54 protein-coding genes, 3 tRNA genes, 1 other RNA gene and 1 pseudogene (1 of these 59 cut by a window edge) are annotated in these 56,956 nt (G+C 55.7%); 26 read left to right on the top strand and 33 right to left on the bottom strand.

What is annotated here, in order from left to right; all coding sequences use genetic code 11:
* The 13 genes from VEI50_03765 to ndhC form a co-directional block, all read right to left on the bottom strand.
* Window positions 1–1,465 carry the 5' portion of an ATP-binding protein gene (locus VEI50_03765; protein ID HXX74219.1) on the bottom strand. It extends 26 nt beyond the left edge of the window, so only the first 1,465 of its 1,491 coding nucleotides appear in the window; it begins with the start codon at window positions 1,463–1,465; its stop codon lies beyond the left edge, outside the window.
* Window positions 1,466–1,595: 130 nt separating this feature from the next.
* Complete coding sequence (locus VEI50_03760) at window positions 1,596–3,071, bottom strand: NADH-quinone oxidoreductase subunit N (GenBank protein HXX74218.1); 1,476 nt, start codon at window positions 3,069–3,071, stop codon at window positions 1,596–1,598.
* A gap of 14 nt (window positions 3,072–3,085) precedes the next feature.
* The gene (locus VEI50_03755) at window positions 3,086–4,795 is read right to left on the bottom strand and encodes an NADH-quinone oxidoreductase subunit M (GenBank protein ID HXX74217.1); all 1,710 of its coding nucleotides are present in this window, start codon (window positions 4,793–4,795) and stop codon (window positions 3,086–3,088) included.
* 5 nt (window positions 4,796–4,800) lie between these two features.
* Complete coding sequence (locus VEI50_03750) at window positions 4,801–6,360, bottom strand: NADH-quinone oxidoreductase subunit M (protein ID HXX74216.1); 1,560 nt, start codon at window positions 6,358–6,360, stop codon at window positions 4,801–4,803.
* A 10-nt stretch (window positions 6,361–6,370) separates the two neighbouring features.
* Complete coding sequence (nuoL, locus tag VEI50_03745) at window positions 6,371–8,341, bottom strand: NADH-quinone oxidoreductase subunit L (protein ID HXX74215.1); 1,971 nt, start codon at window positions 8,339–8,341, stop codon at window positions 6,371–6,373.
* Window positions 8,342–8,345: 4 nt separating this feature from the next.
* Window positions 8,346–8,648 carry an NADH-quinone oxidoreductase subunit NuoK gene (gene nuoK, locus VEI50_03740; GenBank protein HXX74214.1) on the bottom strand — a complete coding sequence of 101 codons (303 nt, stop codon included), beginning with the start codon at window positions 8,646–8,648 and terminating at the stop codon, window positions 8,346–8,348.
* Between the two features lie 87 nt (window positions 8,649–8,735).
* Window positions 8,736–9,260, bottom strand: a complete 525-nt coding sequence (locus VEI50_03735; GenBank protein HXX74213.1) for an NADH-quinone oxidoreductase subunit J — start codon at window positions 9,258–9,260, stop codon at window positions 8,736–8,738.
* A gap of 7 nt (window positions 9,261–9,267) precedes the next feature.
* Window positions 9,268–9,855: an NADH-quinone oxidoreductase subunit NuoI gene (nuoI, locus tag VEI50_03730; protein ID HXX74212.1), complete on the bottom strand. Its 588-nt coding sequence runs from the start codon at window positions 9,853–9,855 to the stop codon at window positions 9,268–9,270.
* Between the two features lie 16 nt (window positions 9,856–9,871).
* Window positions 9,872–12,571 (bottom strand): molybdopterin-dependent oxidoreductase, encoded by a 2,700-nt coding sequence (locus tag VEI50_03725; protein ID HXX74211.1) that lies wholly within the window; start codon window positions 12,569–12,571, stop codon window positions 9,872–9,874.
* A gap of 95 nt (window positions 12,572–12,666) precedes the next feature.
* A complete protein-coding gene (gene nuoD / locus VEI50_03720) occupies window positions 12,667–13,911 on the bottom strand; it encodes an NADH dehydrogenase (quinone) subunit D (GenBank protein HXX74210.1) in 1,245 nt (414 codons plus the stop codon).
* 16 nt (window positions 13,912–13,927) lie between these two features.
* Complete coding sequence (locus VEI50_03715; protein ID HXX74209.1) at window positions 13,928–14,431, bottom strand: NADH-quinone oxidoreductase subunit C; 504 nt, start codon at window positions 14,429–14,431, stop codon at window positions 13,928–13,930.
* 10 nt (window positions 14,432–14,441) lie between these two features.
* Window positions 14,442–14,969: an NADH-quinone oxidoreductase subunit B family protein gene (locus tag VEI50_03710; GenBank protein HXX74208.1), complete on the bottom strand. Its 528-nt coding sequence runs from the start codon at window positions 14,967–14,969 to the stop codon at window positions 14,442–14,444.
* Complete coding sequence (ndhC, locus tag VEI50_03705) at window positions 14,960–15,343, bottom strand: NADH-quinone oxidoreductase subunit A (GenBank protein ID HXX74207.1); 384 nt, start codon at window positions 15,341–15,343, stop codon at window positions 14,960–14,962. Before ndhC ends, VEI50_03710 begins: the two co-directional genes overlap by 10 nt.
* 601 nt (window positions 15,344–15,944) lie before the next feature.
* On the opposite strand from ndhC, the gene VEI50_03700 reads away from it, so the two are divergent.
* Entirely contained in the window at window positions 15,945–17,489 is a 1,545-nt protein-coding gene (locus VEI50_03700) for an OmpA family protein (GenBank protein ID HXX74206.1), read from the top strand.
* Window positions 17,490–17,615: 126 nt separating this feature from the next.
* The gene (priA, locus tag VEI50_03695; protein HXX74205.1) at window positions 17,616–19,736 is read left to right on the top strand and encodes a primosomal protein N'; all 2,121 of its coding nucleotides are present in this window, start codon (window positions 17,616–17,618) and stop codon (window positions 19,734–19,736) included.
* Window positions 19,737–19,739: 3 nt separating this feature from the next.
* Here priA and VEI50_03690 read toward each other — a convergent pair whose 3' ends face one another.
* The 3 genes from VEI50_03690 to VEI50_03680 form a co-directional block, all read right to left on the bottom strand.
* Complete coding sequence (locus VEI50_03690; protein ID HXX74204.1) at window positions 19,740–20,198, bottom strand: hypothetical protein; 459 nt, start codon at window positions 20,196–20,198, stop codon at window positions 19,740–19,742.
* Window positions 20,199–20,285: 87 nt separating this feature from the next.
* Window positions 20,286–20,657 carry a response regulator gene (locus tag VEI50_03685; GenBank protein ID HXX74203.1) on the bottom strand — a complete coding sequence of 124 codons (372 nt, stop codon included), beginning with the start codon at window positions 20,655–20,657 and terminating at the stop codon, window positions 20,286–20,288.
* A gap of 249 nt (window positions 20,658–20,906) precedes the next feature.
* A tRNA-Leu gene (locus VEI50_03680) sits at window positions 20,907–20,990 on the bottom strand.
* Window positions 20,991–20,999: 9 nt separating this feature from the next.
* On the opposite strand from VEI50_03680, the gene VEI50_03675 reads away from it, so the two are divergent.
* The 7 genes from VEI50_03675 to VEI50_03645 all read left to right on the top strand — a co-directional run bounded on the left by VEI50_03675 (window position 21,000) and on the right by VEI50_03645 (window position 26,960).
* Window positions 21,000–21,953, top strand: coding sequence for an HAD-IB family hydrolase (locus tag VEI50_03675; protein ID HXX74202.1), 954 nt, complete (start codon window positions 21,000–21,002; stop codon window positions 21,951–21,953).
* Between the two features lie 207 nt (window positions 21,954–22,160).
* Complete coding sequence (queE, locus tag VEI50_03670) at window positions 22,161–22,796, top strand: 7-carboxy-7-deazaguanine synthase QueE (protein HXX74201.1); 636 nt, start codon at window positions 22,161–22,163, stop codon at window positions 22,794–22,796.
* 75 nt (window positions 22,797–22,871) lie between these two features.
* Complete coding sequence (locus tag VEI50_03665; protein HXX74200.1) at window positions 22,872–24,383, top strand: leucyl aminopeptidase; 1,512 nt, start codon at window positions 22,872–22,874, stop codon at window positions 24,381–24,383.
* A gap of 1 nt (window position 24,384) precedes the next feature.
* A complete protein-coding gene (gene nagZ / locus VEI50_03660) occupies window positions 24,385–25,506 on the top strand; it encodes a beta-N-acetylhexosaminidase (GenBank protein HXX74199.1) in 1,122 nt (373 codons plus the stop codon).
* Between the two features lie 32 nt (window positions 25,507–25,538).
* The gene (locus VEI50_03655) at window positions 25,539–25,925 is read left to right on the top strand and encodes a hypothetical protein (GenBank protein HXX74198.1); all 387 of its coding nucleotides are present in this window, start codon (window positions 25,539–25,541) and stop codon (window positions 25,923–25,925) included.
* 21 nt (window positions 25,926–25,946) lie between these two features.
* Window positions 25,947–26,423, top strand: coding sequence for a phosphate-starvation-inducible PsiE family protein (locus VEI50_03650; GenBank protein HXX74197.1), 477 nt, complete (start codon window positions 25,947–25,949; stop codon window positions 26,421–26,423).
* 150 nt (window positions 26,424–26,573) lie between these two features.
* Window positions 26,574–26,960, top strand: coding sequence for a hypothetical protein (locus VEI50_03645; protein ID HXX74196.1), 387 nt, complete (start codon window positions 26,574–26,576; stop codon window positions 26,958–26,960).
* 18 nt (window positions 26,961–26,978) lie between these two features.
* Here VEI50_03645 and VEI50_03640 read toward each other — a convergent pair whose 3' ends face one another.
* From VEI50_03640 to VEI50_03625, 4 genes are all read right to left on the bottom strand, one after another.
* Entirely contained in the window at window positions 26,979–28,484 is a 1,506-nt protein-coding gene (locus tag VEI50_03640) for an amino acid permease (GenBank protein ID HXX74195.1), read from the bottom strand.
* Window positions 28,485–28,551: 67 nt separating this feature from the next.
* Window positions 28,552–29,292, bottom strand: coding sequence for a gamma-glutamyl-gamma-aminobutyrate hydrolase family protein (locus VEI50_03635; GenBank protein ID HXX74194.1), 741 nt, complete (start codon window positions 29,290–29,292; stop codon window positions 28,552–28,554).
* 2 nt (window positions 29,293–29,294) lie between these two features.
* Entirely contained in the window at window positions 29,295–29,756 is a 462-nt protein-coding gene (locus VEI50_03630) for a hypothetical protein (GenBank protein ID HXX74193.1), read from the bottom strand.
* Between the two features lie 141 nt (window positions 29,757–29,897).
* Window positions 29,898–30,368 (bottom strand): hypothetical protein, encoded by a 471-nt coding sequence (locus tag VEI50_03625; protein HXX74192.1) that lies wholly within the window; start codon window positions 30,366–30,368, stop codon window positions 29,898–29,900.
* An 80-nt stretch (window positions 30,369–30,448) separates the two neighbouring features.
* Here VEI50_03625 and VEI50_03620 point away from each other — a divergent pair, with 80 nt between their 5' ends.
* The 3 genes and pseudogenes from VEI50_03620 to VEI50_03610 all read left to right on the top strand — a co-directional run bounded on the left by VEI50_03620 (window position 30,449) and on the right by VEI50_03610 (window position 33,371).
* Window positions 30,449–31,648 (top strand): M24 family metallopeptidase, encoded by a 1,200-nt coding sequence (locus VEI50_03620; GenBank protein HXX74191.1) that lies wholly within the window; start codon window positions 30,449–30,451, stop codon window positions 31,646–31,648.
* Window positions 31,649–31,761: 113 nt separating this feature from the next.
* Window positions 31,762–31,887 (top strand): annotated as a pseudogene (locus VEI50_03615) (twin-arginine translocase TatA/TatE family subunit).
* Window positions 31,888–32,666: 779 nt separating this feature from the next.
* Window positions 32,667–33,371 (top strand): HEAT repeat domain-containing protein, encoded by a 705-nt coding sequence (locus VEI50_03610; GenBank protein HXX74190.1) that lies wholly within the window; start codon window positions 32,667–32,669, stop codon window positions 33,369–33,371.
* Here VEI50_03610 and VEI50_03605 read toward each other — a convergent pair.
* The 6 genes from VEI50_03605 to VEI50_03580 all read right to left on the bottom strand — a co-directional run bounded on the left by VEI50_03605 (window position 33,337) and on the right by VEI50_03580 (window position 38,047).
* Window positions 33,337–33,903, bottom strand: coding sequence for a PilZ domain-containing protein (locus VEI50_03605; protein ID HXX74189.1), 567 nt, complete (start codon window positions 33,901–33,903; stop codon window positions 33,337–33,339). The two genes, VEI50_03610 and VEI50_03605, sit on opposite strands and share 35 nt — an antisense overlap.
* A 10-nt stretch (window positions 33,904–33,913) precedes the next feature.
* On the bottom strand, window positions 33,914–34,432 hold the full coding sequence (locus VEI50_03600; GenBank protein HXX74188.1) for a PilZ domain-containing protein: 519 nt from the start codon (window positions 34,430–34,432) through the stop codon (window positions 33,914–33,916).
* A gap of 210 nt (window positions 34,433–34,642) precedes the next feature.
* The gene (clpX, locus tag VEI50_03595; GenBank protein ID HXX74187.1) at window positions 34,643–35,899 is read right to left on the bottom strand and encodes an ATP-dependent Clp protease ATP-binding subunit ClpX; all 1,257 of its coding nucleotides are present in this window, start codon (window positions 35,897–35,899) and stop codon (window positions 34,643–34,645) included.
* A 13-nt stretch (window positions 35,900–35,912) separates the two neighbouring features.
* The gene (gene clpP, locus VEI50_03590; GenBank protein ID HXX74186.1) at window positions 35,913–36,551 is read right to left on the bottom strand and encodes an ATP-dependent Clp endopeptidase proteolytic subunit ClpP; all 639 of its coding nucleotides are present in this window, start codon (window positions 36,549–36,551) and stop codon (window positions 35,913–35,915) included.
* A 40-nt stretch (window positions 36,552–36,591) separates the two neighbouring features.
* Window positions 36,592–37,902 (bottom strand): trigger factor, encoded by a 1,311-nt coding sequence (tig, locus tag VEI50_03585; protein ID HXX74185.1) that lies wholly within the window; start codon window positions 37,900–37,902, stop codon window positions 36,592–36,594.
* Between the two features lie 62 nt (window positions 37,903–37,964).
* Window positions 37,965–38,047, bottom strand: a tRNA-Leu gene (locus VEI50_03580).
* A 432-nt stretch (window positions 38,048–38,479) separates the two neighbouring features.
* Between VEI50_03580 and VEI50_03575 the strand changes: the two genes are divergently transcribed.
* The 3 genes from VEI50_03575 (at window position 38,480) to VEI50_03565 (ending at window position 41,008) form a co-directional block, all read left to right on the top strand.
* Window positions 38,480–39,553 carry a HEAT repeat domain-containing protein gene (locus VEI50_03575; protein HXX74184.1) on the top strand — a complete coding sequence of 358 codons (1,074 nt, stop codon included), beginning with the start codon at window positions 38,480–38,482 and terminating at the stop codon, window positions 39,551–39,553.
* Between the two features lie 209 nt (window positions 39,554–39,762).
* A complete protein-coding gene (locus VEI50_03570; GenBank protein HXX74183.1) occupies window positions 39,763–40,827 on the top strand; it encodes an ABC transporter substrate-binding protein in 1,065 nt (354 codons plus the stop codon).
* Window positions 40,784–41,008, top strand: a complete 225-nt coding sequence (locus VEI50_03565) for a hypothetical protein (protein HXX74182.1) — start codon at window positions 40,784–40,786, stop codon at window positions 41,006–41,008. The genes VEI50_03570 and VEI50_03565 overlap by 44 nt, the downstream gene beginning before the upstream one ends.
* A 141-nt stretch (window positions 41,009–41,149) precedes the next feature.
* Here the strand turns inward: VEI50_03565 and VEI50_03560 are convergent, their stop codons facing one another.
* The 5 genes from VEI50_03560 to VEI50_03540 all read right to left on the bottom strand — a co-directional run bounded on the left by VEI50_03560 (window position 41,150) and on the right by VEI50_03540 (window position 46,632).
* Entirely contained in the window at window positions 41,150–41,875 is a 726-nt protein-coding gene (locus VEI50_03560; GenBank protein ID HXX74181.1) for an OmpA family protein, read from the bottom strand.
* A gap of 130 nt (window positions 41,876–42,005) precedes the next feature.
* Window positions 42,006–43,037, bottom strand: coding sequence for an OmpA family protein (locus VEI50_03555; protein HXX74180.1), 1,032 nt, complete (start codon window positions 43,035–43,037; stop codon window positions 42,006–42,008).
* Between the two features lie 56 nt (window positions 43,038–43,093).
* Window positions 43,094–43,522, bottom strand: a complete 429-nt coding sequence (gene mscL, locus VEI50_03550; protein ID HXX74179.1) for a large conductance mechanosensitive channel protein MscL — start codon at window positions 43,520–43,522, stop codon at window positions 43,094–43,096.
* 659 nt (window positions 43,523–44,181) lie between these two features.
* Window positions 44,182–44,970 (bottom strand): mechanosensitive ion channel domain-containing protein, encoded by a 789-nt coding sequence (locus tag VEI50_03545; protein HXX74178.1) that lies wholly within the window; start codon window positions 44,968–44,970, stop codon window positions 44,182–44,184.
* A 12-nt stretch (window positions 44,971–44,982) separates the two neighbouring features.
* Entirely contained in the window at window positions 44,983–46,632 is a 1,650-nt protein-coding gene (locus tag VEI50_03540; protein ID HXX74177.1) for an AsmA family protein, read from the bottom strand.
* Window positions 46,633–46,787: 155 nt separating this feature from the next.
* On the opposite strand from VEI50_03540, the gene VEI50_03535 reads away from it, so the two are divergent.
* From VEI50_03535 to VEI50_03510, 6 genes are all read left to right on the top strand, one after another.
* Window positions 46,788–46,877 (top strand) — tRNA-Ser (locus VEI50_03535).
* Window positions 46,878–46,981: 104 nt separating this feature from the next.
* Window positions 46,982–47,081: signal recognition particle sRNA small type (gene ffs / locus VEI50_03530), an RNA gene on the top strand.
* Window positions 47,082–47,232: 151 nt separating this feature from the next.
* Window positions 47,233–49,041 carry a DNA polymerase III subunit gamma/tau gene (gene dnaX / locus VEI50_03525; GenBank protein HXX74176.1) on the top strand — a complete coding sequence of 603 codons (1,809 nt, stop codon included), beginning with the start codon at window positions 47,233–47,235 and terminating at the stop codon, window positions 49,039–49,041.
* Window positions 49,038–49,361, top strand: a complete 324-nt coding sequence (locus VEI50_03520) for a YbaB/EbfC family nucleoid-associated protein (protein ID HXX74175.1) — start codon at window positions 49,038–49,040, stop codon at window positions 49,359–49,361. Before dnaX ends, VEI50_03520 begins: the two co-directional genes overlap by 4 nt.
* A 13-nt stretch (window positions 49,362–49,374) precedes the next feature.
* Window positions 49,375–49,977 carry a recombination mediator RecR gene (recR, locus tag VEI50_03515; GenBank protein ID HXX74174.1) on the top strand — a complete coding sequence of 201 codons (603 nt, stop codon included), beginning with the start codon at window positions 49,375–49,377 and terminating at the stop codon, window positions 49,975–49,977.
* A gap of 106 nt (window positions 49,978–50,083) precedes the next feature.
* The gene (locus VEI50_03510) at window positions 50,084–50,527 is read left to right on the top strand and encodes a TraR/DksA C4-type zinc finger protein (protein HXX74173.1); all 444 of its coding nucleotides are present in this window, start codon (window positions 50,084–50,086) and stop codon (window positions 50,525–50,527) included.
* Between the two features lie 87 nt (window positions 50,528–50,614).
* On the opposite strand, the gene VEI50_03505 is transcribed toward VEI50_03510, so the two are convergent.
* Both VEI50_03505 and VEI50_03500 read right to left on the bottom strand, forming a co-directional pair.
* On the bottom strand, window positions 50,615–51,640 hold the full coding sequence (locus tag VEI50_03505) for a tetratricopeptide repeat protein (GenBank protein HXX74172.1): 1,026 nt from the start codon (window positions 51,638–51,640) through the stop codon (window positions 50,615–50,617).
* Between the two features lie 261 nt (window positions 51,641–51,901).
* On the bottom strand, window positions 51,902–52,246 hold the full coding sequence (locus VEI50_03500; GenBank protein HXX74171.1) for a hypothetical protein: 345 nt from the start codon (window positions 52,244–52,246) through the stop codon (window positions 51,902–51,904).
* 656 nt (window positions 52,247–52,902) lie between these two features.
* On the opposite strand from VEI50_03500, the gene VEI50_03495 reads away from it, so the two are divergent.
* The 5 genes from VEI50_03495 (at window position 52,903) to VEI50_03475 (ending at window position 56,610) form a co-directional block, all read left to right on the top strand.
* Window positions 52,903–53,436: a mechanosensitive ion channel family protein gene (locus VEI50_03495; protein ID HXX74170.1), complete on the top strand. Its 534-nt coding sequence runs from the start codon at window positions 52,903–52,905 to the stop codon at window positions 53,434–53,436.
* 70 nt (window positions 53,437–53,506) lie between these two features.
* On the top strand, window positions 53,507–53,974 hold the full coding sequence (locus tag VEI50_03490) for a DUF2844 domain-containing protein (GenBank protein ID HXX74169.1): 468 nt from the start codon (window positions 53,507–53,509) through the stop codon (window positions 53,972–53,974).
* Window positions 53,971–55,161: a DUF3443 family protein gene (locus tag VEI50_03485; protein ID HXX74168.1), complete on the top strand. Its 1,191-nt coding sequence runs from the start codon at window positions 53,971–53,973 to the stop codon at window positions 55,159–55,161. The genes VEI50_03490 and VEI50_03485 overlap by 4 nt, the downstream gene beginning before the upstream one ends.
* Before the next feature lie 403 nt (window positions 55,162–55,564).
* Entirely contained in the window at window positions 55,565–55,975 is a 411-nt protein-coding gene (locus VEI50_03480) for a hypothetical protein (protein ID HXX74167.1), read from the top strand.
* 86 nt (window positions 55,976–56,061) lie between these two features.
* Complete coding sequence (locus tag VEI50_03475) at window positions 56,062–56,610, top strand: hypothetical protein (GenBank protein HXX74166.1); 549 nt, start codon at window positions 56,062–56,064, stop codon at window positions 56,608–56,610.
* Window positions 56,611–56,956: the final 346 nt, after the last annotated feature.

Here is a 56,956-nt window from a genome sequence, read left to right as displayed (position 1 = left end):
TAAAGAAAAATGTCGCTCCCCGGTCGACCGCTCCTTCGGCCCGGGTCTGGCCACCATGACGATGAATGATTCGTCGAACATTCGCAAGCCCGATACCAGTTCCTTCGAACTCGTCATTGCGGTGGAGGCGTTGGAACACCCCAAACAATTTATTCGCGTATTGCATGTCAAACCCTGCTCCATTGTCCCGGACGAAGATCTCGGTCTCTCCCGCGGTCCGCCGAGTGGCGCCGATCTCAATCTTTGCTTCGGCGCGATGTTTGGTGAACTTGATAGCGTTCGCGAGCAAATTCATAAACACCTGACGCAACATCGCTGGATCGCCAGAGACTTCAGGTAACGGCCCAATTGTCCAGGAGATTGTCCGTCCTTGCAAGTCAAGCCGCAAATCGTGAATGACGGTCTTGACCAGTTGATCCAAACTTACGGTCGTGCGCAACATCTCTTGCCGGCCCATGCGGGAAAACACCAGCAGGTCGTCGATGAGTTGACCCATTTGTTTGGCGGAGTCGGAGATCGTTTGGAGATACCGTCTGGATTTGTCATTGAGCGACTCCCCCGCCGTCTTGGACAGCAAGGAGGCATACCCGTCGATATGGCGGAGAGGCGCGCGAAGATCGTGAGAGACGGAATAGCTGAAGGCCTCGAGTTCTTTGTTGGCGGCTTGGAGTAGCTCTCCGCGTCGCCGAAGTTCTGCCGCGACGCGACGTCGCTCCGTGATATCGTGACGGATCAAGTAATATACGGAGGCAAGCAAAACGAGTTGGAGGAGCGCCCCAAGAACTAAGAGCACGATGGTGTTTCTCGTGCTGCCTGTCGATTGAACGACACGGCCCCGAAGTGCCTTCTGCTCAGCCGCGTCCAGTTCGACGATCAAGCGATGGATTGCGTCAAGCTCTTGTTTCGCCGCGCCCGAAAGTGCGATACGGCGGACCCCCTCGTAACCGTTTGTCTCTCGCGCTGAAATAGCGGCGGCTTCGGCGTCGAGCTGTTGGCGAATTAATCGTTCAAGGCTTGCCACCCGTTCCTGTTGGTCGGGGGCTCCTTCTGTCAAGCTTCGAAGATACTGAGAGAAGACGGGCATCTGCTCCAGGACGGTTTTGTGTCCTTTGAGGTAGGCCTCGTCACCCGTCACGAGATAGCGGCGATGCCCGCGCTCCGCATCATCCAATGCTTCCCCTATCGAACCGAGCAGCTGCACGAGTTCGTGGCTTCTCGTATCGAGGCGGCTATTCTTGATCAGCACCGACGTGTTTCGGTAGGACGCGATACTGATCACGACAATTCCCGCAAACACGAGCCCGAATCCAGCGAGCACACGCTGCTCAATGGACCAGCCGGCAAACCATCGCAAAGTTCCGCTTACGCGCGAGGGAGACAGGGATTTCTTCTCAGCGTCCGACGTCGAATGTACGGATGCTGCGGCGGCTGGAACGGTGGGACGATCTTGGGTGACGGATGCCATGATAGACGCAGAACCCACACTGCGGCGTTAGGGAAAACCCCCGTGCCAGAACTCTACTCTGCCCCACTAGACCCTGCAAGAAATATTTTACCAGAAGGCTCGCTGGGCGCGGCGTCACGACGAAGAGCGATTACCCACTGAACGGCAAAGATGGCGGAATGAACGCAGCTGGACCTGTAAGGTTGGAGAACATCAGCGTTGCAGCCACCACCCAGTCGATCGCCGGCTGCGGATAGATGCCGATCGCGAGCGTCCCAGCGAGTCCGGCGTACACCACGGCCTTCATGGGGCCCGAGATCGATACCGGCGATGGGTCGTGGGGCTCGACGATGTACATCTTTTTCACGACGATCAAGTAGTAGTACAAAGAGATCACGATGTTGATCAGTCCGACCGTGATGAGGGTATAGAGTCCCTCCTTGATTGCCGCAACAAAAATATAGACCTTGCCGATGAATCCCGCGAGAGGAGGCACGCCGGCCAGGGACAACAGAAAAATCAGCATGGCGAAGGCAAGGAACGGCGAACGGCGGCCCAGGCCGCTATAATCTTCAATTTCATCGCTGCCGATTGCCTGGCTGACCGCAATGACGATGGCGAAGGCTCCTAAGTTCGCGAACAGATAGGTCAACAGGTAAAACAAAATTGCATCACTTCCCATCTTCGTCCCGGCAGCGAGGCCGATGAGCACATTGCCGATCTGGGCAATGCCGGAATAGGCCAGTAGTCGTTTGATGTTTTTCTGCGCGATCGCCACGATGTTGCCGTAAGTCATCGACAGAATCGAGGCCGCCACCAGCATGAGCACCCAGGTGGGTTTGAAACCGGCGAGCGCGACATAGAACATCCGAAGGAGAATGGCAAACGCTGCCCCTTTCGGTGCGATCGACAGGAATGCGGTCACCGGCGTCGGTGATCCGTGATACGTGTCGGGAATCCAGGAGTGGAACGGCACAGCTCCGATTTTGAAACCCAGCGCCGCGAAGATGAGCAAATAACCGATGATCAATCCTGGCGTGGCCTGTGCAGACGCCATATCCGAGAAGACGAGCTTCCCTGTCTCGCCGTATACCAAGCTGATCCCGTAGGCAAGAAGACCAGCCGCAAAGACACCCAGGATGAAGAATTTGAGTCCTGCCTCGTTCGATGCGGCGTCTTCCCGCAGGTAGGCGACCAGGACATAGAAGCCGAAGGTCGAGAACTCAAGCGTCACAAAAACGGACAGGAGATCGTTCGCCGAGGCCATGAACATCATACCCAGCGCCGACATCGCAACCAGAAAATAATATTCCCCGCGAAAGAACGTGAAGCGATGAACGAATTGGATGGAGGCGATGATGACTAATATTGTGGCCACCACGATCAGCATCTTGAAGAACAAGGCCATCCGATCGACTACGAACATGTTGGCAAAGAGTGCCCCGGTGATGCCGGTCACATCAAACCATATGAGACACCCCAATGTGATCGTGAGCCCTCCTACGCTGAGATAGGCCAGCTGTTCCTTCGGCAATCGTGGAAAGGCAAAATCGAGGACCAGGATCAGACAGATCCAGAACGTGAGGAGCATCTCCGGCAAGAGCAATAATAAGTCGGAGGGAGACATGGTCAGAGAGAATGTCATTGTCTACCTGTATAGCCCTCAGCGTTCAGCTGGCTAGCCGTCAGCTCACGTGTAGAACTCTTCGGGTCCGCAAGCTGATGGCTGCCGGCTGAACGCTGAGGGCTGTATTCGTCGGCCGCAGCGGCAATCGGCACCACGTGAGTGATCCTGGCGACGAGTGGGTCGACGCCGGATCGAACCACATTATAGAGGTGCATGGGGAATAACCCGAATCCGATACTGACGGCAATCATCACCAGCAACGGCAGGCGATCGGCGACCGCCACGGCATCATGCGAATGGCTATACTTCTGATCCATCGTCCCGTAGAAAACCCCGCGCATCATCCGGAACAAGTATGCCAGGGTGATCACAATGCCGATCACAGCGACAATCACCTGCAAGGGATACTTCTGCCAACTCCCAACGATGATCATGATTTCGGCGATAAAATTGATGGTCCCCGGCATCCCGATCGATGCCATGCAAGCCACCACGAAGCAACCAGCGATGAAGGGCATGCGGTTTGACAATCCCCCCAACGACGGGATATCGCGCGTGTGCGTCTGGTCATACACCCATCCGGCCATGGCGAAGAGCATGCCGGTTGCCATCGCGTGGGCGAACATATAAATCACCGCGCCGCTCAAACCGATATAGTTCAATGCGGCCATGCCCAGGAACACGTAGCCCATGTGGCTGGAACTCGAGTAGCCGATGACATATTTCGTATCCTTCGCATAAAAGGCGACAAATCCCCCGTAGAGGATGCTGAACATGCAGAGCACCGCGGCGATCGGCATGAGCTCTCTGGTCGTTTCGGGAAGAATTTCAAACGCCACACGGATGATCGAAAAGTGCCCCAGCTTCATCAACACGCCCGCGTGCAACATGCTGGTCGCAGCCGGAGCCGCTGCGTGACCAACGGGTGACCAGGAATGCAGAGGCCAGAGCGGTGCAATAGAAGCGAATCCGAAAAAGATGAGCACCCAGATGATCTTGTCGAGCGTGGTGCCGAGCACGGGGATATTCATGAGCTTCGCCTGCTCGCGCAGGACCAGAATATCGAACGTATTCAGGCCGGAGTATTTATAGATGAGCAGAATGCCCATCAGCGCGACCACCGCCCAGGCTGACAGGAAGAGGACGAGTTTCATCGCGGCGTATTCTTTGCTGTTCGAGGCAAAGTTCAAGATGAACCCGACGGAATCCCGCTGCTTGAGACCTTCTGGGTCTGTCATCTCGTTGTACTTTTTTGTGTGGCTTCCCCACATACCCAGGAGTAGATACATCGGGATGACGGACATTTCGTAGAAGAAGTATAGGAAGAATAAATCCAGCGACATGAACACGCCGATCGTCGCAGCAGCGAGGATCAGTAGCCAAATGTAGAATTCTTTGGTGCGATCCTTGATGTGCCAGGACACGAAGATGCCGGCGAACAACAGGATCGACGAAGCCAAGACCAGCGGCGTTCCAATGCCGTCGACGCCGAGGTAAAGGGAGATGCCAAGCTGCTTCGACCATTCGTATTTCTGCAGGAACTGGAACCCACCCTTGGCGGTGTCGTAGGCAAAAAATAGGTAAAGCGACGCGAGTAGGCAGATGCCGGCGGATGTTGCCGCAACTCCGCGGACGAGCATCAATTGCCGATTCGAAATGAAGATGAGCGCGGTCACACCCACGAACGGTGCGAACAAAATATACAGAAGAACGTATTCGCTCATACGATTCAGTCCGCCCTGACGGCGGGCACGTTGTCCACGGAGGCGACCGCCCCGCGGTCCAATCGATCGACCAACGCCTGCACCGACCCATTCATCATCTTCAAGAACGGAGCGGGATAGAGGCCGATCCACAAAATCATCACGGACAGCGACGATGCAATCACGACTTCCCGAAAATGGAGATCGCCGATCGACTCTCTGACGGTTTTACTCAACGGGCCAAGCATCGCCCGCTCGTAGTACCACAGGAAATATGCTGCTCCGAAGATGACTCCCAGCACCGCAACCGACCCGTAGAGCCAATGGGCTTTAAAGATTCCCAGGAGGATCAAAAATTCCCCCACGAATCCGTTGGTACCTGGGAGTCCGATCGATGCGAGGCCGATGAGCAAGAAAAACGTCGCCAGCAACGGCACCTGCTTGGCCATACCACCGAATGAGGCAAGCTGGGTTGTCTGCTGTCTTGAGTAGAGAAACCCGGCGATAAAGAACAATCCGGCTGTGCTGAACCCCAGGTTGACCATTGTGAGCAGGCTACCTTGAAGACCCTGGTAGTTGAGTGCGAAGAGACCAACTACGACAAACCCAAGATGGCTGATGCTGCTATAGGCCAACAGCCGGCGAAAATCTGGTTGAATCAGTGCCATGATCGCGCCGTACAGAATGGCGGCTAGACCAAGCGCCATCACGATCGACACGACCGTCTGGCTCTTCGACGCTTCTGGGAGGAGGGGGATGCTGAACCGGATGAATCCGAACGTACCCAATTTCAACCCGGCCAGGACCACGGCCATACCGATCGGACCTTCGAGCAAGGCATCCGGCAACCAGGTATGGAACGGGAACACAGGAGCCTTAAACGCGAAGCCCAAAAACATCAACCAGAAGATCAGAACTTGCTGATGGAGGGGAATCGGTACGGTTAGGAGCTCAAGCAGATCGAACGAGTAGGATGGCTCCATGTGATGCAACGTCGCCCATTGGTGGTAGTTGAGGTCTAGGAGGGCAATGCCCACCAACATGAAGACGCTGCCAAGCAAGGTATAGAGCACGTATTTCAGCGCCGCATAGTGTCGCTCCGCCCCGCCACCCCAGAGCTTGATGAGGAAGTAGCTCGGGATGAGCATCAACTCCCAAAACACGAAAAAGAGGATGAGATCGAGAGAGACGAAGACACCCATCGTCGTGGTTTCAAGCGCGAGCAGCGCCATCATGTAAAGTTTGACCTGATGGCGGATGGTATCCCACGAATAGATGACGATGAGAACCGTGAGGAAAGCTGTCAGCCCGACGAATAGGACACTGATGCCATCGACTGCCAGGTGGTAGCTGATCCCGAGGGCGGGAATCCATCGTACATGCTCGGCAAACTGCATCGCGGCCGAGTCGGGAACAAATCGGAGGAGGACGAACAGTGACAGGGCTAGTTCAACCAGCGCAATTGTCAGCGCTGAGGTACGGATCATATCTTCGTCGTCGAAGAGCCACAGAACGGCGGCTCCTGCGACCGGCAAAAAGAGAATGCACGACAGAATTGGGAAGGCCGAGGCCAGTTCTTCCAACATCGTTGTGACTCTAAAGTTGCAGCACCAGTTGGATTACCAGAGCGAGCAAAAACAACCCCGCCACAATCATTGCCGCGTAGTGCTGGACCATTCCGCTTTGCAGATGTCGCCATTGTCTGGCGGCGAGATGATTGCCATAACCGATGATGTTGATCCCGCCGTATATCACGTGTTTCTCGAACCACGTCGAACCGGCCGCTCCCGCTTCTGCGACCTGACCGACGGCCCGGACGATTCCATCGACCACAACTCGATCAAACCAATCGAAGAGCCAGCCGAGCTTCTTTGTCGGTTCGACAAAGAGCAGGTCATACAATTCATCGACGTAATATTTATTTAGAAGGGTCGTATAGGCGGTCGAGAATTTCGTCGCCCACCGCTCCGGTGTCGAAGGACTTACACTATAAAAGTAGTGAGCAAAGCCCCACCCAAGGAGCGCGATCCCTGTGGCGATGCCCATGAGCATCAGAACAAGACTGACCGCCGGTTCATGATCGCCTCCCGAGATTGCGACTGGGGCGAGGAACCGCTGGAACCATCCGTGCTCTGGCGGAACTCCTAAGAAACCGCCGATCAGAGACAGGCCTCCTAAAATCGCCAATGGCCCGATCATGATCATCGGCGACTCATGCACATGTTCCTCCACATGATGGTCCATCCGTGACGGGCCGTAGAAGGTCAGATAGGTCAATCTGAACATATAGAAGGCTGTCAAGAATGCGCCGGTCGCAGCCATCCCATACAGCAGGTACTGATGGTGGGTGAAGGCGTGGGCCATGATCTCGTCTTTGCTCCAGAAACCCGCAAGCGGCGGGATGCCGGCGATAGCGACGCTGCCAATGAAAAAGAGCCAGTGAGTCCAGGGAATCTTGTGTTTCAGCCCGCCCATTTTACGAATGTCTTGCTCGCCCGAGAGTGCGTGAATCACGGACCCGGCGGACAGAAACAGCAGTGCCTTGAAGAAGGCATGTGTCATGAGATGGAAGATTGCTGCGGTGTAGGCGCCGATTCCGCAGCCGAGAAACATGTACCCGAGTTGGCTGACGGTCGAGTAAGCCAGGACACGCTTGATATCAGTCTGGACCAAACCAATGGTTGCAGCGAAGAGAGCTGTCGATCCACCGACGATGGCGACCACGGTCATGGAGGTTGGCGAGACATCGTAAATCGCATGGTTTCTGACGATCATATAGACGCCGGCTGTCACCATGGTGGCGGCATGAATCAAGGCACTTACCGGAGTTGGACCCTCCATGGCATCCGGCAGCCAGGTATAGAGGGGGAGCTGCGCGGATTTTCCGATGGCCCCCACAAGCAAGCACAACGCGATCGCCGTGGCCATCTCCGGCGACAACTGGCTGACTTGGGCGAACACCTTCGTGTAATCGAGGGTCTTGAAGTTGATGAAAACCAGGAAGATCGCCAACAGGAATCCAGCATCGCCGATACGATTCACGACGAAAGCTTTCGTGGCCGCTTTGGCTGCCGAGACTTTATCGTAGTAGTAGCCGATTAAGAGATACGAGCAGAGCCCGACACCTTCCCACCCAATAAACAGGACGGCGTAATTGTTCCCCATCACAAGGAGCAACATTGAGACCATGAAGAGATTCATATAGGTGAAGAACCGCGTAAATCCGGTTTCACCGTGCATATAGCCGACTGAATAGACGTGAATGAGGAAGCCGACGCCGGTCACGACCAACAGCATGATGCAGGTGAGGGAATCAACAAGGTATGCGAGATTGATCGTGAGGTCGCCACCGAAGATCCACTGGTAGGCGATGACTTCGTGAGGCGTGCCGGTTCTGAGGATGTTGGTGAAGACTCCGATGGTCGAGAGGAAGGAGGCACCGACCGATCCGCACGCCAGCCAATAGGCCCAGTCATGGGAATACCGGCTCCCCAACAAGCCGTTGATGACCACCGCTATTAGCGGGAAGACCGGAATCATCAGGATGAGCCAATCAGTCAAAGGCACGTCGTTACCATTTCAACAGATTCATTTCGTCCACGTTCGTCGAGATCTTTCCCCGGAAGACGACGATAATAATGGCGAGCCCGACCGCTGCTTCTCCAGCGGCAATCGCAATGATAAACAGCGCCACGAGCTGTCCTGCCATCGACTCCATGTAATGCGAAAAAGCGACGAGATTGATATTGGCCGCATTCAACATGATCTCGACGGCCATCAATACAATGATGAAATTGCGCCTGATCAAGACGCCCAATAGACCCGTGAGAAACAGCACGGCACTCACGGCGACATAGGCACTTAACGGGACCATCGAATCACCCGAAGTGTTGGAGCGATCAGCATTCAGTTATCAGCCTCCGATGGAATGCTTCACGCTGATAGCTGATGGCTGACTGCTTCATCGCTCCCGTTCCACATCCAGCGGCTTTGGTGTCTTCGCGAGCACGATCGCGCCGATGATGGCACCCAACAGGAAAACGCCCACAATTTCGAACTGCAAAAGGTAATCGCTGAACATCTTGATCCCGACCGCATGGGTGTCCCCGTCCTGCAAGATCGCCGCGGCGGGCGCGTCTCCCTTCGCGCCCCCGAATGGAGACCGAAACAAGAGCGCAAGCACATAGAGTGATCCAACCACTGCGGGAGCCAAAAAATACATAAAGGTCGAATGGAAGTACCGTTCTTCGGTCTTGAGGTTCAACAGCATCAAGACGAAGAGGTACAGCACAAGGATGGCTCCGGCATAGACGACGACCTGCACCGCCCAGAGAAATTCAGCGTTCAGGAGGACGAAGAGCCCGGAAACGTGCAGCAGAAGGGCCAACAAGGCCATGCCGCAATGTACCGGGTTGCGCAGCGCCACTGTGAGGACCCCCGCGGCGATACTCACGAGCGCAAAATAGGCGAAAAAGACAAGGGTCATCGAGGGCTCAGCTCAAGTGTTTGGGGGACGATTGAGTTGCCTTGAGGACGGATTGCGGAAAGTAGTACCGATACTCACGGCTCTCTTCAACGTTCTTTTCCTGATTGTGTGCGTAGAGGTATTTTTTGGCATCCTCGAGATGGCGTTCGCCGATGTCGTACAGCCTTGCTTTATCGAACAACAGAGTCCGCTTGTCGTGAGTGGAATACTCGTACATCTTTGTCATGGCAAGGGCATTCACGGGGCAGGCTTCGACGCAGTAGCCACAAAAGACACACTTGGTAATGTCGATGTAAAACTCACTGGCGTATCGTTGCAACGGCCGGGCGCTGTCCTCTGCACTGATGACCTTAATGCACCTCGATGGGCAGGCGGCTTCACAGAGATCGCAACCGACACAACGCTCACGGCCGTCGTCGTAGCGCAAGAGGCCGAGCGCGCCACGGTGCGCGTCGGGAATCGTCCGCTGTTCACGCGGATACTGGAATGTGATCGGCTTGTGGAACATGTGCTTGAATGTCACCTTCATTGCATCCCAGATTTCATAGAACAACGCGGCCTGGAGAACTTTTTTGGTGATACTGATGACACTCATCGGCCTCTCCGTGCCTCTAGGCCTTCTCGATCGTGACGCGTGCGAGTTTGAACGACGGAACGCTGGTCACGGGATCAAGCTGGATCGACATGAGATCCTTCACCGGCGGTTCATTGAAGTGCTCTGGGAAAAAGCACGTGTGAGGCGCTACTGACTGATCGGGCTGGATGCCCAGTTGAAGCGAGCCGCGCTCAGAAGTAACACGAACCTTGGCCCCATCGACCAGACCGAGCCGTTCCATGTCTTGCGGGTTCATCCGAAGGCGCCCCGTGTTCGGAGCGATCTTTATGAGCCCCAGTGCCTCGGTCGACATCTTGCCCGAGTGATACAACACTTGTCCCATCAGCAATGCAAACGGCCGCTGGTCCGCACCACCTGGTCGAGCAGTGCTAGTGCGATAACGGTTTGCCACCGCGGCGGTGTAGCCGTTGGCAAGGTAGTGATCCGCGTTAGGTGTGACCTTCCGGGGCTGACCAAGGTTGTAGTAGCCGGGCAGCAATTTCATAATCTCCACCTGAATGTCGTTTGTCGATTCGTACTCCCACTGGCACCCGAGGCCATTCGCGAGTGCTGTCATAATATGCCAATCCGGGAGACTCTCCCCAAGGGGATCCATCGCTTGGCGGACGCGCAGGACACGGCCTTCCAGGTTGGTGAAGGTACCGTCTTTCTCAACATAGGTGCAGGCCGGGAGAACGACGTGCGCGAGCCGGGCAGTTTCCGTGAGGAAGGGATCCTGAACGACTAAGAGCTCCAGTCGATCCAGCGCCGCCCGGACTTCCATCGAGGCGGGGAGCGTCGCAAGCGGATTTTCTCCGACCACATAGAGGGCTCGAATCTGTCCGCTTCTGCAGCGATTGAGAATGTCCACGAGATGGGCCCCACCTCCCGCAGCCGGAAGTGTGACGTCCCATGCTTTGGCAAATCGATCCCGGGCGGCTTGGTCCTCGAATCGGGCCTGCCCCGGAAGAAACTCCGCCGCCACGCCCATGTCGACGGCACCTTGTTCGTTGGGCTCTTCGGTCAATGTGTTGACGCCGCAGCCGGGACGCCCCAGCTTTCCCGAGATCCAGGCGAGGTCGATTAATTTGAGAACGTTCTGATGACCGTCGGCTCGACGGACAATACCTTCCGCACAGAGGATAATGGACCGGGGGGCTTCGGCGAACACGGCAACCGCTTCTTTGAAGCCCTGGACCGACATACCGGTTTGCGCGGCGATCTGGTCCAGAGATACATGTGCCAGAGCGGCTTTTAATGCAGCAAAAGCCTGCGGATGTTTTTTAATGATTTCTTCGTCCACCAGATCCAGTTCGATGGCGGCCTTGACGAGTCCGTCGATGGCCAGCCCTTCGGTTCCCGCCTTGATCACGAACGGATGTGAGGCGAGCTTGCCCATGTTCGTGATCGCGGAATCGATCGTGACAACCTGAGCCTTGTAGACGCGAATGGCTTCCTTAATCCGCACGGACGTGAGCGGATTGGTCTCCGTGATGTTCGATCCGATCAACAGGACAGCCTTCGCCTTGGTTAAATCTTCCCAGTCGTTTGGTGAGCGTCCGATTCCCAGCGCTTGACGGGAGGCATGGACGAAATTTAAGTGGCCATAACGTGCACTGCTGTCAAGGTTGTTTGTGCGGAACCCGGCCCGCATGAGCTTCTGAAAGAGATAGAGCTCTTCGTTCGTGCAGCGGGCCGTAATGAGGCCGGCGATCGCTTCAGCCCCGTGGCGCTTGCGGATCTCAGAAAATCGCTCGACGACGTGATGCATCGTCTCAAGCCATGGAGTTTCAACGAGCTGATTCCCCTTACGCACCAGCGGTTGTTTCAAACGTGAGGCGCTGTCGAGATACTCAAATCCGAATCGCCCCCGCACGCAGAGTCCGCCATGGCCTTTCGTCGTGTCGGCGCGGTCGCCCCATTTATTTTTCCACGACAACGGCGACGTGATACGGATGACCTCGGTATCTTTCGTTTCGACGTACAGCTGGCAACCGTCCCCGCAATAGTTGCAGGTGGTCGTCGTTTTCTTCATCTGCCAGGGCTTGTAAAGGTACTTTGAAAACTTGTTCGTAATCGCGCCCACCGGGCAGACCGCGAGACAATCTCCGCAGAATTCGCAAGACAACGGCAGGTCGCCCTTCGCCACGACTTGGTTGAATCCGCCCTTCTTCATGAATTGCAAGGCGTCGATCATCAAGACGTCCTTACAGACGTTGATGCACTCAGCGCACGCAATGCAGCGATTCATGTTGAAGTCGAGGACAAGACTCCGTGTATCTTCGGGAATGAATTTCTGCTTCGCGTTGGCGAGGCTCGTCACGCCATGCTGGAACGCCATGTCTTGGAGCTCGCAGTGGCCGTCGGCGTCACAAACTGGACAGTCCAGCGGATGGACAGAGAGGTGTTTCTCGACGGCTTTTTTCCTGGCCTGGAAAAGGTCGTCACCTTCCGTGCGAATAATCATTCCGGCAGTCGCCTTGGCCGTGCAGGAGCGGACCGGCGCCTTTTTCCCCTCCTGCATCACCAGGCACATCCCGCACGAACCAAAGGGATCAAAGGTATAGTGGTAGCACATGGCGGGAATGATCTTTCCCGTGCTGGAAATGACATCGTAGAGAGAGACGCCGTCTTTTGCCGTGACGGTTTTCCCGTCAATCGACAGTTCGATTGTGGCTGCTTCAACTTCGGGATTGGTAGCTGGTTTCAGTCCCATGTCAGACCCCAGTTCTGAGTTCTGAGCGCTGAGTGGCGAGTTAAGCGTTCTGACCCTTCAGAACTGAGTACTCAGCACCCAGCACTCGGCACTTCTTATCGGTCACACTCCCCCATCACGATGTCGTACGTGCCGAAAATCGTGACCGCATCGGCGATCATGTAGCCCCTCGACATATGATCAAACGCGCCCATATGAATGAACGACGGGGCTCGGATCTTCAAGCGGTAGGGTTTCCCTCCACCTGCGCTCACGATGTAGAAGCCCAGTTCGCCCTTGTGAGCTTCAGTCCCGCAGTAAATTTCTCCCGGAGGAGCGTTAAAACCCTGCGAGAAGAGCTTGAATTGCTGGATCATGGACTCCAGATTCGTAAAGACCCGCTCTTTGGGCGGCAATGTGACGCTCGGAACATCGGCCATGATCGGGCCGTCCCGCATCTGCTCCAGACATTGCCGGATAATCTTCACGCTTTCATAGAGCTCCATGACGCGGATCCAGTACCGATCATACGTGTCGCCGTTTTTTCCGACAGGGACACTGAACTCGCACTTGGGATAGGCGGCATAGGCTTCAAACTTGCGCAGGTCATAGTCCACGCCGGAGCCTCGCAGAGTGGGACCGCTCAAGCCGAAATTTACCGCATCTTCGGCGGAAATCACCGCCACACCTTTGGTCCGGGCGAGCCAGATTCGGTTCTTCTCGAGAAAGATGACGTACTCGTCGATTTTCGGCGGGAAGTAGTCAAGGAACTTCTTCAGCTTCTCCAAGAGCGATGGCGTAAAGTCCCGCTCGACGCCGCCGATGCGATACCAACTGGTCGTGAGGCGCGCACCGCAGAGCTCGTCGAACCAATCCAGCAGAATTTCTCGGTCCCGGAAGCAGTAGAAAAACACGGTCATGGCGCCGATGTCGAGTGCTTGGGTACCCAGCCAGAACTGATGGCCGATGATCCGCTGGACTTCCGCCACGATGGTTCGAAGATATTCTGCCCGCTCCGGTACCGTGATGTTCATGAGTTTTTCGACCGCTCGACAGTAGGCAAAGTTGTTGTACATCGCGCAAACGTAATCCAGTCGGTCGGTATGGGGAATAAATTGATGGTAGGTCCCCTCTTCGGCCAGCTTCTCAACGCCGCGGTGGAGGAAGCCCATCACCGGCGTCGACTTCACGAGGCGCTCCCCTTCCAATTCGAGGATGACCTTCAAGACCCCATGGGTACTCGGGTGTTGCGGGCCCATGTTCAGCAACAGCTCTTCCGTCCGTAGGGTCGGGAGCGTGTCGCTCTCTGGATGGGTCGGGTCTACTTTATAGACCGTTGTTCTTTGGTCTTCGAATGCCATCTCGGGTCAGTCTCGCTTAGCGTACAGTCTCGTCGAGAAACTCGAAGGTATCCCGCCAACCCTTCCCGCGAACCGGAAAGTCTTTGCGCAGCGGATATCCTTCCGTGTAATCATCCGGCATCAGGATCCTCCGGAGGTCCGGATGGTTCCGGAAGCGGATGCCCATCATGTCGTAGGCTTCGCGCTCCATGAAATCCGCTCCCTTCCATATATCGGTGAGCGAATCCACGACACAGTCAGATTCCGGTACTCGAGCCTTCAGTCGGATCCGGTGTCGTTTCTTCATGGAGTAAAACTCGTACACCACTTCAAATCGCTCTTCGTCGTCCGGCCAATCGACCGAGCTGACATGGACGATATAGTCGAAGTCCATGGCTGGGTCGTCATGAAGAAATTGCGCCACCTCATGGAGCTTGTCGCGAGTAACAGTCACGGCGAGGTCTCCCCGCCACTCAACCGCTTTGACGAAGCCGCTGGAAAAGTTCTCTTGGATCCGATTGGCCAGATGCTGCAATGTCATCGTGTTCAGCTTAAACTTTGAGACTCGCTTTGACGAGGTCCGGCTGTTTCACGAATACCCGCTTCTGCATGATGCGCTCTTGTAACTTGAGAATGCCGTCGAACAAAGCTTCAGGGGTCGGGGGGCAGCCGGGGACATAAATATCGACCGGAACAAACCGATCCACACCTTGCACGACGCTGTAACTGTCATAGATGTTGCCTGACGTGGCGCAGGATCCCATCGCGATGACATATTTCGGTTCCGGCATCTGGTCATAGATTTTCCGAATCACTGGTGCCATTCGACGGCATACGGTACCCGCTACAATCATGAGGTCCGATTGGCGTGGCGAAGCCCGAAAGACACCGGCTCCATATCGATCCATGTCATACCGTGAAGACACTGCAGCGATCATCTCGATCGCGCAGCAGGCGAGGCCGAACGTCATCGGCCAGAGCGAGCCCTTGCGAGCCCAGTTGACAGCCTTTTCCACGGTCGTGGTGATCACGTCAGGATTGCCGTCTTTTTCGGGCCGACCGAGTTGAATTAATCCCATTCCAACGCCCCCTTGCGCCAGGCATAAACGTAAGCCACCAAGAACAGCGCGATGAAGATCATCATTTCAACAAGGCCAATCAAACCGATTTTGTCGAACACGACGGCCCAGGGATAGAGGAAAATGACTTCGATGTCGAAGATCACGAACAACATGGCGAAGATGTAGTATCGGACTGGGAAAGGCATCCGAGCATCCGAAAACGGTTCAGACCCGCATTCGTAGGCGGAGAGTTTTTCTGGCTCCGGGTACCTCGGCTGGACCAGATAGCTGATGAGGAGAGTAATCACACCGAAGGCTAAGGCGATAAAAATAAACAGCAAAATAGGAAAGTACCTGGTCAGGTACTCGAGGAGTAGCTCAAGACCATTCATCGGTGTGCCTTTCAACACCTTGAAGGTACAAAGAAGAGCAGGAATCTTAGACTCTCGTTTGCAGGGATAGCAAGCGCACAAAGGACCTATGCAGCAACGACCCGAAAGTCCTAGAAGTGATTGATATCATTCTTTCCGTCCGCGGAGAGGACAGAAGAAAGTCTGTTGAGGCGTCACATCCGTGAACCGCCGTTGAAGCAGCGCTATACACCGGAATTTTTGGACAGAGAGGATTAGTGACGGTCCTTTGTCGAAGCGCAAAGAGCGTGAGACGGGTCCATCCTGTTTGATTGCATGCGGAGATGAGCTGGGGGTTTGGGGTCTGGTTGAGTCCACTCGGGAAGCAAAGGGGGGGAGGCAGGAGCCTTCTTTCGACGGTGGATTTGTGTCTCGATCCGTCGCGTAGGTTGAGGTTGAACGTGTGAATCCTGAGATTGATGAGCTTTCATTATGGGTTAGCGGACGGTGACTATGACTAGCGCCACCCTATCATCCGATTATGCAGTAAGTCAACGCTGCCAAGACCGCAATATTCTTGACAATACAGGACAATTTGCTATGTTTTTTCAAGCAACACTAGTCTCACAAAAGGACGATGACTATGAACATGCCCTTGCAACTTCCCCCGCTTCTTTTGGTTTTAGCCCTGCTAGTCCCAATCACGCCCGCTGCGTGGGCCGATGATCTCGAGAGCCTTCAGAGTATTCGATACGGCGACAAGGCTCTTACCTATGCATCTGGTTCTATCCAGACATCAACACCTCAGGATGGTGTCGTCAACCTTGTCACGGGGGACAATCAAACGACGGGCGATCGGATGATTGTGGGCCAACGGGATACCGTCTACCTCCGCTTAAAAAATCCTGGTGATGTCACCGTCGGAGATCTCTTTACAGTCTATAAACGAGCTCGAAAGGTATTCCATCCTGCCACTGGTCAATATCTTGGTTACCTGATTCAACGTCTCGCCATCGTTCAGGTCGTTCAGACTGACGATCAGTTGACGACGGTCCGGGCAATTCGATCCTATGGAGCACTGGAACCTGGGAACCCGGTTATAAAATTTTCGCTTCCGGTCCCCGGGGAAATGGCGACGGACCAGTCGGCAGAGCGTGAAGTTCGAGGGATGATCGTGGATTTTCAAGCCGATCGAGAAATGACGCTGGTGGCACAGCGGAACGTCGTCTACATCGATAAGGGCTGGGAAGACGGTGTGAAAACTGGTGATCGGCTGGAAGTCTTCCGCGTGGGGGGGAACCTTCCGCCTCGGGTTGTGGGCGAAATCAAGATACTATGGCCGGAAGCTCGAACGGCCTCTGCGCTGGTATCGACGTCGACCTCCCGATTCATTAAAGGAGACCTGGTTCGTGCGAAAGTTCGTGCCCCTGAAGCAGTGCCGGTCTCGCAACAGACGCGGTCGATCGCGAGCGAGCCTGCTGCTCCATCGAAACAAGAACCTGTATCACGCAAATTTTATGTCCAGAACGTCGCGGGGGAGACCAGGATCAACCTCAACGATCTGGCAAGACAGCTCCGATTTGAATCAGGTGAAGCTACGATCCAGCCAGAAGGCTATCGGGTGCTGGATCAGGTTGTGGAGTATCTGAAGACCGAGGCAGGAGATAAGCTAATTCGTGTGGAAGGTCATGCCGACAACATGGAGATCGGTCCCTCTCTCAAATCGCGCTATCCAACTAATTGGGACCTGTCTAAAGCGCGAGCCAGTGGGGTCGTTCGCTACATTCTCGAGAAAAGTGGTCTGGATTCGGCCCGCTTGTCGTCTGTTGGTTTCGGCGAAACGCGACCGATCGCCAGCAACGCGACAGAAGCTGGACGTGAACAGAATCGGCGCATCGACGTGGTGCTGTATGCCCCGGATACGGCTGAACAGCCATCTGAGGAGCCAGCGACGAAACCGGAGGAGACTGCGGAGAGTGGGTACAGTTTTTCAAGTCTTGGCTCACAAGAGGGCGCGAGTCAGGCAGTGCAGGATGAGAAGCCGACTCCAGCTGTCTCATCGGCTCCGGCTGAGGTGAAACCTTCCTCGCCTCCCGTCACGGATTCCACTCCAACGCCCGCTGACCAGCCAGGGGCAAATCAGAACCCCGGAATTCCTAGCAATCCTTCAGTTCCTCCCTCTCAGTAAGGCAGTGAGGCATCGGGACAAGGGGTGGCGGTTTCTCCGCCACCCCTTTCGTGCTGGACACGCAGCTCCCGGTAACTGTGTCATTCCGACATTGTTCCGCCTTTTCTCCTATTGTTAAAATGCCGCATGGGGAGTCCTCCTCCGGCCGTTCACGAACCAGCTGCTGAAGCTTGTTATGCCGACGTCATCGTCCCTCGACATCTGATCGGTCCTTTCACCTACCGGATTCCTGCACAACTTCGGGGCTCGCTGCGGGTCGGACACCGGGTGTTGGTTCCTTTTGGATCATCGATTTTGGGAGGGGCTGTCACAGCGTTGATGTGCTCATTGCCGCAAGGTCTAGAGCGCGCCAAACTCAAGGAAATTCGCGGACTGTTCCGAGGAGATTACTCATCTGAAGTGCCAGGGGCACTGCTCGATCTTTCACGACGCATTGCGAAGGAGTATATCGCGCCGTGGGGACAGTGCTTGAGACTCGTGCTCCCACCGCTGGCTCTGTCGGAGGCTGCGGTGCGGCCAAGGAAGGCGAGATTACCCAACAATGCACGAATTGAGTCACATCTTCCTCTCTCCGGCTGCTCTTCGACGTCGATTCCTGTCGCTGTCTCGGCAGCGTGGCGGGACGAGATCGTTGAATCGCTGCAATACCATCCAGCATCGAGAGCCCTCGTCCATGCTCCATGGACCGTTCGGCTGGCGTTGTTACGACAGACGGTGCCTTTGGCTGTCGGCGGGAGCCAGAGGACTTCTATGGTCATCGTCGGAGAAGCTCAACAAGCCGAATGGCTTGCGAATTCACTGCGACATGCTTCGGAACAAACGGTTGTCTGTTATCACAGCGGCTTGCCCTCCGATGAGCGGGCTCGTATCTGGCAGCAGTTGAGCCAGAATAGCGTCGGGGTCGTCGTCGGCACACGTTCAGCCATCTTTCTTCCAGTACGGAACTTGGGATTGGTATGGGTGGATGAAGAAGAAGATCCTGCGCTGAAAGAACCACAGGAGCCGCGCTATCACGCCCGTGATGTGGCCTGGCTGAGGGTCCAAGATGAACAAGGAATGCTGGTTCTAGGCTCTTCCCATCCTTTACTTGAGACCATCGAACAGGTCAAGCATCGAGGCCGCGTGTTTCATCAGTCCCCACCCCCCGATTCAAGGCCTGGGATCCAAGTGGTAGACCTCCGACAGCAGGAAAAGGGAGTAAGCTTGAGTCAGCCACTGATGCAAGTCATGCGCGTGGCCTTACGTGAACAATCTGGAGCCATACTGTTTCTGAACCGAAGAGGCTATGGCAGCGCACTCGCCTGTCGGGACTGTGGTCTGGTGCCGCGCTGCCAGACTTGTGGCGTCGCACGAACTTACTCCCGCCAGAGTGCCCGCCTCACATGTTCGTACTGTCGTGACTCAATTGCCGTTCCTGTGACCTGTCCCGCCTGTGGAGGATCGGGGCTGTCGGTAATCGGTGAAGGGACGGAGCGGGTCGAGGAAAAAGTGCGGCGGCTTTTTCCTTCAGCAAGGGTTCTCCGCGTCGACGGAGATACAATGAAGCGCCCGTCTCAGGCGGCCGTTATGTGGCAGAAGGTCCAGAAGCGTGAGTGGGATGTCCTTGTGGGAACACAACTCCTTTTTCGGCGAAGGGCCATTCCTCTAGTTGGCGTCGTCGGCATTGTGCAGGCCGACGCGGGACTGAGCGTCGCGGATTTTCGCGCCGCGGAGCGAACGTATCACACACTTCTCGATGCTATTGATCTCGCACGGCCAGCTTCAGACGGAGGCACCGTTGTCATTCAAACCTATCATCCAACTCATCATGCCATACAAGCGGTGGTGGAGGATGATGAATCGTTGTTCATCTCGACCGAACTTTCTCACCGAGTGGCACTGGGATACCCTCCCGCAGTTCACCTTATTGCCCTCCATGTCTCAGGCGTTCGCGAATCAATCGTACAAGGTGCTGCGATAACGTGGACGGCTCGATTAAGGGACGGTGTGTCTTTGAGCATCCGTACAAAAGGTGGCACAAGCAACGCCAGCGTGTCTGACGAACCCAGTCGCTTGATGGTACTCGGCCCAGCTCCTTCGCCAGTGCCTCGACTCCGGGGGCGATACCGGTGGCAGATCTTGATCAAGTCGACTGATCGGGAAGCGGCACTGCAAGCCATCCGGTGGTCGGTTGAGGAGATGGAACGGGCTTTCCGTCGGCGATCGGTGAAGTTTGACGTGGATGTCGATCCGATCGAGATGCGGTGAGTCTCACCGCTTGTTCCCTCGGCGTTCAGTTTGGGCGACAGGCCGGGGGGCCAGAGCCGCAACAGGCACATCTCCGTGTTCGCTGCCGGTCCGATTGAACAATCCATACGCAAATGAAATCCAGAAGACAGCTGAAAAGAGTCCGAACAAGACGGCAGAGAGGATCATACTCATCTGGTCGTCATTGGGGTCCATTGTCGATTGACGGATTTGGTACATGGTCACGAGAGGCCAGGTCAGACTTTCCAGGCCTAAGAATAGCGTCGTCCAAGCCCACGTCAGCCTGATCGTGGACCCCCGCCACGATAAAAATCCTCCCGCAGCGATTGTCAGCACGACCATCCAGTTCAGGGACGGCGCGTCCCAAGCCAGCCATGCTCCGACGACCACCACGAGACTACCGAGTGTGACGTGTAACGGTCGCACCCACCACCGTGGCGTCATCACAATTTGGTCTTCCATGAAACGTGTTTCCACTAGGCAGGCCAGTGTGGGTCTTCACCGCATGGTTGTCAACAAAAGGAAATGGTGAATGAACTGATGGCAGGATTACGCCGGAACTTCCTCCGCGACGGCGTCGAGAAGCGCACGCATCTCAAACGGTTTCTGTAGCGTGCGCGTGGCTCCCAGCATTTTGGCGACGTCGAGGAAGGTGAGAATTCCGATCATGTCTGTGCCACCCGTGATGGCTATGACCTTCACTTTCGGATATTCTCGGCGCAAAGAGACAATGCTTTCTAATCCGTCTTGGTCTGGCATAAGGATATCCATGATCACGAGATCGGCATGGCTCTGCCGAAAGAGCAAGAGCGCTTCTTTCCCGTCTCGCGCTTCCCGCACGTGATGGCCCGCTCGTTCCAGCGTTTCCCTGATCACTTGACGGGCTTGCTCTTCATCATCGACGACGAGTACAGACGACATGAATTTCCTTGGATTCAGCGGATGAAACGCACGAACCATTCTCAGTCTAACATCGTACCCTCTGCTTCAGCAAACCTTCCGTGCAGTTTCACTGAGGATGGAGCAGCCCAGACCATCTCTTCCCGGATTAGAGAACTCCGCTGGCTAGGCATGCTCCTGAAATCTCGGGTGCAAAGAAGTCGCCTGCCGAAAGCAGTGAGAGAAAGGCAACCCTGCCGTGACGCACACAGTGGAGAATTAAGTCAACATTGGTGCCGAAGGCGGGACTTGAACCCGCACGGCTTGCGCCACACGCCCCTCAAACGTGCGTGTCTGCCATTCCACCACTTCGGCTCTTGCGGGATGTTGAAAAACCAACGGCCGCGTTCTCGCGGCGCTCAAATTCCCGACATGCCAGGTGCGGTACGCCGTGGATCATCGCTTGCTGCAAGCTGGCCGTTGGCCTTTTTGAACATCCCCGCAGATCAGGGATGTGTAAGGCTGTACAGAGGGAGCAGTATTATAGAAGTAGGCCAAAATCCTTGTCAATCAACGGACCGTCCGGTAGAATCGGACCGCTCAGGCTCACCTGATTGGGCCAGCATCGTGTACCGCCCGCACATGATCAATCCAGTGCTCGATCACCCATCAGCTGTTCGGTCGTCAACCCCAGCTGCGGCTTTCTTTGACGTCGACAATACATTGTTGCCCGGGGTTGCCTGCGAGGTAAGATTCTTCCGGTTTCTCTGGCGTCATGGTGTTGTAAGCTGGCGCGAACTGATGGAGAGTGTTTGGTGGTTGCTGCGGAGGAGCCGCTCTTTCTCGCTCCACCCGTTGCGTGAACGCAAACTCTACCTTGCAGGTAAACGATCCTCTCAGATTGAACGGCTCGCCGAAGAGTTCTGCCGAACGGAGATGATTCCTAGAGTCTCTTCGCAGGGATCCAAGAGACTGGAGCACCATCGTCGAGCTGGGCATCACGTTATTCTCGTCACGGGTGCTCCCGATTTTCTAGTGGCCCCACTTGCGGCGTTCCTGGACGTGACGACGGTCTTTTCCGCCATACCAATCCAACGAGACTCGGTCTATACCGGAGACCTCGCCCCGCCGCTGCCCTATGGCCAAGGAAAACAAGCTCTCGTCCTGGCCCATGTGGAGGAAAAGGGAATCGATCTTGCGGCGTCCTTTGCTTACGGAGATAGTCCAGGTGACTTCGAAACGCTCAAATTGGTCGGTCACCCTCTGGTGGTCAACCCTATCCGTGGCATGAATCGCCTCGCCCGGCGTCAGGGGTGGACGATTGAACGCTGGAGCTAACAGGATGTTGAAAAAGTCCGCCAGCTTTGTTCTCGCGTCGCTTAGAGGCGCATCGTACGAAACAAAGTACGATTTCCCTCATCGCTCGCTGCGGCCGCGCTGGACGGCCTTTTTGAACATCCTGCGGGCTCTTCTCATGCCGTCTGCAATCAGCGACAATCCTATATTTCCTGGACGCTACAATGGTTTTTCAACAGCCTGCTAAGTATGCGAATAACGGAAATCTTTCATAGTATCCAGGGTGAATCAACCTACGCCGGTCGCCCCTGCGTATTTGTCAGGCTGACCGGCTGCCCGCTGCGTTGTACCTGGTGCGATACGGAGTACTCGTTCTATGGAGGACAGGAACTGTCAGATGAAGGCATTCTGTCACAGGTTCGGGCCTTTGACTGTCCGCTCGTAGAAGTCACCGGCGGAGAACCCTTGGCGCAACCGGGATGCTTTCCGTTCATCTCTACACTCTGTGACGCTGGGTACACGGTTTTGATCGAGACCAGCGGTGCGATTGATATCACGACCGTGGACCCTCGAGCCCACGTCATCCTGGACATCAAGTGTCCCGGAAGCGGGATGACCGATCGCATGCTCTGGTCGAACGTGCAGAAGCTGACGGCGAAGGATGAAGCGAAATTCGTCTTGGCAACCCGCGCTGACTATGACTGGGCGCGCGATGTCATCGCCCGATACGATCTCGCAAACCGTTGCACCGTCTTGGTCAGCCCTGTGTTTGGCATGCTTGAGCTTCGCCAACTAGCTGAGTGGGTGCTCGCAGATCGATTGCCGGTGCGGGTGCAGACGCAACTGCACAAGCTCATTTGGACGCCGGAAATGCGCGGTGTCTAAATGAGTAGCCATCAGCTCTCAGCCGTCAGCGATCAGTTCTAGCTGAAGGCTGACAGTTCGTACAAGGAGACAAGGATGACCGTCATGCAAGTCAACGCGAAAGTCGGACGAGCGGAGTCGGAACCAGCTGAAATTCTCGTGTTCATCCATTGTGAAGGAGACGGGCTGACCCAGCTGGACACAGCCCTGCTCGACAAGAGGCTGGGTGGCGCGTTGCGGGGCCTTATTGGCTCCAGGGAATTCGAAGGTAAAGCGAACGAGGTTCTGCTCTATCACACTCAGGAGAAGATGCCGGCGAAACGACTTGTGCTCGTCGGTCTCGGGAAGAAAAAGGATGTAACGCTTGATAGCCTCCGTCAAGCCCTGGGACATGGGGTTAAGCGGGTTCGCCAAGCCAAAGTCGAGGCGTTTGCGGTGGTGGTCCCGACGGTGACACCCAAGGGTTCTAATTTGGCAGAAGTCGCCCAGGTGATGGTTGAAGGAGCGATCCTGGGGAACTATCAGTTCACCACCTACCGTAGCGAGAAGGGATCGTCCAAGGACGTCAGCGCGATGACCATCCTGGCTCCCCAGAAAAGCCAGCTGCGCCAGCTGGCCGAAGGTATCAGACGGGGTGTCGCGACGGCTGAGGCAACGGTCCTCGTTCGGGATCTGTGCAATCATCCCTCCAACGTCATGACGCCATCGAGAATCGCCAACGAGGCCAAGGCGGTCGCGAAGGAACCGGGCGTCAGCCTCAAAATTCTGGAACAGAAAGACATGGAACAGCTGGGGATGGGTGCTTTACTCGGTGTGGCGCGTGGGAGCCACGAACCGCCCAAATTCATCATCCTTGAGTACAACGGAACAAAGAAAAAGGATGAACGACCGGTTGTGCTTGTGGGCAAGACCATTACTTTCGACACCGGCGGAATTTCGCTGAAGCCAGCAGAAAATATGGAGCACATGAAGGCAGATATGACCGGCGGAGCCGAAGTTCTGGCATCCATGCGGGCCACGGCGCGACTGAAGCTCCCGCTCAGACTAATCAGCATCCTGCCGGTGGCGGAGAACATGCCGGGCGGTCGAGCGATGAAGCCGGGCGACATCGTAAAGACGCTTTCCGGCAAAACGGTCGAGGTTCAGAACACCGATGCCGAAGGCCGTCTCATCCTGTCCGATGGTCTGGCCTATGCTCAGCGCTACAAGCCGGCGGCGTTGATCGATATCGCGACACTGACCGGAGCCTGTGTCGTGGCCCTCGGGCAGTTTGCCATCGGCATGTTCGGGACAGATGGCAAACTGAAAGATGCGGTCCGAAAGGCCGGGCTCAGGGCCGGCGAGCGTGTCTGGGAGATGCCGCTCTGGGACGAATACTTCGAACAACTGAAAAGCGATGTGGCGGATATGCGCAACATCGGGGGCCGTGGCGGCGGGATGATCACGGCCGCGCTCTTCCTCAGCAAGTTTGTCGGAGACTGTCCCTGGGTTCATTTGGACATCGCCAGTACGGATTGGAGCGAGCGAGAACGGGCATACCTTCCGAAGGGACCCACCGGCATTGGCACTCGGTTGCTGATCCAATACCTTATGGATCGGAGTCTGTAACGTGCTCGGGCGCTCATTGAGCTCGCGGGATAAAATCGGCCAGCTCTTTATGGTCGGGTTCACGGGGACCTCCGTGACATCCGACCTGGCTTCCTTCATCAAGGAGTACAAGCCGGGCGGCGTCATTCTTTTCTCGCGGAATCTGGAATCCGTCGACCAAATCATCGAGCTGACGAACGAGCTCCAACGGTGTAGCCCCCATTCCCCGCTCTTGATTGCGATCGATCAAGAAGGCGGTCGAGTCTCGCGACTCCCCAAGGGCTTCACCATGTTCCCGCCCTGCGACGTGTTCGGTCGTTGCAATTCAACGGAGCTAGCTTATGCGGCCGCAGCCACGATCGCGAAAGAATTGCGGGCAGTCGGGATCAACATGAATATGGCGCCGGTGCTCGACGTCAACAGCAATCCCGACAATCCAGTCATTGGGGATCGCGCCTTTGGTTCAGCACCGGATATCGTGTCGGAGTTGGGATGGGTAACAGCAGCTGGACTCCAAGACCATCAAATCGTCGCTTGCGGGAAGCATTTTCCAGGTCATGGTGACACAGCAGCCGATTCTCATAAAGAACTTCCAGTCGTGGAGGCTGCACGAGAACGCTTAGAGACAATCGAGTTTCCTCCGTTTCGCCATGCCGTGGCACAGGGCGTTGCGACGATCATGACGGCCCATGTTCTCTATCGGTCTCTCGACGAGAAGCTGCCAGCCACCTTGTCGCCCGCGGTCATTACGAACCTGTTGCGACACGACATGCGCTATAACGGGGTGGTGTTGACCGATGATCTCGAAATGCATGCAATCATTGACCACTATGGTATTGAGGATGCTGCAGTTCGTGCAGTGTTAGCCGGTTGTGATACCTTGCTGATTTGCAAAGATCGTGACAGGGAGGTTGCCGCATTCAATGCGATTGAGGCGGCAGTCGCCTCGGGGATGATTTCGATAGAACGACTGGACCAATCGGTCGCGCGCATCGCGCGAGTCAAAGAACGATTTCTCATTCCCTACAGGCCGGCCTTGATTTCAGAGGCGAAGTTGACAGTCGGGTGCCGAACTCATCAGGCCTTACTTCACTCAATTCAGCAGACACGGGGACGGTTTGAGCGGGCGTCGGCAGAAGCATGATGGACCGATGCCTTTTGTGATCGGGAGATGGTATGAGTCTCAACAAAGGTGATTTGATCGACGAACACAAGCGACATCCGCATTCTTGTGGTTTAGTGGTCAAGATCATGGGCGGAGGCGCGGGCTTTGAAAAAATCGTCTGCTGCGACCACGAGCTGACCGACGAGGACATTGTTCCCGAGGTGGGACAGCGTACTGGCCGAAGAAAAGGAACCTTACCGATCGCTGTGATCATCGATGAGAAGATCCTCTATCCAGACTCCTGCGGCCTTCGCGTGATGATCATGGATGGTGGCGCGGGGTTTAAGGAAATCCGTTGTTGTGGTCATTCCCTCACGGCGAGTTCCGTCAAAGAACTCAAATACAATCCCATGCGAGTCCCTGAGCCACGAGAGACGGGGCCATCGGGCACGGCTTAACCGTATTGAACGGAGGGATCAATGCAGGACCGAAAAGAGGTCATGAAGCGCTGGTGCGGGGTCATGGAATGGCTCGACCGACTCGGTTACCTCACCGCTGGCTTCAGCCTCCTGGTCCTCGGGATGCTGATTTTTGCCCATGCCTGGTTCATCTTCATCACGAAAGCCGGCCAAGTCGGTCTGTTGCAGTCCGGCTTGAAGTTATTGAACGATCTCTTGCTCGTCATCATCTTGCTCGAGCTGTTCCGAACCGTGATCAGGTTTCTCCAGACAGAAGTGCTCGACCTAGAGCCGTACCTGGCCGTCGGTATCATCGCCTGCACGAGACGCGTACTAACGGCGAGCGCCGAACTCTCGCATCTGCCGAGCATGAGCGAGACCCAGTTCTATCAGTACCTGATGGACGTGGGCCTGAACGTCGCCGTGATCATGGTGCTTGTGGTAGGCGTCTTCCTCGTTCGCAAACGCCCGGCGCCATCTCTCGCCCCCTCACCGTAATGCATTCTCAGAATAGGAACTCTCTGTCCAGTTCTCTTGTCCCCTCAATGGGTGATTGATATTCCTCTGTGCCTCTCTTAGAAAGCGCCATCCCAATGCTTGCCTGATAACAATGAGTTGTGGCATCATGCCCCCCTCTTGGAGACGGGTATGACGAATCTGCTCGAGTATGTCGGCTGCGTCCACATCTACCTCGGACCATACCGGGGCAATCCGATCGCCTTGTATTTGAAGCGGACAGAAACCGGGTGCCAGATTGGTCCGAAGGCCTATCCGTGGAACGACGTGATCGGGACGGGCGAAACACCGAATAAGGCCGCTGCTGACTTCGAAGAGAAATGGAAGGCCAAGGGGCTCTCAGCTGAAATGTATTCAGGTCCTGCCTGGGAAGGTGGGATCAAACCGGAAAAACCTGCTCCACCGAAACCACCTGCTCCCCCGAAGCCTGCCGCGGCTGCTCAGCCGAGTGCGCCTCCTGAGGCCCAGCCAGCTGCAGCCTCGACCCCTACAGTTCCATCCACCGGCGAATCCACTTAGTATCTTTCGCTTTTCCCGTTAGTGAACACTCGATGAGCCGGTTGCAGGTGCCGGTTCGGCAAGTCTGCTGTGTTTTAACCCGTAGAACAGATAAACCAGGATTCCTACGATCGTCCAGGCGACAAAGCGAATCCAGGTCAGTTGAGGCAGGGCTGTCATGAGACCGAGGCAGGCGAGCATCCCCAAGATCGGAACAAACGGCATAAAGGGAAGGCGAAATGGGCGAGGCTGGTTCGGTTTGGTGTACCGAAGGATCATCACACCAAGGCAGACCAGGACGAAAGCGAAGAAGGTTCCGATATTGGTCAGGTCCGCCGCGTCCCCGATCGGAATCAGTGCAGCCAACACTGCGACCGCGACGCCGGTGAGGATCGTGGCCCGGTGCGGGGTTCCGAAGCTAGGATGAACTTTGGACAGCCATGGTCCGAGCAGACGGTCGCGCGACATAGCAAAGAACACACGGATTTGCCCAAGCATCATCACGACCAAGACGCTTGTGATGCCGGCGACGGCGCCGATGGCGACGATAGCGGCACCCCACTTAAAGCCGACCAGGCTCAACGCTTCGGCGACTGGTGCATGGATATCGATCTTGCTGGACGGAATGAGCCCAGTGAGTACCGCGGCGACGGAGATGTACAAGACGGTGCAGACCAGCAATGAACCGATAATGCCTAGCGGGACGTCACGCTGGGGATTGCGGGCCTCCTCTGCCGCCGTGGAGACTGCATCGAACCCGATATAAGCGAAAAAGATGATGGCAGCTGCAGACTGTACGCCGGCAAATCCTTGCGGCATGAACGGAGTCCAATTCTCCGGGTTGACCGCCGGGGCTCCGACGGCGATGAAAAACAAGATGACGGCCAGCTTGATCATGACAATGATACCCGTCGCCCGCGCGCTCTCTTTGATTCCAATAACAAGGACGATAGTGACGAGCAGCACGATCAGGGCGGCGGGAATGTTGACGATGCCTCCATCCGCCCCTCCCGGTGCATGTGTCGCCCAGTAAGGCAGTTCGAGTCCGGCGAGTTTCAATAGATTGTTGAAGTATCCCGACCATCCAATAGCGACCGCGACACAGGCCACACCGTATTCCAGAATCAAATTCCACCCGGTGAGCCAGGCAAGAAACTCCCCCAGCGTCGCGTAGGAATAGGTGTAGGCACTCCCGGCGACTGGAATCATGGCGGAAAATTCTGCATAGCAGAGAGCGGCAAGTGCACAAGTCACTCCCGACAAAATGAACGACAGGATGATTCCTGGTCCGGCGCCGGGCCGGTGGCTATCACCTACGACCGCAGTGCCGATGAGGACGAAGATGCCTGTCCCGATGATGGCGCCGATCCCGAGACAGGTGAGGTCCCAGGCCGTGAGGGTTTTCCTAAGCCGGTGATCCGGGTGCTCCGCATCCGCGAGGATCTGGGGAATTGGTTTCGTGCGAAAAAGACGGTTAATCACCGATCCCTCGGCGCGAGAGGGTATCGCAGTCGATCCCGCTTGATCGAGGACATGGTTGCCCATATTGACCAAGTATAGCAGGCGATGTTCGACAATCCGGCTGGTCGATCAAGCGGTTCTCCGATCCCGCTTATCCCGTCCGGCGAGAGGCGGCACGCAGAAAGGCTTCGAAGAGACGTCGATGGAGGCGGTAGCGATCGAAGAGGAACTCTGGGTGCCACTGGATGCCGAGGAAAAAGCGATGGGTGGGCGATTCGATCGCTTCGATGACCCCGTCGGACGCCACTGCGCTTGCCACTAACGACGGTGCGACTGCTTTTACCGATTGATGGTGGGAGCTATTCACGCGCAGAGTGACCGTATGCATGATTCGGCGCAGCAAACTTCCCGGCGTGATCGTGATCGCGTGAGACAGTGCGGTCGCTGGTTTCAGTTGTCGATGTTGGAGCGATGTTGCGAATTGGGACGGAATGTCTTGAAACAGACTGCCTCCGCACGCGACGTTCATGGTTTGCATCCCGCCGCAAATACCGAGCACGGGCACGTTCGTCTTTCGCGCTAATCGCACCATGTCCAGCTCGAAGGTCGAACGGCGCTTGCTCATGACGCGGAAGGTATACCGTTGACGTTCACCATAGAGAGCAGGAGGAAGGTCGGGTCCGCTTCCCGTCAGCAAGAGCCCATCGACATCGTGCAGAAGCCGGTCTCGGGCTGCTCGGTCGGTCACCAGAGGGAGAATGAGCGGGATGCCACCCGTTTCTTCAATCGCTCGAATATACCTCGCCCGAAGAAAATAGGTTGGTTCCCGCCCGCCCCATTCCTTCCGATCACCGGCGTTGTAGTCAGGCGTGACGCCGATGATGGGTTTCATCGTCAGCGGACTGGTTCAGGGGCTGGTGCGGGTGCTGGCGCCGGTTGTGCAATCGCCGGTTCATCCGTTTGGTCCGCGACACCGAGGAAACGAACGGGCCGATCGCCCCGGAGATGGTCTGGTGTAATGAGATAGGTTCCATACATGCTGGTATGCCAGATGCTCTTCGCAGCCTGCTCATTTCCGCCTGAGAACGCATAAGCCAGGCCTCCCACGATGCCTCCTCCGATCGCAAAGGCCAGCTTCAAGGGAGTATAGAGGAGAGTCGAAAAAAAGGCGGCAGCTTGCATGCCGGCACCAGAGGCATTGCCACCTTCTGAGTCACTTGACATGGGGGATGTGACGGGCTGACTGTCTTGACCCCAAGCAGGATCAATAGCGGAGACAGTGAGCAATGCCAAGACCATGACCAACGCGACGGACCGAATCCACATTCCGTGGGATGACAATGAATAGAATTTCACAGACGTTCCTCCTTCCAGCAAAAACCAGGTGGCATTTCCAAGTGATGATGTGACGCTGCCCAGAAGCATGGCTCTCAAGTAGACCGTGTGTGGGTTATAGCAAATTCACCTTCGAATGCAAACCCCCTGCCGGGCAAAGTTCTACCGAGTAACAGGAGTGACATCGCTGGGAGGGAGGTCAAGTTCATCCAGAATATAGGATGTGATGTACGCAGCCCGCTTTATCGCTGCGTCTCGAAGTTCCTCTCGGAGCATGTCCGCGGCAAGGCATTGGTTTTCTTGCGCGATGCCAGCTTGCAACATCAAATCGAGTTTGCACCAACACACCGCTTGCGCGTAGCAATCCTTTGCGCGGTTGCTGTAGCCGAGTTGGTCTTCACCGGCCAGACCGGATAACTGCTTCGCCATATATTCAGGGTACCGGAGTGTCTTGGCGATCTCGTCTAACTGATCACAACTAACCTCGACGGCGACTTGGATGCCGCCCTTCCAGCTTCGCTTCTTCACGTTAAAGACACAGTACTGTATGGATGGTTTTCCCTCCACCGGTTCCGGCCCGAAAAAGAGCGTCACCCGGTAGGAGGAGATCTCAGACAAAACCTCGGCTGCCATGGCGCGCATTGTAGCATGATTATCTAATGCTGCAGCGTGATTGACGGTCCAGAGAGGCGACGATATGATGCGGATCGACGATGACGACTACGCCTCATCAACGTGTTCTCGACGTTCAACAGTCACTTCGAGAAGCCGGTGGCCTTGATGGCTGGCTCTTTTACGATTTTCGGGGGAGCGACCCACTGGCTTATCGTATTCTGTTACTCGATCCGACCTTGCATGTCACGAGGCGCTGGTACTACTGGATCCCGGTTCAAGGTCCGCCGGTGAAAATCGTACATCGAATCGAGCCCCACGTCCTTGCCTCTCTCCCTGGACGGGCTGAATGCTATGTCTCATGGGAGCAGCAGCATCGGTTGCTGGCCCAAGTCCTCACGGGAACGCGGAGAGTGGCGATGCAATACTCGCCTTTGAACGCCGTACCGTACGTGTCAAGAGTCGATGCAGGGACAATCGAACTGGTTCGGGGTTGCGGCGTCGACGTGGTCAGCTCGGCTGATCTGGTCCAGACCTTCGAGGCACGGTGGACGGACCGTCAGCTCGAGTCGCATCGTGTGGCCGCCGCCGCGTTACGGCGTATTGTCGACGAGGCTTTCAACCATGTACAGGAGCGAATCAGTCACGGTCGGGTTCTTAGCGAATATGGGTTGCAGCAATTCATCCTCTCCCGCATTCGCGATGCGGACATGGTCACGTCAAGTCCTCCAATCGCAGCCGTCAATGCCCACAGTGCTGCCCCCCACTATGGCCCACAGCCTACAGGATCCGCTGAGTTACAGCGAGATGACCTTGTGTTGATCGATTTATGGGCCAAGCAGGCGGAGCCCGGCTCTGTCTATGCTGATATCACCTGGACAGGCTATATCGGCGAGCACGTTCCGACGAGACAAAGCGACATCTTCAACATAGTTCGTCAGGGCCGCAATGCTGCGCTCGCCTTCGTTCAGGCGAGTGTGGCCGATGGTCAGTTTCCTTATGGATGGGAGGTTGATCAGGTTTGTCGACGTGTGATCGAGTCTGCCGGGTACGGTGATTACTTTTTGCACCGGACCGGCCATTCGATCGGCGAAGAAGTGCATGGCAATGGGGCCAATATCGACGGGCTCGAAACTCAGGACACTCGCCGTCTCATCCCTCGTACCTGCTTCTCGATCGAACCGGGCATTTATCTGGCCGGAGAGTTCGGCATTCGCAGCGAGCTCGATGTCTACATAAGTGAACGCGAGGCCTCTGTGTTCGGGCTGCCTCTGCAGCAGGAGATTGTTACGATCCTCTAAAAGTCCGGCTGGCCGTTCCTTGACACCATGTCGGACCGGCCTATAGAGTTGAACCAGTTTTCGTAAGGCTGGTCCAGCAGACTGTTCACCTTTCTCAGAGTGAGGAACGTACCATGTTCGGGACTATGGGAATCTCCGAACTCATTATTATCTTGGCGATCGTGCTAATCATCTTTGGGGCCGGTCGGTTACCGCAAATCGGAGAGGGTTTCGGAAAGGCCCTCAAGGGATTCAAGAAGGAAGTCCACGATATCCCACCGCCGGAAGCGGCTCAGAACGAGGCATCTCCGATAGCTCAGGTGCAACCAACCGGACAAGCGGTATCGAGTCAGGCCGTCCACCAGGCTCCAGTTCCTCAATCCCTCAAACCGACGGCTCCCTATACCCCGGGACCGGAACTCACCCCAGGTACCACCGCTGCCCTGATGTATAACGTAGGAGCCCAGGCAGCACAGCGGGCTCGCCCCCAGCTGACCGCTGCAACGACAGCGGCGTCAGCCGGCCAAGGTCAACAGCCCCCCACGATGGAAGAGCGGGCTGCGAGTCCGGCTCCTATGATGCGTGCGCAGTATCCTCCCCTTCCTCAGGGTGCTCAGCAGAAGCCCACGGTGAAACGTCCTTCTGCCATTATAAACAAGGATGCGGTGGCTCGGGTTCAGGCCCAGCAGGCAGCGATGAAGGCCAAAAGCACCCAGCAGGGAGGAGTATCCCCTGGTGACATGCAGAGCTTGGGGGAAGGGCTCGGTGATGCTCTACGGACGTTTCGCCAAGCAGTGGCCGACGTTCGTCATACCGTTGATCCTGAGATGCGTACGATTCAGGCAGAAATGGATGCGGCGCAGAAAGAGCTGGAACAATCCATTGACGCAGCCAAGGAGCTTCCAGCGATTCACGAAGAACCTCCCAAGCAGAAGTGAAATCCCTCCGACGTTTTTCGTCCCATTCCCGCTCGTACCGCCTCATCCTTTGGTGTGTTGTAGGATTGGTAGTTGGTGGCTGTTACGGGGATGACTCCCCGATGATGCCTGACCATGCAGCCAGGCTGTTAATCGAGTTGCTTCAAGATTCCCATCCTGACATTCGCCGTGTTGCAGCTGAGTCCCTGGGAAAAATCGGTGACCCAAAAACCGGGGGTGCGCTGGTTCCCTTGTTGAGTGATCGGGACGTACGGGTTCGTGAGGCTGCGGTCAAGGCGATTGGTCGTCTTGGCCCTTCCATTGCGGACGAGGCGTCGCAGGCTGTCGTGGCGTTGCTTGATGATCCGCAAGAGCCTGTCAGACGAGCAGTGACGATTGCGATAGGCGAAATTGAGCCACCGACTCGTCTGTTTGTCGCAGTCCCTGAGTTGTTGACGGCTCGAGATGTGTCAACGCGACGGAGCGCCGCCAGAACCCTCTCGATGATCGATGCCAGAGCGTGGCTTTCCGATCTCGTCAAGGCGTTGCAAGATCCCGATGCGGAAGTACGGCAACATGTCGTTGCAGCATTGGCTGAACTCGGCGACCCGATCATTGCGCCGTTACTTCGTGATCGGTTAGCCCGTGACCCATCTGTGGCGGTGCGGACGGAAGCAGCCTACCGATTGGGAAAGATCGGAGATCCCGAGACGAAAGAGGCTCTTGCCGCCGTGGCAAGTCGGGATCCTGATCGGGGGGTTCGTCAGTGGGCGCAAATGGGTCTGGCTGCTGCTAAGTCGTCGACCGGCTCCGGTTCAATGCAGTGACGAGCTCGACCAACTGCTGCTGGGAACCGGGGTCAATGTTTATGAATTGGACTCCCATTCCCGGGAAGAGAAGATAACGTTCCGGTTTGTTCCTGGTCCACGCCACTTTGGCTTTAGCCTTGAGTCGTTCCCATGGACGGTCCGGGAGAGCGAATTCCACTGACAACTCGGTGCCCGGTGCAAGGGGAGTGCTGCTCTCGATGAATAACCCCCCTCCACCAATCCCGCCGGTCAGGCTATCGAACTGTTTGCCGTCAATGGTCGTATACCGAACCTTCACAGCGAGGGGGGCTCGTGGATGGGCTCGAGAATGGGCAAATCGAGCATCGTCCTCGTTCGCGAGGATACGATCGATCACTCCACTCCACGGCATGGTTCCAATGAGCTGCCCCTTGGCTCCCCGGAGTAAGACGGCTTCTTGGTTCACGTCCATTTCAAGCACGTGGCCTTCGTAGCCGGGTGTCGCAGTCACAGAAAACTTTGTCGCGTCGGTCCCCTTAAACGATCGGGCGGTGTCTTGCTGTCTGGGCATATGGTTTGTCCTAAACGGCTTGTCCCATGTTCTGGATCGACGTGACTAGTGCTAACACTTGCTCTCGTACCCCGGAATCGATCTCGGTAAATCTGACCCCCATCCCCGGGCTGAACGTGTACTGATCGGCTTTAGGGCAAACCCAAGCCACAACGCCTTTTGCCGGCAGCCACTCGTTCGGGCGTTCGGGGAGAGAAAACTCCATAACGAGCTTGGTCCCGACGGGGAGCGTTGACTGGCTTTCGATGAAGAGTCCACCCCCGCCGATGCCACCGGCCCGACTTTCGAAGTGATTCCCCTCCGGGGTCTTGTATTTCACACGAAACGATAAGGTCACTCGGGGTTCGGCGCGGGTCTCCCGTGCGACTGGAGGTTTTCGATAGGCGAGGATTTGGTCAACGACGAAGTCCCACGACAGGTTCCCAAGTGGTTCGCCATTCAGTCCGAGGAGAGTGATCACTTCACGGGCAGGATCGACGTCGAGTGTCTTTCCCTTATGCCGCAGACTCGAAGCAACTGGGTATTTCACAAGTCCTCCCGCTACTTGCAACAATGCAAGTATAGCGCAGCCCGCTTCGATGTCGAGAAAAACCAGAGACGCGGAATGGGGCGATCTTTGCCTCAAAGCCTCGAGTAGGACAGAGACTCGTCAGTGGGAATAGGCCAGGGTGGAAACAGCGAACATCACCTCGCTGGGACGGGTGCCGCGGCGACGAGACTAAGCAGCGATTTCAATTAGTTAGGCACTCTTAGCGTCCTTGTCCTGCTCGAAGATCCGGATGGGAGGATGTTTCCCGAGAATCGCGTCTTCGGTAATGACGACTTCCTTGATCTGTTTCTGCGAAGGAGCATCGTACATCAAATCCAGCATGACTTCCTCGAGGATCGCGCGGAGTCCCCGGGCACCGGTCTTTTGAGCATAGGCTTTGCGCGCGACTGCAGCCAAGGCTCCATCCGTGAATTTCAGCTTGACCTTTTCGAACGAGAGCAGTTTTTCATACTGCTTGGTCAGGGCGTTGCGTGGTTCGGTGAGAATCCGAATCAAGGCCCGCTCGTCGAGCTCGTCCAATGTGGCAACCACGGGAAGACGGCCGATAAATTCCGGAATCAAGCCATATTTGAGAAAGTCCTCCGGTTGAACTTTCTCGAAAAGCTCGCCTAGCCTGGCGTCGCTCTTCCCGCGCACCTCAGCGCCGAAGCCCATCGCTTTACGATTCAGCCGTTGTTCGATGATCTGCTCAAGTCCCACGAACGCGCCGCCGCAGATGAAGAGGATATTGCTCGTATTGACTTGAATAAATTCCTGATGAGGATGCTTGCGTCCACCTTGCGGCGGGACGTTGGCAACCGTGCCCTCGATCAATTTCAGGAGAGCCTGCTGGACACCCTCACCCGAGACATCTCGTGTTATCGACGGGCTGTCGCTTTTTCGGCTGATCTTGTCGATTTCGTCGATGTACACGATGCCGCGTTCCGCACGCTCGACATCGTAGTCTGCGGCTTGGAGCAATTTGAGAATGATATTCTCGACGTCTTCGCCGACATATCCGGCCTCAGTCAACGTCGTGGCATCGGCCAGCGTGAAGGGCACATCCAGATACTTGGCGAGAGTCTGCGCCAACAAGGTTTTGCCCGTGCCGGTGGGCCCGACCATCAGAATGTTGCCCTTCTGCAACTCGACGTCGTCGACTTCTTTCTCCTTGGCGGAGATTCGCTTGTAGTGGTTATGGACGGCCACCGATAGGATCTTTTTCGCCCGCTCCTGGCCGATGGCATATTGATCGAGGTGATGTTTGATTTCGGAAGGTTTCTTGAGCTTGGAAGAAATCTCCTCTTTGGCTTCTTCCCAATCCTCGGCGATGATGTCGTTGCACAGATTGACGCATTCGTCGCAGATATAGACGGTGGGACCGGCGATGAGCTTACGGACCTCGTCTCGACTTTTTCCGCAGAACGAACAGCGGAGATGCCGATCCATCTTCTCCTGCTTGGCCATGCGTCCTCCTGTGTTACTTGTCCTTGGCCCCGTCTTTTCCGCTCTCTCCGCCAGACACCGCTTTGAGGTGCTTGGGAGGGCGCGTAATCACTTCATCGATTAAACCGTAGCGTTTGGCTTCTTCCCCCGACATAAAGTAATCGCGCTCGGTATCGGCCGCGATCTTTTCCAGCGGCTGTCCCGAATGTTTCGCCATGATTTCGTTCAGTCGCTCGCGGATCTTCAGGATTTCTCTCGCATGGATGTCGATTTCGGTGGCCTGGCCCTGAAACCCTCCCATCGGCTGGTGAATCATGACTCGCGCGTTCGGCAAGGCATAGCGCTTTCCTTTGGTGCCGGCCGTCAACAACAATGCACCCATGCTCGCTGCTTGGCCCAGGCAGATTGTGTTGATGGGCGGTTTGACGTATTGCATCGTGTCGTAAATGCCCAGGCCGGCCGTGACGCTGCCACCGGGAGAATTGATGTAGAGATTAATGTCCTTCTCCGGATCCTCTGCCTCGAGAAAGAGCAGCTGGGCGATGATCAGATTCGCGAAGACATCGTCGATCGGTGCGCCGAGGAAAATGATACGATCCTTGAGCAGTCTGGAATAGATATCATATGCGCGCTCGCCGCGATTGGTTTGCTCAATGACGATGGGAACTAGCATGCACGTCGTTCCTTTCGAATGACATAGTACGGTTAGATGCCTATCCTTGAATCACGGCATGGCAATACACGAAGTCCAGCGCTTTGTCTGCAAGGATACGGGCGCGTAATTCATCGATGGAGTCCCGCCCTCCGGCTTGGATCATCTTGACGAGTTCAGCCGTTGGCATTCTGAGCTCAGCGGCCAACCTCGCAATCTCCGCGTTGACGTCGTCCTGAGTCACGGAGAGCCCTTCTTTTTCAGCAATGGCTTCGAGAATCAATCCGATTTTCACGCGGCGTTCGGCCTCTTGCCGGTTGTCGTCACGGACTTTCTTAATATTTTCCTGGCCGGCCGGCGAAGAATCCGCGCCACCTCGTCGCTGCTGTTGAATCTGCTGACGGACGATGGCTTCCAGTTCTCGCTCGATTAAGGTTTCGGGTAGATCAAAATGATGAGTTTCGATCAGGCGCTTCAGGATCGTATCCTTGTAGGTGTCTTCGATCTCCTTCTTCAGCGCCTTTTCCATTTCACTCTGAAGACGGTCCTTGATCTCCTGGAGGGACGTGTAAGGACCACAGTCCTTCGCAAACTCGTCGTCCAGAGCCGGAAGCATTTTCTGTTTTATGGCTTTGATCGTCAGGACAAACGTCATGGTTTTCCCGGCAACCCGCTGGTCCGGATGATTGGCGGGATAGGGTTGCGGGATGGTGACGATTTCACCTTCGTGCTTCCCTAGCACGTGACGATCGATCTCGATTCCCAGGATGGCAGCATTCGAACCGACTTTGTGGAGTTGACCGTCTTTTTTCGTTCCCTCAAGCGGTTTGCCGTCCAGAGACCCTTCCAGGTCGAGAATGGCATAGTCTCCGTCGCTGAGCACATGCCCAGCCGGAGCAGCATCGAGGCGAGCATGTTGTTCGCGTAGGACCTCCAAGCCCCGATTGATCTGCTCATCCGTGACTGTCCGCTTGTCCGGTTTCAAGGAAATGGGATTTGGCGCTTTGTAGTCCCGTAAATCGATTTTCGGTTTAATCTCGACCGTTGCAGTAAAAGTGAAGGGCGTATCTTTCTTTATTTTGACTCGCTCGAGCGGTGGGATTTCCACCAAGACCGGCACGATTCCGGCTTGACGGACCGCTCGGTCGTAATAGTCAGGCACGAGGCTCCGGATCACATCCTCTTCGATAGTTTTTGCGTATTTCTTCTCGAGCAGAGCCACTGGCGCTTTGCCAGGACGGAACCCCGGGATACTGACCTGCCGATTCAGCTCAGTGTACGCTCTTGTGAACCGCGCTGTGACCTCATCGGCCGGCACCTCGATCTTGAGAGCCCGCTTCATCGGTCCCAGTTCCGTGACTTCCATCTTCATGACTATCGCACACCCTTACTTCGGCGACACAGCCAACACGAACCGGCTGTGATGACATCGTCTGGTGCGAGAGGGGGGACTTGAACCCCCACGGTTGCCCACGAGATCCTAAGTCTCGCGCGTCTGCCAGTTCCGCCACTCTCGCACAGGGGAGAGGACCGGAGACTCCTCGTAATGAGCTCAGCAAACAGGCGAAAATACTCGATGATGTAAGCCTTTTGTACCGTTGGAAGAGCCCCAGTGTCAACCCATACTCCTGCGGGGCTCTTGTTGAGCGAGACTTGACGCTGAGGAAGAAACCAACACTGTCGATCTGTGAGCGAAAAGGCTGTGTACGGGAGAAGAACTGCCTCGACTTCTCCAGGGCGTTTTGGACTTCCTCGACATCGATTCGTGATTTCAGGATGGCTTTCTATGGCGTGAACGGTTATCGGCGGGTATAATAATTATGCCGGCTTAGATAGCCCCGTCGCTTCGGGAACTCACCCTCAGAAAACAGGGGGATGTGCAGGTTTCAATCTCTGGGGTTGCAGAAGCGACCCTCTCCTCTTCGATTCGTTACCGTAGGAGGTGCCTCATGCGAGCCTCTTTATTCGTCTTATTCATTCTTTTGGGTGTTCTTACCGGGCCTGTGTGGGCGTATCGGGATTACTTCACAGTAGAGCAAAAAGCCCAATTAGCAAAGATTCAAACAGTGTTGGTCGATGCAATTGCTCTCACAGACAAGGGAGCGATCGATGCCAAGCCCATTGCGGAGGTGACGTCACGTCGCCTTCAAGAATTAGGCTATACGATTGTTCAGGACCGCACCAAGCCTCATGACGTTCTGTTTAAGGTGAAATGCGAGCAGCGCAAAACATGGGAAGGCACGACGACGGCCGGTGGAGACGCCGACTTGCCTGATGCGCCCTCCCGCCTGTGGAAAGGTCCTGCATGCCAACTGAACTATCTGCTCGGAACGATGAAGATCAATTGGCAGAAAGAGGTCCGGACGGACTTCGAAGACGCGGTCGCCGCAGCTCAAACCGCGAAAGCTGCCGATGCGGGGGCCTATGCCATGGAACGATTGAAAGAGCGGCTGGAACAGTATGACTTCCCCGTGATTGTCACAGCCGAGTGGGGACAGCCGGATCGCCTACTCAAGCTCTTGGACAAATCGGACACGAGCCAGCTCAGAAAATTGAAGATCATTTCCCTCTTGGGAGAAATGGAAGCTGATGAGGCTTTGCCGAAATTAAAAGAAGCGCTGAAGGATAAAGAGCTGTCCAAGCAAGCTGCTGTGGCGCTTGGAAACATGGGGAAAGAAGGCATACCGATTCTGGTCGATATCCTGAAACACTCGAGGCAACCGGAACTGCAAGCGGCGGCCGCAAAGGGATTGGGCGACTTAGGCAACATTCACAACGATTCGTCCGTCATCCCGCCGCTTCTGGAGATGCTCGATCCCCCCGGCATCGACATCACGGTACAAACCGAAGTGGCGTGGGCGTTGGGTAGGGTGCCGGACCGTCGGTCGGTGAAGCCGCTATTCGATCTCGACAAGAAATTGCAAAAAATCCGGAATGATCCGCCGGATCCGCAGATTAAGAAATTGAAAGAAGCAGTCTTCTGGTCGATCAAGCAGGTCTACACAGAAGACCAATATAGTTAGTGACCCGGAAAAGATTCTCATCATCGTTCTCCGCCACGCCGCCCTATATTGAGCCGCGACCGTATGCTCAGGGTCGGCAACCTTTAGCATACTCTTGACATCCCTGCTCTCTCCTCTGAGTGGACGTATCTGTTGCAAGAGCGGTTAGGTTCAGTGTAACCATGTGAACCCGACTAGCCGGCCTGCCATGAAAGAGGAGGATTGTCGCCATGGTTAGCATCTCTCGCAGAACGTTCCTACAACTTTCGGCTACAACTGGCGGAGCTCTAGTTTTTGGGGATCTGGCCAGCCAAATTCTTAGCATCGCGCCACGCTCGCGACAGGCGCACGCAGCCGAACCGATCAAGGTTGGGATCATCGATCCGTTATCGAGCCCCTATAAGACCTCGTCGATCCACGACGTGCACGGTGCCAATGTAGCGGTAGATCTGTTCAATAAACGGGGTGGAGTGTTGGGGCGGCCGATCGTCATCCTTGAAGCGGACGATGCCTCGGATCCGGAAACAGCAGTTAAAGCCGCGACAAAGTTTATCAAGGAGGAACGGGTGGACTTCTTGATGGGAACCTTCAACGGCGACTGCGCTTTGGCAGTGAGCGCCTTGGCTCAGAAAGAAAACAAACTGTTCATGGTCACCGGTGCCTCTCTTCCCGAGCTGACCGGCGCTGCCTGTAATTCACATACCTTTGTGTTTATGCCCAACGCCACGATGATGTCGCAGGCCGTCGTTCCGCATCTTGTTAAAGCATACGGCACCCGCTGGTATATGATTACGACCAGCACACTCGACGGCAAATCGACAGCCCAAGCGATGGTCACAGCGGGGCAAGCCCATGGCGTTGAATTCGCCGGCGAGGCACTGATGCCGTTTGGATCCACGGACTTTACGTCGGCCCTTGCGGGGGCGAAGGATAAACATCCGTCGCTAATCCTGCTCAATCTCTACGGGTGGGATTTGGTCCATGCCCTCAAAGGCTATGCCAAGCTGGAGTTGACCAAGGAGAAGATTGGAGTCGGGGGAATGATTGGTGGAGAACAGATTGGACGGCCGCTTGGGTATGCCAACAATGCGGGAATGTGGGGCTTGATCTGGGATCCGAAGATCGATACCGACAGCTCCCGCCGATTCATCCAAGGGGTGATCGACAAGTACAATCACACTCCGACCTCGCGGTGTTACCTGGGATATGCGGCTATGACCCCAGATTCTCGAGGCCGCTCAGCGAGCAGGCATGACCGACACACAGGCGGTGATCAAGGCGCTGGAAGGACATGAATTTGACGGTCTCAAAGAGGGCAAGTCCGTTTTCCGGGCGTGGGATCACCAACATGTGCAGGATGTGTTGGTGGGAGAAGCATATGGGAAAGAACTGGGGCTTGGACACTATAAAATTTTGGCAACCGTGGCAGGGGAGTCAATCGCGGGAACTCGCAGGGAGAGCGACTGTCATCTGTGATGTGCAGGGAGAGAAGCGGGCGGCATATTCATCATGAATACGCCGCCCGATCTACGGCGGAGAGTCCACTAGTTATCCGTCTTCAGAATCCTCCAGCTTCCTTCAATCGTCTTTCGTCGCAAAATTGCTGATCCCAACGGCTCATCTTTTCGGTGTAACTCGAATCTCTACGCGCCGATTCATACGCCGACCATCTTCGTTATCATTTGTTGCCAGCGGTTGAGCGTCACCGTACCCACGAACCAGAAGCTTGGATGGATCAACGCCACTGTCTTGGAGCACGCGCGCGGCCTGCTCGGCACGCGCAGTGGACAACGCCTCATTGTCCGCAAATCGCGGGAGGAGCTTGCTGCCAATCGGCACGTTGTCGGTATGTCCAGTGACCTCCATCTGATATTCCGGGTAATCCTTGAGAATCTCTCCGGTACGCTTGAGTGCATCGATTCCTGCCGGCCTCAAGGCATCATGCCCGGAATCGAACAAGTACGTCGATGCGAGCTTGATCAACAGGCGTTCGCTGTTCACGTCTACCGTGATGTCGCCTTTCTCGATTTCAGGCCGTAGTGCCACCCCGAGCCCACGCTGGGCCTGCGCGACCGGCGTCACGCGGGTAGCCTCTTGCGCGGCGAGTTGGCGTTCGAGCTCCTCCACTTGGCTCCGCAGTGCCGCCAGCGATTCGGTTTGCTGTTGACGCTCTTGTTCCAACATTGCGATCTTCGCGTCGCGCTCGTCCGGTTTGGGTGATTCAGCCGTCCGGCCGGCATGCCGATATTCATACCCGCCGTCACAGCAAATCGGCTCTCGAGTGCATCCTGCTGCAACAAGCGCCAACGCGATGTACGATGCCCATGTGATGTATCGGTTCATGAGGATCCCCCCATGGCCGTTAAATGCCCCGCAAGCTGGGGAACCTGCCCTCTTCCTTTCCCATCGCAGCATCGAGATGGGCGAGGAAGAGGAGAACTGCTCCCTCGCCCAGCAAGATGAACTATGTCTCCTACCTCGTGACCCTTACCTCGACGCGCCGGTTTTTCGCCCGACCTGCATCGGAGGTGTTTGGTGCCACCGGCATTGTATCGGCGTAGCCGGCTGTGGCGGCTCCGGTGAGTCCACCATCGGCCAAGGCTACGGCTGCGTTAGCCGCGCGCGCCTCGGAAAGTTCCTTATTGGAAGGAAATTTCCTCTTGAGCGTGGACCGGATCGGCCGGTCGTCAGTGTGACCGTCCACGGCAACTTTATATTCGGGGAAATCTTTGAGGATGGTACCAACTTGCTTCAGTGCGTCGGCGCCAGCCGGCTTGAGCTGATCTTCGCCGGAACCAAAGAGGTACCCCGAGGCCAGGTTGATCAGCAGTCGCTCATTGTCTAATTCGACGGTGATATGCTTCTTCTCGATCTCGGGTCTCAGCGCACGAATGAGTCCGCGTTGCGCTTCTTTCAGTTTGGCCATTTCGGAGGAGAGGTCGCCGCGAAGTGCGACCAGTTCTCGATCTCGATCGGCGAGTTGTTTTTCAAGGTCGGCAATGCGTTGTTTGGCAGCAGCGAGTTCTGGGGCCAGTTTGTCCTTGTCTCCCGCACCAGCTTGAAGCGCTGCAAGCGACGCTTGGCTCGCAGCAAGCTCTGAAGCCAAACGATCCCGTTCCGCTTGACTCGAGGACAGTTGGCTTGCCAGTCTGGAGGAATCGCCGGCACCGGCCCGCAGAGAGGCCATCTCACGATCTCGATCTGCCAGCTGCCCTTCAAGCTCCGCGATACGCGACTTGGACCGGTCGACTTCAGCCTGGGCTGATCGGACTGAATCACCCGCACTAGATCGGAGGGAGGCGATTTCACGATCGCGATCGGCCAACTGCTTCTGTGCGGCGGCCAGTTGATCTCTCAACCGCTGCTGTTCTTTTTCCCAGGCCGATGGGTGGCGGTATTCATAGCCGCCATCGCAGCAGATGGCACCGAAATCGATGGCTCCCGCATTGCCGGCGATAGCCAGCATACTGACAGCCAGGACAGAGATCTTTATGGCTTTCATCATGGTCTCCTTTTGTTTGGTGAGGTGAGTTGTATGTGTTGAATCACTCATAGCGCACCTTAGATATTGGACGTACAGTGTGCGCACCTGGTTGCCTTAATCGGAATCGTCGATAAACACTGTGGGCACTCTTTGGTCGTAGGGACGGTCGGTGCCTCCGGTTTCTTGAGCCGGTTCACCTGCTTGACCAACATGAAGATTACGAACGCAATAATGACGAAATCAAACACGGTCTGAAGAAAGACCCCGTAATTGATCGTGGGGGCTCCGGCTGCCTTGGCCGCGGCTAATGACTGTTGGGGGATGCCGGAAAGATTCAGAAAAAGACTTGAGAAATCGACCTTACCGAGCAGCAGCCCGAGAGGTGGCATCAGCACGTCGCTGACGAGCGACGTAACAATCTTTCCAAATGCAGCTCCAATGATGATTCCGATCGCCATATCGAGCACATTGCCCCTCAGGGCAAATTCCTTAAACTCTTTCAGCATGATCTCTCCTCCTCTGGAGCAAGGTTCAAGGCAACGACGCCCGCCCTATCTTCGCTATTGCGAGATATTCACGAAATATCCCAATGTCCACAATTAGAGAGCGTTCGTATTCTTGGTTCAGACAGTCAGCCTGCTATCGTATTCAATTGTCCGCTGGAAGCTACGGATAAAGCGTGGAATGATTTTGAAGCGGACAGGTACGTCAGCAGCGCATACATGATCTATGATGGAAGAAGAAGACGGCGTGATTAAGACGAGGGGTGACGATGACATCACGTTTTTCTCAAATGCTAAATCAATCTCAGGTTCCTGAGCCACGTACGTGACTAAATGTCCATCAATCCGATATCTCCAACACGATACAGCACTCAAGTTTTGGGGATGCCTGTATAGCCGACTTCGTGACGAATCGCAACGCCAAAGTTTGAGAACCGTACCCAGAGATCGAGCAATCTTGGTGCCCCTGTAGAGTTGACACCAGCTTGCCATGTAATTCACATGGTTTGCGATAACTGACAACACCTACAGGCCTACACGTATGCGTGCTGTTGTGGCCTCTTGCCGCAATAAAAGACCTAAAATGCCACAAGGACGGGATGGTCTCGGAACCTTTCTGGATTCCACCCCTCACGGACGAGAATAGGAAGAGTTCCTTGCGCTCATACTGGCGGGGGAGGAGGAGCGGAAGGAAATTGAACGCGAACATCTCGCAATCGCTCAATAATCGCTTTGTTTATTTCGGCCTGGGTAGAACTATAATGCGCGACTGCGGACCATGGCTCTACAGCGATCGTGACAGCGGGATGACCAAGGTTACTGATGCCGACGGAAGGGGGTGGATCTTTCAGCACGTGCGGATGACCGGTCACGACCTCACGAATAATCGTTAGCGCCTGGTTAAGATCCGTGGTATAGGCCACGTCGACGGTCATGTGGATCTGTCGGATCATGCCAAAATTGTGGAGGATTTCCCCAACGATCTTCCGATTAGGGATAATGACGCGCGAGCGGTCCGGATGCATCAGTGTCGTCGAGAAAATGTCGATCAATATCACATCGCCATGGACGCCCAACAATGAGATGTGTTCTCCGACCTTGTACGGTTTTGTGAAGATGATCGAGAGCCCGGCCATCACGTTGCTCAAGACCCCTTGAAGAGCGAGGCCGATCCCTACGCCGGCGACGCCGATCCCCGCGACGAGCGGAGCGATCGGGACTCCCAACGCGTCGAGCGCGACGACCGCCGTAAACAACAGCACGATAATCTTGACGATGCGGACGAGTAACAGGCGAACGGGCGGTTCCAGCGTGTAGCGTTCTAGTTGCTGCTGAGCGAGATTGCCCGTCCATCGTGCCGCCATCGCTCCGGCAGTGAAAATGGCGATTGCCACAACAGCCTGCATTCCATACTGCACCGCGTATTGCACGATAGTGTCCATGGGATTCATAGGGCAATCCTCCTAGCGTCCAAGGAAGTCTTTGAACAACTCTTGGCCCTGTTGTTTCAGATCTTCCGGTTTCGTGGTGCCTTTCAGAAGCCTGCCGACGGCTTCCTCAACTTTTTTCTGCACCTGCTCTTGAACCTTTCCGCTGATCCTCTTCATGTCCAATCCGAATGAGGGCGCCTGCGCGGTGCCGGTGATGAGGAGCGGCAGAACGAGTCGCCCATCCCTGATGGCCAATTTAGCGACAGGAGAGGAGCCGGCGATTTTCTGACTGAGGTCTTGTGAGAGGTTGAGGTTTACCACGAGATTCAGAGTGTGATCAAATCCGACAGTCCCCCCTCCGGTGGCTTGGAAATCATGGCTATCCATCAGGAGACGCTGGACGTAAATAACTCCTTGCTTGATGGCCAGATCCGTCTCAACAGTCGAAAAGGCTGTCACTTTTGGATTGTCGATGTGAATGCCGGCGACGTTGAGGATGGAGACGGCCTCCTGCAGCAAATTCGCCCCTTCGACCTTCCCTTCTTTCACTGCGACATGGCCCGCTCCTTCTAGGGATTTAGTGAGGTCTGCCATCGAGAAACCATGGCCCTGCAAGGTCATGTCTCCTTGAGCCGCTCCGTTGATCGATACTTCCAGGGCGGCAATTGCCTCAAGAGCTGGACCGAGCTGTAGGTCTTTCATCGTCAACTTGGCTCCGAATGGAGGAGCGTCGGAACCGGAGGTGAGTGTCCCCTGTGCCTTCACCTCCCCACCGAAGAGGTGCAGCGACAGGTTGTGCAGGCGTGCCTCCTGGCCCTTGACCTCCGCGACGACCTGGAGGTTCTGTATCTCAACCGGCTTCTTCAGCGGAAGAGCGACCGGAAGATCGGCCGTGTTAATCACCGCTGAACCGACGTTGATCTTCGCGTCATGTTCGGCCATGCTTCCGGTAATCGACAAGGAGGTTTTCCCCAGCGCGAGTTGCATATTGATCGCATCGATGTCCGTTGTTTCCTTAAGAGGCCCGAACGTGCCGTTGAGAGTCACCGGCATGTTGAATGGTTGAATGAGTGTCGCCAGATGAAGACTGGGGGTTTGGCCCAGTCGTACGGATTTCAGGAGCAGTTCCAATTCCTGCAACACATACTCAGTCGGGCTAGTTGTTGACAGATCGCGATAGGTCAGTTTCCCACCCACGATGGAGACCTGGTCAACTGCCAGCAGCGCGAGTATCTTGAGCGGACCTTCGGCCGATGGAACCGGTGCGTGCGACGGCGTGACAGGCGTTGCCACACCAGAGCGACCGAGCGTGGACACATTCAGGACGCCATTCTTATTCTTGATGACGGTGATCACTGGGTCTCGGAGCGTGATCTCTTCAACTTCGACTTTGCCGCTCAACAGGGGCGTCAGTTTGACCCCTACATCGAGCGAGGTGAGCGAGGTGAACGGACTTGAATCAAACGCCGGGTCATCCAATACGGCAAAGCCAGTTACACGTGCGCCGATACGTGGCCAGATGGTCAAGCGGATGTCTTGCAGTTGGACTTTGCGATTAAGCGCGTCTTCGATGAGCGGCTTGTATTGATCCTGGTACTTGTTTAAGTCGACAAGGAAGGGTAGAGAGAGGATCAATCCGAGAAGGAGCAGAACGATCACTCCGAGTCCGACCACGATTCTCATCGCCCACCTCCGTTCGCTTGACCGCAGTATAGGAAATGAATCTTTTGGTGGTCAACGTCGGAATCAACCACGTGACGCATCTTCGTGCGAATCGTTGCCTTGCTGGTGCTCAGAGCGCGTGTTAAGATGCTCGCCGCCTGGCATGAGGTCGATGTGGAGAGGTGCGAGAGTGGACGAATCGACATGCTTGGAAAGCATGCGTCTCGGCAACGGGACCGTGGGTTCGAATCCCACCCTCTCCGCCAAACCCAAGCGCTGAGTCATGAATGCTGAGGAATGGGGTGTCAAAATCAAGCTGATTCCGTGTCCACTCAGCACTCGGTCCTCAACGCTCATTACTTCGAAAAGGGGCTGGGCCCTGTGCAACAGAACCCTGTGAACCCCGCCAGGTCCGGAAGGAAGCAACGGTAAGCAGAAAGTCCTGGGTGCCGCAGGATCACCTGGCCCCGCTTTTCAGGATGTTGAAACAGGCTCCCAACGTCGTTCTCGGTCCTTCGCTCTCCTCGGCGTACCACAGAACGTACGCCTCGGAGTTCTCAGTCCCTGCGGCCTTGTTGGATCGCCTGTTTGAACATCCTGCCATGTGGAAACATACGATCAATGGACTACCAAGTCTCTGCTCGTAAATACCGCCCTGGGACATTCGATGATGTGATCGGTCAGCCACACGTTGTGCAAACGCTGGTCAATTCTATCAACACAAAACGGATCGCCCATGCGTATCTGTTCTCCGGTACTCGCGGCGTGGGGAAAACAACCGTGGCGAGAATTCTCGCAAAGAGTCTCAACTGCGAGCGGGGACCGACCGGTACACCCTGCACGACCTGTGTGAACTGCCAGGAAATTGCTCAAGGAACGTCGGTCGATGTCATCGAAATCGATGGCGCGTCCAATACGAGCGTGGATGACGTGCGCGAGATTCGCGAGAACGTCAAGTTCGCGCCCTTCCGTGGTCAGTATCGCGTCTACATCATCGACGAAGTCCATATGTTGTCAAATTCGGCCTTCAACGCCCTCCTCAAGACACTGGAGGAACCACCGTCGCATGTGGTCTTCATTTTCGCCACTACCGAAATCCACAAGATTCCAGCCACCATCCTGTCTCGTTGTCAGCACTATAATTTCCGTCGCATCGCGCGCACCGAGATTGTCGAACGGTTGCGCCATGTCGCACGGCAGGATGGCATTGCACTGGAGGATCGCAGCCTAATGGCGCTCGCTCGGGCTAGTGAGGGGAGCATGCGTGACGCGCTCAGCCTCCTGGACCAGGCCGTCGCATTCGGCGGTATCACGATCGTTCACGCCGATCTTGAAGCGCTCCTGGGAGCTGTACCGCAGGAACTCGTTCGAGGAATCATCCAGGCGATTATCGGTCAGGATACTCCGGCTGCACTCCGCATGTTGGCCAATCTGCTCGATCAAGGGCACGATCTCCGAGCCTATTGTTCTGACGTGGTCGAATATCTGCGTAATATGCTGGTGGCGTCGGTTGTCACGGCTCCTCAAGAACTGCGCGGGCTGATTGAAGCTTCGGCAGAAGATTTGCCCCAAATCACGGCTGATGCGCGATTGCTCTCGCCCGAACAACTCCAAGAACTCTTCGCCATTTTTACCCAGGCAGAAGATGCGCTCCGATTCAGCGCCCACCCTCGGTTCATCCTTGAAACGGCGGCGGTTCGTGCCACTCGCCTAGGCCGACGCTCAGATAGAAAGCCTGATCAGGAGACGCAGCCCATTCAAAAGCAAAGGTCTCCCTCTGAATCATCGACCAGGCCGAACAAACCGGAGCTGCCGGGCCGCTCTACAGCGGCACCATCAATAGGAGCTGCGCAATTGGCCGATACTGTATCGAGCGGTCCGTCGTCCACCGAACGCGTACGTGCTACAACCGCCGGGATGGCCGAATCCATGCTAGATTTGTCGGTTAATCAGGCGGGTGCGCGGCAATCCGCCGTGACGCCGCTTCCCCCAGAACCTTCGCCTCCGCTCGCAACGCTCAATTGGGAGGCATTCCAAGAGGCTGTTACTGCCGCCCATCCGAACATCGCACCTTTTCTCGAGATGGGGCGATTGGTGGAAACAGAGGGAAATCAGGTGACAATCGGGTTTACCAGGCAAGCCACGGTTGCGCGAGGGATGATCGAGAAGCCAGACAATCTTGTCGCGTTGACGGCAATCTGTGAACGGTTGAGTAGCCGAAGGGTCCGACTGCGCATCGTGGAGTTGGCGGACACGGATCCACCCGGGAAGACGATGGCGCAGCTCAGGGCTGCCAAAGAGCAGGGACAGCGCCTCGTCATGTTTGAGCAGGCTCGGACTCATCCAGTAGTGAAGGAAGCCCTAGAGATCTTCGGAGCAGAGCTGGCTGATGTTCGACAGGTGTCGAATCAGAAGGAGGCGGGGCAATGAAAAATCCGTTGGGCAACATGGCGGGTTTGCTCAAACAGGCGCAGGCCATGCAGGCTCAGATGGCGAAAGTACAGGAACAAGCCGCATCCAAGACCGTGACGGGGACGGCGGGGGGAGGCAGTGTGACCGTCACGGCGAATGGCGCGATGGAACTTGTCAAGATCGTCATTGATCCCGAAGTCGTTAAAAGTGGAGACGCCGACATGGTGCAGGACCTCATGTTGGCCGCGACGAATGACGCGCTACGGAAAGCCCGGGAAATGATGGCGAACGAAATGAAGTCCTTGACTGGCGGGCTCAATATCCCGGGGCTCTTCTAGCGGACTGGCTTTTATGGCGGTTGATCAACAGGGATTGCTGGCTCGACTAGTTCGAGAGTTGGTCCGTTTGCCGGGCATCGGACAGAAGACAGCGCAGCGGTTAGCGTTCCATGTGTTAAAGGTTGATCGTGAGGATGCGCTGCGGCTCGCTGAGGCCATTCGTGCCGTGAAAGACGGCCTCACGTTCTGTCGGCAATGTCGAAATATCGCGGAGGGCGAGTTGTGCGAGCTTTGCCTGGACCCGAAGCGAGACCGTACCAGAATCATGGTGGTGGAAGAACCCAGCACGCTCTATGCCATTGAGCGCGCCGGCGGTTATCGCGGCCTGTACCATGTCTTATTGGGCGCCCTCTCACCGTTGGAGGGGGTCGGACCGTCTGATATTCGTGCGGAAGAACTCATCGATCGTGTGAAGCTCGGGGGGATCGAAGAAGTTATTTTCGCGACCAACCCTACAATCGAGGGCGAAGCCACAGCCATCTATTTGACGAACCAGTTGAGACCGTTTGGCACGCGAGTCTCCCGAATCGCCTACGGGATTCCCGTCGGGATGGATATCGAATATGCCGACGAAGTGACTTTGCTCAAGTCGATCGAAGGCCGCCGGGACCTTTGACGAACCAGGCAGGCTGTTGTCCTGGTCGTCCCATTGACCCTCTCTTCAACCCCCTGCTATAGTTTGACGCTGTTAAGCCTGAAGCCAGCATCTGCAGGATTTAGTGATGAAAGCACGGACTGCTTCCAAACGAACCGTTTCTCCGAAATCTTTAACTAACGCTGTCACAATCAAGCGAAAACAACCCGCTTCAGCAGCGCGTGGGAAATATACCGGCATCCGTCGAGACCTTGAGCGCCAGCGTGCTGCGATTTTAGCGGAGGCTGGAGAGGGGCGTACCACTCGGAAGAGTCAAGAAACGTTCGCGGATGTCAGCGATCAAGCGACAGCGGAGGCGGATCAGAATTTCTCCATGCGAATTAAGGAACGCGAACAGAAACTGCTCAAGAAGATCGATGAAGCACTCGATCGTATGGACAAGCAGACCTACGGGATCTGTGAACGATGCGAAGAGGACATTCCTTACGAACGGCTCAAGGCTCGGCCGGTCACGACGCTCTGTATCGCCTGCAAGACGCTCCAAGAGCAGGAAGAGAAGACCCGCCGGTAGTGCCGTCTCGAAACTGGTAGATTCTACCGTTACGATCTGGCCCTATTCTTTCGGTCAATCAGAACACCAGGGTTGTCGGGCGCCGACTCAGGGCTTTTTCAAGGCCTTGACCCGTTGTTGCACGAGCGCGATTCGGTCGGCTTCGTCGGGGATCCCTTCGACGAGGGCGAGATAGGTTTCGTACTCCGAAATCGAGCGTTTGGAGTCAGTCGGTTCATAGGCTTCCGCGAGGTGATAGCGTGCAATGGCGTAGTTCGGACGAAGAGTGACAGCTTTTTCGAAAGAGGCCAGCGCGTTCGCCTTGTCTCCCAACTTGACGTACACAGTCCCAAGGTTGTTTAAGATTTCGGGAGTGTTGGGCCTGATCGTAAGCGACTGCAGCATCTCCGCTTTGGCCTTTTCATACTGACCTTTCCCTTCCCAGGCAAGGCCGAGCTTGTGATGTGCTTCGGCCAGCCACACTTTGTTGGAGAAACCGCTCGCGATCGCCTTTTGATATGCATCCGCGGCAATGTCGTAGTTTTGACTGCCGCAGTAGGACAGCTGTGCCGTCTCACCGCGAGCAAATTGCTGGAGTGACGGGAACGGTTCCTTATCGTCGGCACCTTGACTCTCAAGCTTTAGTCCGGGCTTGGTACCAGTCGGATTTCGCAACCGCTCAAGAAATTCCCGCCGGTAAGGGGAGAAGAGACGCGCGTAGGGATCGATTGTGATGGAAGCCTGGAGTAACGTCGGATGCTCTCCCGCAGCGAGTACCAGATACTGAGTCGTCGATTTTTCATCCCCGGTTTCGTAGAGGGTACTAGAGTTCATGCTGTCCTTTGATGAGAGATTCGCGACGTTGACGTAGAACTCCAGAACAGGCTTTAACCTGGCAAGCGTATCTCGTAGCACCGGATAGGGTGAAAGATCCAGGCCGGAGGAGAAGGTGAACAGCGCACCAACCAAGAGCCCATCTTCATCGAAAAAAAATGACTCGTCGGCGTGCGATGGGCTCCGATCGGACAACAGGATCAATTCCTGTCCAGTCCCCCACGTCTTTTGCTTGAGGGATGCAAGGGGGTGGTTTTTACTAAAATCGGCCTTTCGATTGCATAATGCAGTCGACTTCAACAGGATCAAATCGCTTTCGGACGGTGGCAGTGGGGGCCGCGGAACAGAGGTCTCACAACCTGGGAGCAGAAGGGAGAATCCTACCCAAGAAATTAGCGCGAGATGGTGCAGGAAAGGCAGACGTAGTTCTGCGGATTGGCTACTCGACCTCACTAAGGGAGCATACACGAAATAAGAACTGGTTTGCCAAGAGGACAAACGACAACGCCCGCTCAGATGTTGAGCGGGCGTTGTTGTCAATTTCTCAGGAAGGGAGGAAGGTTATTGGCGCTGGCTGTCCAGCACCGCGTCCTCACTGGTATAGCCGAAGAGATAAGGCATCGAGCTGGTGAGCTTGTAGAATGGCCGATTAAAGCCGTAATCCAACGCCATTCCGACAGGGTGCAAGATGAATGCGGTCCAGCGCCAGACGTTATCGTTGATCGGGGAGCCAGCGATCGGGTTGGTATACACCAACGCGGTGCTGTCCATAACACTATAAATGCTGGCTGGTGCCCGATAATCTCCGTCTCCTAGATCTACCGCGGTCTGTTCTTGGCGATTACTCGCACAGCCGGTAACAATGACCAGAAGCAACACACCAACGGCAAGAGCTGTTGTCCGCATGGCTAACCTCACTTTAGTCTACGTCTGTTCGACCGCTCCGGTTGCTACTGAATTGACAAATTGAAGTGTAGCCGACGATCCGAATTCTGTCTAGAAAACAGGCGGTTTCAACCGCTCCCCCAAAAAACCAGAAACTTGGCGCATTTAGGAGAGAGAACCTGCGGTAAGTCCTAGCGAAGTGGTGGGCGATACAGGTATCGAACCTGTGGCCTCTTCCGTGTGAAGGTAAACAGACAGATTTTTGAGGTTGCTCGCTGTTGCAACGGTTTCCCCGTTTATATCCGAGATCCCGCGAGGTTCGGGGGTTCTATTTCTTCTATTGTTTTCTGTCCCTTCCCTTGGTTCCCGATTTTGTTCTGGCACAAAAATGGCCACAGAGAAAATACGTAGTTCGGCTAAGCCTCTATCCGTTCCTTCGTCGCTTGAGGTATTCGGCTCCGATTCGGCCTCTCAGTCATAAATTTTGAGTAAAAAATCCTATTCTGAAAAGTAACCGCCGTAAAAATAAGGCTTTGATTAGTCCCGATTGATCTGAGCCAAAAACCTTATCGAAAATCGCAATAAAATCTGGTCGATTTCCCGAAGAATTCGACCTATCCTAATGCCGGTTCAAAAACAAATAATTTCTGTAGTTGAAATTTACTCGGGAGGCAAATATGACGCCATTGGAACGGATTCTCAGCGGGGAATTTGTCAACCCTGGCACACTGTTCGGAGTAATCTTCTACGCTCTGGTGTTCCTTCTGGTGGCGTGGTTGAGCATGCGCTCGCTGCGCGTAACTCTGGAGCGGCTCGAAGGTGGGGTGCTGGACCACACGACGGCGAACTTCCTGCGTCGCATGGGGGACGTTCTCGTTTGGGTACTCGCCTTGATTCTGTATGCCCACCTGATCCCCGAACTCCGCTCCCTTGGGACTGCGCTGCTCACGGGTGCCAGTGTGGCCTCTGTTCTTATTGGCTTAGCTGCCCAGAGTACGCTCGGCAATCTGATCGCCGGATTCTCTCTGCTGTTGTATCGGCCGTTCCAGATCGGGGACTCGGTGCAATTGACGGTTCCGTCTGGCGTTCAAACTGGCACGATAGCAGACCTCACCCTGGGCTATACCATTATTAGGACTCCGGAGAACCACGAAATCGTTGTCCCGAACAGTGTGATGGCAAGCCAGGCGATCATTAAGTCCCCGGAGTGAATCAAACTCATATAGAAACGGGAATGGAACCAGATCTCGAGTGCCAGGTCTTTGCTGCCAGAGGCATGTGATGAAACATAGGCTTGTTCTTGAGATGGCAGTAGCGATCAGTCTGATCTTGATCATCAATCTCCCTAGAACCTGGGCCGTCTTGGGGGAACCGGCGAGTTCCGTGGAAACAGACCGCGTGGCACTTACCGGACAAATCAGGGTGATCACGGAACAGGGATATATCATTCAGGAAATTACTACATTGGAGCTCGTGCTTCGGGAATATGTGTTTGGGGATACGGTCTTTGCCGTGGCCTGGAGAGGAAGAAGACCTCCACACTTGGTTTCACTCTTGGGTTCTTATTTTCAGGAATACCAGGAGGCAGCTACTGCGGCCGCATCGAACGGGCCTGGGAGGCGTGGGATGACCCGCATCCAGGGGTCCCGTGTCGTGGTAGAAACGGGCGGTCATCCAGGAGATATACGCGGAAGAGCCTATATTCCATCACTCCTCCCTTCGGGAGTGACAAGAGAGATGATCCAATGATTCTGAGATCGTGCGTATCGGGTCTTTTCGGCGTTGCCGTAACGCTTCTGCTAGGTTGTGGCAATTCAGGAGGCTCTAGCCCTTCCACTCCTTCCGGGCCTTCTGGTCTCAACGTCCTCGCAATCACAATAAATCCATCTTCTGCCGCGGTCTGCATATTTGCCAATGAGCCCTGCACCCAAGTCACCATTTGCCAGCCCGCTACCTCAAACTGTCAAACCATTACGGACGTTCTGGTGGATACCGGATCATCGGGACTCCGGATTTTTACCTCTGTCTTAGGGATCACACTCCCATCCAGCAACATCGGAGAATGCATGTATTTTGGAGGCACTGCCGATTGGGGGCGCGTTCAATCAGCGGACATCATTTTGGGAGGGGAACCGGCTGTGATGGTCCCTATCCAAGTGATCGATCCGACCTTCGCGGGACAATACACCCCCGCGGGCCAACCTGCTTCGAACGTCTGCGGCGTAGCCTCAGTCGACTCTAGTCCTGCACAAGCCGGATTCAATGGCATCTTGGGCGTTGGGGTATTTCCTTTAGACGGCGGGGTTTACTATAACTGTGCGCCACTCCCTTGTGTTGCTACTGCAATCTCGGCCTCCCAACAGGTCCAGAATCCGGTGGGACTTCTGCCAGTTGATAATAATGGGGTCATAGTCGCCCTGCCGTCTGTGCCCGCCAGTGGATCGCCCTCCCTTACCGGTTCCCTGATTCTAGGCATAGGAACAAGATCCAATAACCAACCTTCCGGGGTCACGGTGTTACCGACCAACTTATCGGGCCAAATCGTGACACACTTTAACCCCAGCCCTGGTGTCAGTACGCAGGAAGCGGGAATATTCGATACCGGCTCCAGTGCCTTTTTTTTCAGTGACTCGTCATTGTCTATTCCGCTGTGTCCCGGAAATTTGTCTTTTCTGTACTGCCCGTCTTCTCCGTTATCCTTCTCGGCGGTCAACACGGAGTTGTCAGGGTCTCCGTCAAGCCTGGTCAATTTTCAGCTCGCCAATCCCATACCCCTCTTCTCTTCAGGAAATGCCGCCATTAGCAATGTGGGCGGACCAACATTTTCTGCGGGGTTGTTTGACTGGGGGCTGCCATTCTTTTTTGGCAGGACGGTCTATGTCGGCCTTGGTGGAAAAGTATCCGTGCTCGGTACTGGGCCATTCTGGGCCTATTAGAGGATCATGCTATTCCAGAGATGACGGTTCACAAAACAATTTTCCAGAAACAGTTGTTTGTGAATTCCCTGAAAGACCGATCCAACCCCTTGCAACTTCACCAGCTTGAGCAAGAGGGGACACAAAGGTTTTTGGCACCCCCTCTCGTCTTGCCGCGACCGTTCACGGTCCCCTGCACATGACCCACATGAAGGTACTCGCTACGCGGGCTTATAGCAGCGTCGCGATCAGTTTTGAACGCGTCGGATTTTTCTCTTGACGTGACTATGCGAAGTCGATTCAATACCGCCCTCGGCCCAATCCAATCAGCAGGGTGATGCGGCACGGGCCGCATTCATGGCCAGGCCCGGCTGACGATAGAGAAAAAGCACCTCCCCGTTCGTTCTTGCCAAAAGGAGACACCATGAAGCTTACCGTCTGTGCCTTGATCAGTGGGGTACTCGTGTTTGCGACGGTGACCGGCAACGCTGCGAAGGCTGCCGAACAGTCTGCACAGCGGGCAGGACAGGCACCGAAGCCGGGCCTGATTAGCTGTGCCGGGAAGTTCGAGGGGCGGTACGAATCTGCCGCGGGAGGGCCGGGGCCCAGGATTGTGTTCCGCTCAGGCAAAGCAACTCTGCGCGAGCCGGACGTCGTGATGAAGGACGGGAAAATGGCCGCATTGTTTAGCGAGAAAGAGGCCGAATGTTGGACCGGCGGCGGAAAAATCTACCTGCGCTGGCTCGACGGGTCCCAATATGACTTCCCGATCGACATTAACGACGATGGGACGCTCGACACTCCCGATGGCGAGCTGAAGAAAAAGGGTGGCTGAACTGTCCAAAGCGGAGCGAAATTGTGCGCACGGTACCTGACCGCAAAGTCCAGGGTTGCCAGTCGTAGCTCACAAGGAGGTCGCCAATGAGTGATTCAGAATATCGCAAGCGGCAGGACGGAACTGCCACGGTCTTTGACGTGACTCCGGCTCCCCAGAAGAAATTCTGGTTCATCGTGATTCTCGGGTCGATCATGTTTCTGATGGGGCTGAGTTTCGTCAAATCCGATACTCTTCTCGGCCTGATCGGCATGGGGGGCGGCGGCTGGGCCGCCTGGTGGGCGTGGAACCGTGATCTGCGCCCGCCATCACACCGCGCGCCGAGCACGTTTCGCGTGACGGCGGACACGATCGAGAGCAACGGCCGCACGTTCAGGAAAGACGAAATCCATCGACTCATTATTAAGAATGGCATCACCGACGAGGAAGTAGGCCTTCCCGGAGGTGTGCTCGTCGAGGTCCCGACGGCCCAGGCGGCGGGCATGGCCCATCGGGCGATCGTGTCTCTGACGGCGCATGGCCTCGAAGTTGAAACCGGCGGCAAAGGCTACGTGCTCGCGGGCGGGATGGATAAGACGACGGCGTTCGGGCTCCTCACCGACGTGTCGCGAATCATCGGCTTCAAGACGAATTGAGGCGCGAACCGCCCGACAGAGCACTCCTCTGTCTGTCGCGTTGCCAACAATGAAGACCCAGCCATGCACCGTGACAGTGGCATCGGCGGTCGCGGTGGTGCAGGCACAGGCCCAACCTAAGACCGGAAAACCCCAAGGGGTTTACACTTCTTATTGTCAGGCGCTACGGCTCTCTCCAATCGTTCGCCCCGGAACTGTGCTCAAATTGTGCTCAACTCCACCTCACTCCAGCTCATTCCAGCCTACTCCAGCCAAAGTTCGGATTTTGCGCAAACCTTGGCTGGAGTTGGCCTGAGTGAGTTGGAATAGGCTGGAGGAGGGTCGGGGCCACGGTTTCCTAAACCGC

It is taken from the genome of Nitrospiraceae bacterium, from assembly GCA_035623075.1.
Classification (GTDB): domain Bacteria; phylum Nitrospirota; class Nitrospiria; order Nitrospirales; family Nitrospiraceae; genus DASPUC01.
Note: the sequence above shows the minus strand (reverse complement) of the source record. Positions and strands in the feature narration are given on the sequence as shown.

What these genes read in the sequence shown, in the direction of transcription:
- VEI50_03735 (HXX74213.1), bottom strand. Translation starts at nt 9,260, where the DNA reads ATGACCCTTGTCTTTTTCGCCTATTTTGCGCTCGTGAGTATCGCCGCG.
- VEI50_03620 (HXX74191.1), top strand. Translation starts at nt 30,449, where the DNA reads ATGACGACTACGCCTCATCAACGTGTTCTCGACGTTCAACAGTCACTT.
- VEI50_03565 (HXX74182.1), top strand. Translation starts at nt 40,784, where the DNA reads ATGACCGACACACAGGCGGTGATCAAGGCGCTGGAAGGACATGAATTT.
- VEI50_03690 (HXX74204.1), bottom strand. Translation starts at nt 20,198, where the DNA reads ATGGAAGACCAAATTGTGATGACGCCACGGTGGTGGGTGCGACCGTTA.
- VEI50_03485 (HXX74168.1), top strand. Translation starts at nt 53,971, where the DNA reads ATGATTCTGAGATCGTGCGTATCGGGTCTTTTCGGCGTTGCCGTAACG.
- ndhC (HXX74207.1), bottom strand. Translation starts at nt 15,343, where the DNA reads ATGAATGGTCTTGAGCTACTCCTCGAGTACCTGACCAGGTACTTTCCT.
- tig (HXX74185.1), bottom strand. Translation starts at nt 37,902, where the DNA reads ATGAAGATGGAAGTCACGGAACTGGGACCGATGAAGCGGGCTCTCAAG.
- VEI50_03710 (HXX74208.1), bottom strand. Translation starts at nt 14,969, where the DNA reads ATGGGATTAATTCAACTCGGTCGGCCCGAAAAAGACGGCAATCCTGAC.
- VEI50_03495 (HXX74170.1), top strand. Translation starts at nt 52,903, where the DNA reads ATGACGCCATTGGAACGGATTCTCAGCGGGGAATTTGTCAACCCTGGC.
- clpP (HXX74186.1), bottom strand. Translation starts at nt 36,551, where the DNA reads ATGCTAGTTCCCATCGTCATTGAGCAAACCAATCGCGGCGAGCGCGCA.
- priA (HXX74205.1), top strand. Translation starts at nt 17,616, where the DNA reads ATGGGGAGTCCTCCTCCGGCCGTTCACGAACCAGCTGCTGAAGCTTGT.
- VEI50_03560 (HXX74181.1), bottom strand. Translation starts at nt 41,875, where the DNA reads ATGAACCGATACATCACATGGGCATCGTACATCGCGTTGGCGCTTGTT.
- VEI50_03540 (HXX74177.1), bottom strand. Translation starts at nt 46,632, where the DNA reads ATGAGAATCGTGGTCGGACTCGGAGTGATCGTTCTGCTCCTTCTCGGA.
- VEI50_03655 (HXX74198.1), top strand. Translation starts at nt 25,539, where the DNA reads ATGAGTCTCAACAAAGGTGATTTGATCGACGAACACAAGCGACATCCG.
- VEI50_03650 (HXX74197.1), top strand. Translation starts at nt 25,947, where the DNA reads ATGCAGGACCGAAAAGAGGTCATGAAGCGCTGGTGCGGGGTCATGGAA.
- nuoI (HXX74212.1), bottom strand. Translation starts at nt 9,855, where the DNA reads ATGAGTGTCATCAGTATCACCAAAAAAGTTCTCCAGGCCGCGTTGTTC.
- nuoK (HXX74214.1), bottom strand. Translation starts at nt 8,648, where the DNA reads ATGGTCCCGTTAAGTGCCTATGTCGCCGTGAGTGCCGTGCTGTTTCTC.
- VEI50_03645 (HXX74196.1), top strand. Translation starts at nt 26,574, where the DNA reads ATGACGAATCTGCTCGAGTATGTCGGCTGCGTCCACATCTACCTCGGA.
- VEI50_03755 (HXX74217.1), bottom strand. Translation starts at nt 4,795, where the DNA reads ATGAGCGAATACGTTCTTCTGTATATTTTGTTCGCACCGTTCGTGGGT.
- VEI50_03610 (HXX74190.1), top strand. Translation starts at nt 32,667, where the DNA reads ATGATGCCTGACCATGCAGCCAGGCTGTTAATCGAGTTGCTTCAAGAT.
- VEI50_03545 (HXX74178.1), bottom strand. Translation starts at nt 44,970, where the DNA reads ATGAATCCCATGGACACTATCGTGCAATACGCGGTGCAGTATGGAATG.
- VEI50_03635 (HXX74194.1), bottom strand. Translation starts at nt 29,292, where the DNA reads ATGAAACCCATCATCGGCGTCACGCCTGACTACAACGCCGGTGATCGG.
- VEI50_03640 (HXX74195.1), bottom strand. Translation starts at nt 28,484, where the DNA reads ATGGGCAACCATGTCCTCGATCAAGCGGGATCGACTGCGATACCCTCT.
- dnaX (HXX74176.1), top strand. Translation starts at nt 47,233, where the DNA reads ATGGACTACCAAGTCTCTGCTCGTAAATACCGCCCTGGGACATTCGAT.
- VEI50_03480 (HXX74167.1), top strand. Translation starts at nt 55,565, where the DNA reads ATGAAGCTTACCGTCTGTGCCTTGATCAGTGGGGTACTCGTGTTTGCG.
- VEI50_03760 (HXX74218.1), bottom strand. Translation starts at nt 3,071, where the DNA reads ATGTCTCCCTCCGACTTATTATTGCTCTTGCCGGAGATGCTCCTCACG.
- clpX (HXX74187.1), bottom strand. Translation starts at nt 35,899, where the DNA reads ATGGCCAAGCAGGAGAAGATGGATCGGCATCTCCGCTGTTCGTTCTGC.
- VEI50_03490 (HXX74169.1), top strand. Translation starts at nt 53,507, where the DNA reads ATGAAACATAGGCTTGTTCTTGAGATGGCAGTAGCGATCAGTCTGATC.
- mscL (HXX74179.1), bottom strand. Translation starts at nt 43,522, where the DNA reads ATGCTGAAAGAGTTTAAGGAATTTGCCCTGAGGGGCAATGTGCTCGAT.
- VEI50_03555 (HXX74180.1), bottom strand. Translation starts at nt 43,037, where the DNA reads ATGATGAAAGCCATAAAGATCTCTGTCCTGGCTGTCAGTATGCTGGCT.
- VEI50_03665 (HXX74200.1), top strand. Translation starts at nt 22,872, where the DNA reads ATGACCGTCATGCAAGTCAACGCGAAAGTCGGACGAGCGGAGTCGGAA.
- VEI50_03475 (HXX74166.1), top strand. Translation starts at nt 56,062, where the DNA reads ATGAGTGATTCAGAATATCGCAAGCGGCAGGACGGAACTGCCACGGTC.
- VEI50_03725 (HXX74211.1), bottom strand. Translation starts at nt 12,571, where the DNA reads ATGGGACTGAAACCAGCTACCAATCCCGAAGTTGAAGCAGCCACAATC.
- VEI50_03500 (HXX74171.1), bottom strand. Translation starts at nt 52,246, where the DNA reads ATGCGGACAACAGCTCTTGCCGTTGGTGTGTTGCTTCTGGTCATTGTT.
- VEI50_03750 (HXX74216.1), bottom strand. Translation starts at nt 6,360, where the DNA reads ATGTTGGAAGAACTGGCCTCGGCCTTCCCAATTCTGTCGTGCATTCTC.
- VEI50_03520 (HXX74175.1), top strand. Translation starts at nt 49,038, where the DNA reads ATGAAAAATCCGTTGGGCAACATGGCGGGTTTGCTCAAACAGGCGCAG.
- recR (HXX74174.1), top strand. Translation starts at nt 49,375, where the DNA reads ATGGCGGTTGATCAACAGGGATTGCTGGCTCGACTAGTTCGAGAGTTG.
- VEI50_03700 (HXX74206.1), top strand. Translation starts at nt 15,945, where the DNA reads ATGAACATGCCCTTGCAACTTCCCCCGCTTCTTTTGGTTTTAGCCCTG.
- VEI50_03575 (HXX74184.1), top strand. Translation starts at nt 38,480, where the DNA reads ATGCGAGCCTCTTTATTCGTCTTATTCATTCTTTTGGGTGTTCTTACC.
- VEI50_03675 (HXX74202.1), top strand. Translation starts at nt 21,000, where the DNA reads ATGTTGAAAAACCAACGGCCGCGTTCTCGCGGCGCTCAAATTCCCGAC.
- VEI50_03715 (HXX74209.1), bottom strand. Translation starts at nt 14,431, where the DNA reads ATGACATTGCAGCATCTGGCCAATCGGATCCAAGAGAACTTTTCCAGC.
- queE (HXX74201.1), top strand. Translation starts at nt 22,161, where the DNA reads ATGCGAATAACGGAAATCTTTCATAGTATCCAGGGTGAATCAACCTAC.
- VEI50_03685 (HXX74203.1), bottom strand. Translation starts at nt 20,657, where the DNA reads ATGTCGTCTGTACTCGTCGTCGATGATGAAGAGCAAGCCCGTCAAGTG.
- VEI50_03570 (HXX74183.1), top strand. Translation starts at nt 39,763, where the DNA reads ATGGTTAGCATCTCTCGCAGAACGTTCCTACAACTTTCGGCTACAACT.
- VEI50_03625 (HXX74192.1), bottom strand. Translation starts at nt 30,368, where the DNA reads ATGGCAGCCGAGGTTTTGTCTGAGATCTCCTCCTACCGGGTGACGCTC.
- VEI50_03605 (HXX74189.1), bottom strand. Translation starts at nt 33,903, where the DNA reads ATGCCCAGACAGCAAGACACCGCCCGATCGTTTAAGGGGACCGACGCG.
- nuoD (HXX74210.1), bottom strand. Translation starts at nt 13,911, where the DNA reads ATGGCATTCGAAGACCAAAGAACAACGGTCTATAAAGTAGACCCGACC.
- VEI50_03510 (HXX74173.1), top strand. Translation starts at nt 50,084, where the DNA reads ATGAAAGCACGGACTGCTTCCAAACGAACCGTTTCTCCGAAATCTTTA.